This window comes from Candidatus Merdisoma sp. JLR.KK006 (assembly GCF_036941035.1).
In the GTDB taxonomy this organism is placed as follows: Bacteria; Bacillota; Clostridia; order Lachnospirales; family Lachnospiraceae; genus Laedolimicola.
In genome coordinates, this window is the sequence record NZ_JAYMNS010000008.1 from 115,343 (window position 1) to 155,867 (window position 40,525).

The following is a 40,525-nucleotide window of genomic DNA, read 5'->3' on the forward strand; positions in this document are numbered from 1 at the left end:
AGGAAACTCCTGTGTCCGTTTACTAATATATTGCAGAACGCCTTCCTGTGTCTGATTTAGTCTTGTCCGCATCCAGTCACCTGCCTTTCCTCTATATCATACCAAAGCCCGGCCTCCTTCATCAAGTCCATATAAGGCTTTGAGGGAAAATATTCCGGCGAGAACACTCCCGCACCTTTCCAAATTCCTTTCCCCAAAAGTTCGATTCCGAGGGCCGCCCCGAAGCCAGTCTGGGCCACCACCGCCTGCATGCCCCAGGTTTTCACGGATTCTTCGTTATCAAAGGGCTGATAGATAAAGCATTCCTTTCGTTTTCCGTCTTTTTTCCCGATACAGTGAACACCCACGCACATACCGCCCGTCATTTCGGCACCGATGTCCTTGGGCTGAGGGGCACAGGCCGCTACCACGTCTCTGGGGATGACCTTGACACCGTCCACCTCTATGGGCTTGGTGCTGCGAAGCCCCAGGGCGTTAATAACTTTTAATGCATTCAGCAAATTGTCATCCAGTGCAATCTTAAAGCTGGCCTTTTTGAGACCGTATTGCGAGAGATAACGGGGCATGGTTACAACCTCCTCGTGCTCTACTTTCACCAGCCGGTTGATGCCATAGGGCTCCGGCATCCGAAATTCCTCTTCCCCGGCAAATGCGTCCTCGATCAAAAAGCCATTTTCCAGACTCCACTCCGCATTGGGATTCATCACCTCATCCAGGACCGTCCACACGTTAAAGCCAAATTCTATGACATCCTTACGGTTCCCAGGCTCCTCCAAGTTTCCTCCGTCCTTTACATGAACTTCCCACAGTTCATCAAAGAGATATTCTGCCGCATATTTGGCAAATACGTTGACGACACCCGGATCAATGCCAAGACAGATGCAGGCGGTAAGTCCTTTTTTCTTCCACTGCTCATGACGGTCGAAGTTATATTTTGTCATGGGTTCCAGATAGCTGCCCTCAAATCCGATTCCAAACTCCGGATGCTCTTTGGGAACGGACCAGGTACCCATACTTCCATAGTTTGCTCCCGCTTCATAGGCAGCGTCAAAAATATAATTGCTCACAAAGGGAGATGCTGCATCCATAACAAAATCAATAGCATGTTCTTTCATCAGACACACCAACTCTGATTTCTTATGAGCATCCACACAGGCCTCTTCATAGATTGTGCACTTTTTCTGACTTCTTCTGTCCATGAACATCGCTCGGTTCTCTGCCATTTTGCTCTCGGAACCCGGCCAGGCCCTGAGATGCTCCAGTACTTCCTCGGCACGCTCCCTGCTGTAATCAGTGATTAAGACATATTCCAGCCATTCTCCTTTGGGATCCCGCTTTTTCAGTACCTTTAAAATACATTCTCCTACTGCTCCTGCTCCTACCAGCATCATTCTCATAATCCAAATCCCTCTTTCCTTTCAAAACACATTGGCCGAACTCTAATTATTTACCCCGCCGGGCACGCTCAAAAACTTCCGTTTTTTCGCTATGCGGCTGTCGCCGCATAGCCAGGGATATACAGGCACCCTCTGATGTGCCAGCACCTCAGAGGGTGCCTGTATATCCCTGGCTGCCCGGCTCATAGCTATAAAAAAAAGAGAGACAAAATGCACTTGAGCATCTGTCTCTCTGTCCTTTTACCAGTTGGTTATAGCCACGTAGGCGGCGGTTTCCCGCTCTCTCCAGAGTTCCGTCGGATAACCTTCCTTTTGCCTGTCAGTTTCCACAAAGGAGCCGATCCGCTCCCCGTTTGCTTCTTCGGCGCTTTTTGTTATATCAAACAAAAAGTCTCTAGGGTTATCCTCTGCCGGTTTATATAACTGGATACATTATAACAGTTTTTTTGGATAAAAGCAAAATATTTATGCTTGTACCTTTGCCTCCTGCGCCACCCGGCGAATATCCGGAACAGCAAGCAGAATCGGATACAGCACGGCGCTGATTATCAGACCACCGATTCCCTGAATAATATTTGCCGGCACACTTGCCAGAGCTGCGGCGGTGCCATAAAGAAATATTTCACAGAGGAAATATCCCCCGGCTACCAAAACAATATCTGCCACACCTCCAAGAATGACGGCTATATAACTGCTTTTGGAGGTCTTTCCAACTTTTTGATAAAGCACTCCTGCCGCAAATGCAATCAGCCCCTTAATCACAAAGGTGATAGGCACATAGATAAAATATCCGCCAATCAAATCCGCCATAGCGGAGCCGATGCCTGCTGCCAGAAGCCCCCAGACCGGCCCGAGAATCACACCGGAGAGAATCACAATGGCATCACCAGGATGAATATATCCGCCCGTTCCAGGGGTGGGAATGCGTATGGACATGGTTGCAACACATGCAAACGCCGCAAACAGCGCTGCCATAACAATTTTTTTCAGCTTAGAATTCATAACAAAACCTCTTTTCTTTCCATGACTTTTTTGTTCTTTCACATTGTATTGCAGTTCTGGCTTGAACAAAATAGCCAGTAATGCAAAAATTAACCAGTCCAGTTTTGCCGTCTGTTTAACAAAAAAGAGACAAGCGCCATATACACCCCTGCCTCTTACTTATTTTTTCTTTACGTGTTTTCCTTTGTCAGTTTCTGCAAAAAGTTTGTTTCAATCACACCTTTAGCGAAGCCTTTGTCTATAACAGCACCTTTTCAATTCTGTAGGTATGTTTCCGTTTTCCAGCCTCAGCATTTTTGTCATAGCCGATTCCTATCGGCAGCGCCTTGCCGCCATAACCTTTCAGAGCATCCGGATATTGTTTCTCCCTAATCTGATCAATAGCACCATTTGCAGAAAACTCGTGGTATTTTAGAAATGCTTTGGTTCGTGCCAATTATAATGATTGGCAGAACGGAATCCATGAAACAACAAAATTTCTGGATATGTTTTTTGAAAATCTGTTGATGGGTAAGAATCATAAGTTGAAAAATCGATTTATGCAAATTGATTTTTAAATGGAATAGCTATTAAATAATACCCTCAACGGACAAGAGAACACTTACCCTGTCCATTGAGGGTTCCTTTTTATCCGCATCCCTTTCTTATGGCTGTATCACATCAAACAATTCCTTTACCGCCGGATAAATCTGCCGGAACTTCTGATACTGCTTCTCATAACGCTCCGCATTCTCCGGAATCGGCTCTACCGTATCCACAATCTTCACGATCTTAGAAGCAGCTTCCTTCACACTCGCATACTCGCCGCAGGCCACGGCTGCCAGCATGGCACCGCCCATAGCCGGCCCCTCCTCGCTCTCGGGAATATCTACCTTAATATTGAAGATATCCGCAATCATCTGTCTCCACAGGGGACTCTTGGCTCCGCCGCCGCAGATCTTGGTACGTTCAATCCGGATTCCCAGGGCCTTTGCCACCTCAAAGGAATCCCGAAGAGCAAAGGCAACGCCCTCCAAAACTGCCTGGGTCATATCCTCTCTTGTAGTATCCATCGTCATTCCCATAAAGGTTCCTCTTGCGTTGGGATTATTGTGGGGACTACGCTCCCCCATCAGATAAGGCAGGAAAAATACATTATTTTTCCCAAGTTCCTTAATCCCCGTCTGCTCGCCTGCGTAATCCCTGGTCTTAAGAATCTCGTCCATCCACCACTTATTGCAGGAAGCGGCACTCAGCATACAGCCCATCAGGTGGAAATGCCCGTCCGCATGAGCAAAGGAGTGCAGAGCATTGTGCTCGTCAACACCGAATTTCTCACTGGAAATAAAGATAGTTCCGGAGGTTCCAAGCGAAATATTGCAGCTACCGTCGCCTACGGTCCCGGTTCCCACCGCAGCAGCCGCATTATCCCCGGCCCCTGCCGCAATCTTCACATTTCCCGAAAGCCCCAGTTCCTCTGCCAGCTCCGGCTTCAGCGTTCCCACAACCTCATAACTCTCAAAAATCTTCGGAAGCTGTGTCTCCTTTATGCCGCAGATCTCCATCATTTCCCTGGACCAGCATTTATTTTTCACATCAAAGAGCAGCATACCGGAAGCATCTGACACATCCGTGCAGAAAGTCCCGGACAGCCGGTAAGCAAGGTAATCCTTAGGCAGCATCAGCTTCTCAATCCGTGCAAAATTCTCCGGCTCATGATTCCTTACCCAAAGCACCTTTGGTGCCGTAAATCCCGCAAACGCAATATTTGCAGTGTATTCGGACAGCTTATCTTTCCCAATCTCCTGATTTAAGTAATCCGTCTCCTCACCCGTTCTTCCGTCGTTCCAGAGAATGGCCGGGCGTATCACCTGATCATCCTTGTCAAGAACCACAAGACCATGCATCTGGCCGCCAAAGCTGATCCCTGCCACCTGAGACCGGTCGCAGTCTGCAAGCAGTTCCTTTAAGCCATCCAGGGACTGTGTATACCAGTCCTCCGGATTCTGCTCGGACCAGCCGGGATTGGGAAAATACAGGGGATATTCCCTGGATACAATTTTCTCAATCTTTCCTGTTCCATCCATCAACAACAGCTTCACCGCCGAGGTTCCCAGATCAATTCCTACATACAACATATAAAGCCTCCATTCCAGTTCCGTAACATCCTTTCCAATACACCCTAGCCTAAATCATTTTACAGCCATAAAAGCATATGTCTGTAAATCAATTTGTGCATTGCAAGGGACATTACTGTTTACAGTTCCGCAATATTACCACTTTCACAGGAGTTGCCGCAAAATAAGCCGGCAGGCATTTCCGATATCAGGTGTCCGGCTATTTGCGAACGCTATGTATGATATGAACGGACACTACCTCAAAAGCTGTTCAACTAACGAAAAGCTCCCAGGTGGTGTCCGTTCAGAGCATACAGAGTGTACGCAAATCGTCCGAACACAGATATGGAAATGTCTGCCGGCTTATTTTGCGGCAACTCCGTCCGCCATCAACACATTACCGTAATATCATCTCTCCATTTTACCCAAAAGGATTCTCCGTCTTATACAGCATCCCCTTAGGCTGATTGAAGCCAAGCTCATCCGGCTCCACACCCAGGTACTTAAATACCTCAAACAGCGCTTTCCCGTAATGCCCAAAAGCCACGGCGCCGTGATGAGGATAATTCCCCTCAATGAGTACATGGCGATAGAAACGTCCCATCTCCGGAATGGCGAAGATACCGATGGCTCCGAAAGAACGTGTCGCAACAGGAAGCACCTCCCCCTGTGCCACATATGCCCGCAGCTTGCAGTCAGCCGTACTCTGCAGACGGAAGAACGTAATATCGCCAGGCACAATATCGCCCTCCAGGGTTCCCTGGGTTACTTCCTCCGGCAGGCTTCTTGCCATGATAAGCTGATACTTCATGGAGCAGGAGGACAGCTTCTTGGAACAGGTATTGCCGCAGTGGAAGCCCATAAAGGTATCCCTGTGTGTATAATCGTACTTCGGTGCGATCTCTTCTTTATAAATATCTGCGGGAACCGTATTGTTAATGTCAAGCAGCGTCACCGCATCCTGGCTTACGCAGGTTCCAATAAACTCACTGAGCGCTCCATAGATATCTACCTCGCAGGATACGGGTATCCCACGCCCGGTAAGACGGCTGTTTACATAACAGGGAACAAAGCCGAACTGGGTCTGGAACGCCGGCCAGCATTTTCCTGCGATGGCAACGTATTTCCGGTAGCCCTTGTGCTCCTCCACCCAGTCAAGCAAGGTCAGCTCATACTGGGCCAGCTTGGAGAGAATCTGGGGTTTCTGGTTGCCCTCGCCCAGCTCTTCTTCCATGTCCTTTACCACATCGGGAATCCTGGGATCATCCGCATGTTTATTGAATGCCTCAAAGAGATCCAGTTCGGAGTTCTCCTCAATCTCCACACCCAGGTTGTAGAGCTGCTTAATGGGTGCATTGCAGGCCAGGAAGTTTAAGGGTCTCGGTCCAAAGCTGATGATCTTGAGACTGCTTAATCCTACGATGGCACGGGCAATAGGGAGAAACTCGTGTATCATGTCGGCGCATTCCTCTGCGGTTCCCACCGGATACTCGGGAATATAGGCACGCACGTTGCGGAGCTTTAAGTTGTAGCTTGCATTCAGCATGCCGCAGTAGGCATCGCCACGGCCCTGGATCAGGGAATCTCCCGATTCCTCGGCTGCCGCCACGAACATAACGGGACCGTCAAAATGCTTTGCCAGAAGTGTTTCGGATATCTCCGGTCCGAAGTTGCCCAGGTAAACTGCTAAAGCGTCACATCCGGCTTTCTTTACATCCTCTAAGGCCTGCACCATATGGATCTCACTCTCCACGATGCAGATGGGACATTCGTAAATGTCTGCTGTTCCGTATTTGTCCTCATAAGCCTTTACCAGAGCTTTTCTCCTGTTTACGGACAGAGATTCCGGAAAACAATCTCGACTTACTGCTACAATTCCCACTTTTACAGATGGAATATTAATCATAATATGTACCTCCTATTTAAAGTTCCGTAATATCCTTTCAGTACACCTTTATCTAAATCAAATTACAATCACAAGTCCATGCGCTTGTAATTCGATTTGTGCACTGCAAGGATATTACTGTTTTAAGTTCCGTAATATCCTTTCAGTACACCTTTATCTAAATCAAATTACAATCACAAGTCCATGCGCTTGTAATTCGATTTGTGCACTGCATGGATATTACTGTTTTAAGTTCCAACTACAATTTCAGGTTCTCACCTTTAAGGCCTACAAATGCGCCGTCAGCCCCAAGCCCTGATTCCTCATGTGCAATCAGCCATTTATTTCTGGCTGTCATCAGCTTATCTTCTGCCGAAGCTCCTTTTAAGACAGGCGGCTCCGTATTCGTTCCCTTGGGAAGAATGATAACCACCCGGAAACCATCCTCCCTGAGATTGCAGGGTGCATAGTGAAGAGTTGTGGCATAAAGCTCCACCACACAGCCGGCCGGAGCTTCAAAAGCCTCCATTTTGGATGTATCATATGTAAAATCCGCTTCCACATCCTGCTGCATTCCCACCAGCAAAACAGCGCCCGTTAGAGGAATATTAATTTCCGAATTGCGGTGATACTCCACCGCATTCAAGGTATTATTATTTCCATTGCAGTAACCGATCTGAATAGGCATTCCTCCGAAAATGCTGTCCTGAATCATATCAAATTCCTCACATGCCTCAAGCTCCGAGGCAGATGCAACATACACCACATCCTCCGGACAGGGAGTTCCCTCCAAGCGTTTCAGCAAATCCGGAACCTTTACCTCCAATACTCTTCCATACTTCTCAAATGCCTTGTCCGTTACACTTTTTATCTGCATTCTCTTCTCCTTTCTTTGATCTGCACATGTTTTTGTGTATAAAGGGATACCCGCAGGGTGTTTCTGTTCCAGTTCCGCCGCACCTTACCTTTACAAAGCTTGCCGTTTCAAAGCTTATTCTGCTGCGTTCCTGAATCCTGCCATTTAGTTTCATCACTAAACTAACCATTTTTATAGTAGCACTTTACAGCGGCAGGCACAAGTATTTTACATACAAAATTCCTTTTCTTATTTCTGGGCTTCTTTCTTGGAAACCACATCAAAGATTACGGCTGCCAGAAGCACAAGGCCCTTTACAACTCTCTGATAGTTGGCATCCACGCCCATAATGCTCATTCCCAGGTTGATAACACCCATCAGAATAGCGCCCACGATAACGCCGGGAACCGTTCCCACGCCGCCGTAAGCAGAAGCACCGCCGATAAAGCAGGAACCGATGGCATCCATCTCGTAGTTCTGCCCGTAGGTCGGCTGTGCGGATGTCATACGGGCGATGGTCAGCATACCGGCAAGGGCTGCCAGAAAGCCCATATTCAGATAAGCGATAAAGTAAACCTTATCCGTATTGATACCGGAAAGCTTTGTTGCTTTTTCGTTTCCGCCCACTGCATAAAAATAGCGTCCTGTGGTCGTATTGGAAGTGATGTAGCCATAAACCAGGACCACAATCAGAACCCAAAGAAGGGCGGAGGGTATTCCTTTATACTGAGACAGCTTATAGGCAAATATCAGAATCACCGCAGAAATCAGAACGGTTTTAATGAGCATGCCGGACAGAGGATCTACCTCGTAGCCTTTCTTTACACGATTCAACCTCCCTTTTACCTGAAGCAGTATGTAAATCACAACAGCGATAATACCCGCCAGCATACAGGTCAGGTTGAAGCCCTCCATCCCAAAGAAATCCGGCACAAAGCAGTTGGCACCGCCGCCGAAGATTTTGATAAAGGTTTCGGAATTTAGAGATATGGTCAGTCCGTTCAGTACCACGTTGGACAAGCCCCGGAATACAAGCATGCCCGAAAGGGTTGTGATAAAGGGCGGAATCCGCACAAAGGCAATCCAATATCCCTGCCATGCACCAATCAGGGTTCCAATCACAAGCATGGCTACTACCGCCACACCCATATTCATCTTGTAATTCTCCATTAAAACGGCACCCACCGCACCTACAAAGCAGACAACAGAACCTACGGAAAGGTCGATGTTACCGCCTGTCAGGATGCAGAGCAGCATACCGGTAGCAAGCACAAATACATAAGCATTCTGGGAAATCAGGTTTGAAATATTCTGAGGAAGTAAAATCTTTCCTCCGGTTCTCCATGTAAAAAACAGCGTAACCAGAATCAAAACAATAATCATGGTATATTTTTGTAGAATTGCTTTCATGTTTGCTTTATCCATAGCGTTTATTCTCCTTTACTCGATTTTAAAATCTGGGCCATAATCCGTTCCTGTGTGGCTTCCTCTGCATTAAGCTCGCCCACCATTTTGCCCTCATTCATTACATAAATTCGATCGCACATTCCCAAGACCTCCGGCAATTCCGAAGAAATCATAATTACGGATTTTCCCTCTGCCACCAGGCTGTTAATGATGCAATAAATCTCATATTTTGCACCTACATCGATACCACGGGTAGGCTCGTCAAGAATCAAAACATCCGGATCCGCAAACATCCATTTGGCCAGCAGAACTTTCTGTTGATTGCCGCCGCTTAAGTTTCCCACGTTCTGCTCTACCGTAGGACACTTTGTATTCAACTTGTCTTTATACTCCACTGCAATCTGATATTCCTTGTCCTTGTCAATCACTCCACGGGCACTGATACTGTCCAGATTGGCCAGTGTGGTGTTAATCTTAATGGGGTTGGAAAGAATCAGACCGTTGCCTTTCCGATCCTCCGTTACGTAAGCCAGCTTATTCTTAATGGCTTCCCGGGAATTCTTAAGCTCGACCTCTTTTCCCCCGATCTTAAGGACACCGGAAATATTCGTTCCGTAGCTCTTTCCGAAAATGCTCATGGCAAGTTCCGTCCGCCCGGCACCCATAAGGCCGGAGATTCCTACCACCTCGCCCTTTCGCACATTCATGGATACACGGTCGACCACCTTGCGTTCCGTATAAAGGGGGTGATACACGGTCCAGTCTTTGACCTCCAGGTTGATCTCCCCAATCTGTTTTTCCGTCCGTTTTGGGAAACGGTCCGTCAAATCACGGCCTACCATTCCCTTGATAATCCGGTCTTCATTGATATCATCCACTGCCTTATCCAGGGTTTCAATGGTGGAGCCGTCTCGGATTACCGTAATTTTATCTGCTACATAAGAAATCTCATTCAATTTATGAGAAATAATAATCGAAGTCATGCCCTGCTTCTTGAATTCCAGCATCAGATCCAAAAGTGCCTGGGAATCCGATTCATTCAGAGAAGCCGTCGGCTCATCCAGAATCAACAGCTTGGCATGCTTTGCCAATGCCTTTGCAATCTCCACCAGCTGCTGCTTTCCCACGCCAATGTCTTTGATCAGCGTCCGTGAGGACTCCTTTAAGCCTACCTGCCGTAAATATTCGTCTGCCTGTCCGTAGGTTTCGCTCCAGTCAATGGCCGCTTTCTTTCCTCTTTCATTTCCCAGGAACATATTTTCCCCTATGGTCATATAGGGAATCAGGGCCAGTTCCTGATGAATAATAACGATTCCCTTTTCTTCACTATCCTTAATCTTTGCGAACTTACAGACTTCCCCGTTATAGATGATATCTCCCTCGTAGGTTCCGTAAGGGTAAATGCCGCTTAAGACGTTCATAAGCGTTGACTTTCCTGCACCGTTCTCGCCTACCAGTGCATGGATCTCGCCCTCCTCTACTCTCAGATTCACGTTATCCAATGCCTTGACACCCGGGAATGTTTTGGTGATGCTTTTCATTTCCAATAAAATCTTCGCCAACTTTAAAATCCCCCTATTCCAGTTCCGCAATCACATTCCGCTACACGATTACTGAGAACAATTCCCAGCCACAGATGCATGTGTCTGTAAATTGTTCTGTGCACCGGAATGTGATTGCTGATTCCAGTTCCTTTTTCATAGAACAGAACAGGCGGGAGAATCCCGCCTATTCTCATTTCCGCCTCGATTACCGATTACTGAAGATCTGCTTCTGTGTAGTATCCGGAATCAACCAGCAGCTCTTTGTAATTGTCCGCATCTGCAAATACCGGCTCGCAAAGGTAAGAGGGAACTACGATTGTTCCGTTGTCGTAGGTCTCGGTATCATTTACCTCGGCCTCCTCGCCTTTCATGATGGAATCAACCATCTTTACAACCTGGCTTGCAAGTGTACGGGTGTCCTTGAAGATAGACATGGACTGCTTTCCTGCAATCATGTTCTTTACGTTGGCAACGTCACAGTCCTGACCTGTGATTACCGGCCACTCACCTGTGTAAGCAGCTTCCAGGGCATTGGTTACGCCAAGGGCTGTGGAGTCATTGGAGCAAAGTACTACATCCAGAGCTGTCCCGTCTGCATAGTAGGAAGCAAGGATTGCATCCATTCTGGACTGAGCAGTCTCTGTTGCCCAGTTTGCGGTAGCAACCTCTGCGAATTCTTTCTGACCGGACTGGATAACCAGTTTGCCAGACTCAATGTAGGGATTCAGCACGTCCATAGCACCGCCGTAAAAGAAGTTTGCATTGTTATCCCCCGGGTCACCGGTGAAGATCTCCATGTTAAAGGGTCCCTCTGCATTATCCAGATCCAGGGCTTCCTTGATGTACTCGCCCTGCTTCTGGCCTACCATGTAGTTGTCAAAGGTTGCATAATAGGTAACTGCATCGGAGTTCATCAGCAGACGGTCATAAGCGATAACCGGAATGTTGGCTTCCTTTGCCTGTGCAAGAACGGTTCCGAGTGCGTCTCCGTCGATGGAAGCAATAACCAGAACCTTGCAGCCGTTTGAGATCATGGTCTCAATCTGGGATACCATGGTCGCATTGTCGTTGCTTGCATACTGTAGGTCAACGGTGTAGCCTGCCGCTTCCAGCTCTGCTTTCATATTGGAGCCGTCCTGGTTCCAACGCTGCAAATCCTTGGTGGGCATTGCCACACCTACCAGGCCGCCCTCTCCGCCTGCATTTTCTGCAGGAGCCGCTGTCTCATCATCTGCTGCCGGGGCTTCTGTCTCTGCCCCGCCATCTGCTGCTGCCGGAGCTTCCGCTTCCTTGGAACCGCAGCCTGCAAGCATGGCTGTTACCATTGCTGCTGCCAGAATGACACTGAGTAATTTTCTCTTCATGTTTTCATCCTCCCTGATTTTTTGTTGTGCAATATTTCTTATGGATATTTGAAATACTGCATTTGGTGATTTATTTGGTACATTTGTACTATATCACACCTGGTATAGCAATTAGTTGTCTACTTTCTTGACAATTTTGTTATTTAATTCATTCACTAAACAAATTATAGCATTTTTTACAATGCTATGGAAATAAGAACAATTTTGTGCTATTCATTTGTTTGGTTTTTCTGTTATATTGCAGGGAAGAATTTGTTTGATCTGTTCGTCCGCAGGTTTTTGATTTCTATCCAAGGTAACTGTCCGTATCATAGTAAATGCTCCTTTCTTTTTTGTCGCAACCTTGCTGATATCAAACGTATGTTATCTTTCTGTTCTGTGTAAACAACAAACTAAAAAAATAGCACAATAAATTTTCTTTGATTTACTAATATTAAAAGTTCTCGGCGGAACCACCAAAAACTACGATTAGTCCATACTTGAAGTTCCGCCTTGTGAACAGTACAGGTATTAAATATCATTCGGAAAATTGAACCATAACTCCAATCTCATCTTCTGCATCCTGAACTGTAACTGTTAATTCATTCCCTATATTCAAATAAATATCTTCCTTCAGATGAAATCCATCTTCAATAACCGTATCCATATTAGCCGCTGTTACGGCAATAGGCTCAAGGCCGATATAGGGAACCTCCTGTGTCCCGTCAAAGAACGTGCCCGCTGTTTTAAGATCCTCCGTTTTTGCCAAAGTCACAGCACACTCAGCCGCCCGTCTTGCCAGCTTTTCCACCGGTTTGTACACGGTCATAGCCTGGGTTCCCTCCACCACTCTCTGGCAGGCTCCCAGATCCGCATCTTGGCCCACCACACATACGTCTCCGGCCATTCGCCTTTCGGAGAGCACACGGATCACCTGACTGGCAATATCATCATTCCCGCACATATAAGCATCTGCTTCGCCGCCCCCATCCAAAAATTCACTGACTCTGGAAAAGCCAATCTCTGCCAGCCAGTTATCTGCATAGGCAGTCTCAACGATCTCCCGTTCCGTGCGGTCAATCATATTGTGAAAGCCGTCCATCACAAGAGATACATTGTTATCCTCCGGAGAACCGCACATCATAAAGATCCTGCCTTTCTCCGGTGTACGGGCGATAATCGTCTCCGCCATCATTTCCCCCACACGCTCATTGTCAAAGGTTATGTACAGATCCACATCCGCATCCATAATCAGGCGGTCATAAGCAATCACCTTAACTCCGGCCCGCTTTGCCTTTTTTACCGGCTCGCTCAATCGGGCAGAATCCACCGCTACAATCACAATAACATCCATATTCTTATCAATCAGATATTCGATCTGTGCAATCTGTTCTTCCACGTCTCCGTTTGCACACTGGACATTTACCTCCGCCCCCAGCTCTCCCGAAGCTCTGGCTACAAAGGCATCCCGATCCCTCTGCCATCGCTCTATGATAAAGGAGTCAAAACTTAAGCCGATGCGGATCTTATCCTCTCCGATCTCTTCCCTTGTCTGCTCTGCCTCCTTATTTCCACAGCCCGGAACCGAAGCCATGCAGAGAGCTGCTGCAAGAATCCCCAGTATCAATCTGTAAGATTGTCTCATTCCTCATTTCCCTCCTTATACTCCGTGGGCGTCTGCCCTGTCCATTTCTTAAAAATACGGCTGAAATAGTTTGGATCACTATAACCGATTTCCTGACAAATCTGCTTCATGGAGCTTCCCCCCTGTCGCAGAAGCTCCTTAGCCCTCCCAATTCGAATGCCTGTTACATACTCTACAAAGTTAGAACCTGTTACCTCTTTAAATAGCTTGCTGAAATAATAGGGACTCATATCCATTTCTCTGGACATACTTTCCAAGGACAAATCTTTTTTATAGTTGCGTCCTATGTATTCTCTGGCCCTTTCAATAACCTCATGGGAATACTCTTTCTTTTTGCTGGCTACATTGGCTGCCGCTTCCTTTATCTTCTGCAAAAACCATCTCCGCATTTCGTCCAAAGAATCCGTCTGTACCACCTCAAGATACTCCGCCCGATCCCGGAATCGATATACCATGCCGCCGCTTTTGTAGGCTATATATTCCATAAATAATATAAACTCTAATACTTTCAGGCGAATGTTCGGCAAATAGTCCGCCTGTGTTCCTGCCATCCAGTCAAAGAAATCTCCGGCCGCTTTTTGAGCCTCCTGACTTTTTCCTGCCTTTACATAGTCAAAAAGCTGTTCCTCCAGATTCAGAGGATAGTCCTCCTCATATTTACAGAAAATCGGAAGATCCCGGCAGTGAGCTACGCTTCCGTCAGAGTTGCCAAGGGCTTTTGCACCGTCCTCATAGGATTTCTCCATCTTATCCACGGTCAGAATGCTTCCCACTCCTATCCGGCAGACAAGGCCGCAGGCATCTGAAATATGCTCTATCATCTGGCGGCACCGCTCCACATCCTTTGCCCGGCTCTCATAATCCCCCTGCTCCATATCCGTGGGAACGCAGCATACCAGGCGGTTATTCATCAAAGGCCCTACACAGCAGGTATAATACTCCCTGATAATATTGCGAATCTGCTGATAGCTGCTTTGCAGACGTACGCCTGCCCCTACCGGATTCGTTAGCTCCCGCCCCTCCCGCTCATCACCAAATTCCAGTACCAGAGTAAACATATAATCCTGTGCTATTCCCAGTAAGCTTTTGTAATTCTCAATTCCTGCCGTATTTTGAGCCTGCAAAAGGGCAGTCATAATAAATCCCTGCTCCAGCATAGGGACTACAATTTCCAGTTTCTCCTTAGCCTCCAGATCCTGGCTCCTCTTTTCTCTTCTGCTGTCCACCATATCCATAGCCTTTTTAAGAACCTCTACAATCTTTTTCTGATTCACCGGCTTATGAAGATATTCCATAACTCCCAGATTGATGGCTTCCTGGGCGTAGTCAAATTTGTCGTAAGCGGACATAACGATAAAAATCAGATTGGGACTGTTTTTCTTGATCTCTTTCATGGCTTCAATGCCGTTGATACCCGGCATCTGAATGTCCATAAATGCAATATCGGGCCGGAAGCTCTCTGCAAGTTCAATAACGCTGCGCCCTGTTTTTGCGGATTCCACCTGGCATTCTCCGTCAAAGTTCTGGCGGATAATATAGGTTAAGGAATCAATCACTATTCCCTCATCGTCTGCCAACATGATTTTATACATACCTGCCCTCCTATCTTAAGTTGCTGCGCAACGGTACTAAAGGGTACTGTTCCATAATCTCCCCCAGCGGAAGATAAACGAATACCTGGGTTCCCTTGTTTTCCCCATGGCTTTGAATCTCAAATACCTCTTCCCTGTTATAATAAAGCCTTAGACGGCTGATCACATTTCCAAGACCAATGCCTGTGGAATTTCTGGACAAATCCGCTTCCCGGACCTTTCCCTCCATAACCTCTTGAATCTTCTCCCTGCTCATCCCCACGCCGTTGTCCCGGATGGAGATACAGATGCGCTCCGGTTCCCGGTATAGAAGAAGCTCGATCCATCCCTCCCAGTCAATGCCCCGGATACCGTAATTAGCCGCATTTTCCACAATCGGCTGAAGAATCATGCTTGGAACACGCAGATCCAGGAGCGTCTCATCCACCTGCTTTCGAAAATGAATCTCGCCCCCAAAACGCACATTCAGAATATAGAGATAGCTGTCCACCAGTTCCAGTTCCTCCCGTATGGTTGCATCCTGGTTGATCTTCTTCACATTGTACCGAAAAAAATCCGCCATATTTTCCACAAAGAGACACGTCTTGTCCGCTCCCTCCATCATGGCAAGCTGCGCCCCGGCATTCAGGGTATTAAACAGAAAATGGGGATTGATCTGGGCCTGAAGATATTTTAGCTGGGCATCCTTTAAATGTCCCTCCATCATCAGCTCTTTTTCTTTCATGGCCGCCTCCTTCTCCATATTTTCCTTAATCCGTTCCATATGAATCCGGATGCTGGCTACCATCTGATTAAAGGCTGTGGTCACTATTCCTACCTCGTCCATACTGCGGACCGGAACCAACGCCACCTCCAGATTCCCTTCCGCCACCTCATTTGCCCTTCGGGCCAGATGGCTTAAAGGTCCCGTAATGCTTTTGGTAATGGCATAAATCAATGCCGTGATCACCGCACCCACAACTGCCAGAATCACTGTCCCCGCCAGCTCAAACTTACGGAGCGCCCGAGCCAGCGCCTCGTAGCTGTCAGTATTCGTCTTAAACCTGCGGTTATTCAGACTGTAAATATAAGTATTGATATATTCAAACCGCTCCACGGCCTCCTCATAGCGCAGCCGGTATTTTTCAATATTCCGCCCACGCTTTGCCTGTGTTGCCTCGTCTGTGATATGTAAATATTCCAGGATCATATTTCGGATATTGCGCTCCATCATCAGAAGCTCGTCACTGCAAATCTCCGTATTCAGATCCTGGAGCCGGAGGTTCAATTCCTGGCTGTTCCGATAGTAGGAATCCAGCGTATCCGAGCTCTTCACATTCAGATATTCCGTCATACTGCCATGCACCGCACTCAAAGCCTCCGACAGCTCATTGAGACTGCTGTTGCTCTGATAGACCTGATCAATTCTTCCCGACATAAAATTAATATTGGCATATAAAATCAGATTCACGAAAAAAATAAGAAAAAAAGTAAGTAAGAACGCCGCAATCAGCTTTAATTGGATGGAGAGATTTTTCCATTTCTTCATACGTTTTGCTCCTGGTCATTTGTAGAAAACTGAAATCCCATACCTTTATGGCAGCAGATACTGTCCCACATTGGTCTCGTCAATCACATAAGTGTCAACCGGAAAATACCCATTCACATACCCCGTCTCCCGATACTCCGTAAGGGCCTGAACGCAGAAGCTCCCAAGCTGCTCCCCGTCCACCACCACCGTAGACGAAATAATCTTCTTCTGAATGGCATCCAGAATCCCATCCGACTTATAATATCCCAGAATCCGTACCTCCCCCACCTTAATATAATCCACCACAGCCTCATAAGCCCGCCGTGTATCTGTCTCACTAAGGCAGATCAGAATATCCGGATGATCCTCCTCTGTTACCAGAAGCTTCCGTATGGTTTCCTCCGTCATAAAGGCATTGCTGCTGTCAATGGAGACGGCCTGCACCTTAATGTCATACTCCCATCCGGTCTCCAGAATTTTTTCATCCATAGTCTCCCTCATTCCCCAGAACATGGTATTCTTCCCGGTCCCCGTAGCAGACGAATCCATAAGAACCACCACATGACTGTCCCTGGGATTCTCCGAAAGAAGCTCCCAGCAGAGCCGGCTGTACTCCTGTCCCAGAATATAGTTATTTACTCCCACAAAACACTTCCGCAGGTTATAAGCACTGTCATCCAGAGCAGTCACCACCGGAATCCCTTTCCCAACCGCCTCACTGAGAAGCCGATCCGTTTCCTCAGAGCTTCCCCCATTTAAAATAATCCCATCCACGCCTGAATCAATGGCAATCCGCAGCTTATCCTGCACCGTATAATCCGCCGTCAGATTCTTCCCTAAGTACTCCACATAAGCATTGCAGTTCTCTTCCCCCTCTTTTCTCGCTCCCTCATAAATAGAATTCCACAGCGCCATATCATGTCCGTCCTCAATCAACACATAGTACGCATCATAAAACTCATTTCCCTTAGGCGAATCCATAGCCGTCACCTGAAGCTTCCCCATAAAAAGCGCCGACCCATAAACTCCCAACCCGATCAGCATCACCACCGCCAGTACTGCCGCTATCTTCTTTCTCTCACTCTTCTCCAACATATCCACTTTTTACCCTTATCCCTACATGTAATACAACACTCAGCAAACCCTGCCAAAACAAAGCCGCACACTTTGTTCACTCATTAAATTAATCTCTATTAATAGTATCACCTACAAAACACAATAGCAAGTAATACCAAAAAATCCACTGCATTCCGCCTTTCACCCTTCTGTCCCTCCCCCCTCATTTCATATTTACTAAACCCAAAACTTATATTATACTTGAACATAACAAATTCCAAAAAACAGAAAGTGACATCCCCCTATGATAACCGGAAGCAAAGAACTGATACGTGACATGAACAGCCATCTAATCCTGGAGATGATTCTAAAAGAGGGCACCATCTCCCGAGCCTCCCTCGCCAAAAGCTCCGGCCTCACCAAAGCCACCGTCTCCGCCATTGTCCAAAAGCTAATAGAACAAAACCTGGTAATAGAAGTAGGAAACGACAACACCACCTTAGGCCGCAAGCCCATCCTTTTAACTTTCCACGCCAACTGCGGTTATGCCCTGTCCATCGACGTGAATGCCAACACCATTTCCGCCATGATCTGCAACCTGAAAGGTGAAAACTGCCGATTAAAGCTATACCCCAATCATGCCGGCCGCAGGGAGATCATCCCTCTGCTAATCACCATTATCCGTGACATGACCGCCTCCCTGGATCCAACTCCCTACGGCGTAGTGGGAATCGGCCTTGGCATCCACGGAACCGTATACGAAAACCAGGTAACTTTCACCCCCTATTCCCCCTATGAAGAGCTTCCGTTCCAGGAAGTGTTGGAACAGGAATTCGGCGTCCCCATTTATCTGGAAAACGAGGCCAACCTCTCCGTTATCGGAGAACACACCTTTTACTACCATACACCAAATCTCATCGGAATCAGCATCCACACCGGAATCGGCGTAGGAATCCTCATCAACAATCAGCTCTACACCGGAGCCAACGGCAATGCGGGAGAATTCGGCCATTCTATCATAGAGCCGAACGGCCGTCCTTGTCCCTGCGGCAACCTGGGCTGTCTGGAACAATATGCCTCCGAGCGTTCCATTTTGAAGCAATTTGCCTCCGTAAAAGGACTGGAACATGCGGATATCGACGTTTTCGTAGCAGCCTGCCACAAGCAGGACGATGACGCCCTGTCGCTTCTTGAGGATTTTATCCGCTATATGTCCTATGGAATCAACAATCTGCTGAATACCTTTAATCCGGATATGATCGTGATCAACAGCTCCTTTACCACCTATTTCCCGGAGGTACTTCGGCAGATCCAGAACCGGCTTCAGAACCGTATGCGGATGCACTGTATCCTGGTTCCCTCCGGCCTGCAGGATACCTCCATTTTACTGGGGGCCGCCTGCCTGTGTATCCGGCAGTTTCTTGGGATACAGCATCTAAAGCTTAGAAAACCTCAGGAAAAGCCATTCTGAAATTTATAATATTAGGGCATAAAATAAGAACTGCAGGGAAGCCAGCCAGCTTTTTACCTGCAGTCCTATTTTTATACCGCTTTACCAGTTATAAATGCATACGGTGATTCCATTTGGTTTTGCATTGTTTTTCTTAAATCCTATAAACCTGACAGCACTCTTTTGATTACTGCAAAAAATTCTCAATAATCACCGCTTCCGCATCTTCCTCCGTAAGCCCAAGGCTCCGAAGCTTCAATAGCTGCTCATCATTAATGCGCCCGATAGCTGCCTCATGGATAATCTGCGCATCAATGTGCCGGGCATTGATCTCCGGAATGGAGCACACCTCCGCCTGGTCCATAATGATAGAATCGCACTGAATATGGGCATGGCAGCCCGCATTGCCTACCGCCTTTGGATGAAAGGTCTGCACGGAGCTTCCCTTTGCCACAGATCGGGAAATAATCTGCGCCGAGCTTCCGTCTCCGTTCATCCGAACCTCCATATTGGAAACCGCTGTCTGCTTATCGTGTGTCATCAGACGTTCCGTCACCTGAAGTCTGGCTCTGGCTCCCATCTCCACCTCAGTCTCCCGGACCGTGGAATCCACACCACGAATCTGAGCCGTATCCAGGGTAAATACGGAATCCTCATCCATATAAATCTTTGTCACCGGATTTAAGATCCGCTCACCGCTTCCCTCGCCCTCTCCGTAATGCTTTTCCTCATAGCGCACATTGGCGCCTTTTCCGATATGGAAAGCATGGATTCCGTCATGTCTTGCAGAATCACAGCCGGAATTGTGTATGCCGCAGCCTGCCACAATCACAACCTCCGCTCCCGGCTCCACATAGAAATCATTGTATACGATGTCCGTCATGCCGGATACGGATACCACCACGGGAATATGTACCTGTTCGCCCTTGGCATCCTTGTCAATGTACACATCAATCCCCTGTTTATCCTCTTTTCTGCGTATTTTGATATGCTCACTGTCTCCATGGCACAAGGGCTGTCCGTTGTAACGGACGTTATAGGCGCCTTTCTGATCTGCCACGGACTTATCAATTACCTTTAATACTTTATCTGCTGCCGCATCCAGCTTCACATTCACAGCTTCCATCCTCCCTTCCGCCATTTTCACCTCTGCAGGCACAGCCGCTCTCCTCCGGAAACAGCTTGGGTAGCATCTCATCTCTGCTTCCCTCATCCTGAATGCGTCCCTCATCTATTACCAAAATCCGGTCTGCCATGCGGATAATCCGCTCCTGATGGGAAATGAGAAGCAGGCTTTCCTGCTTTTTCTCGTGAATCCGCTCAAACTGATCCACCAGCATGGAAAAGCTCCACAGATCAATGCCTGCCTCCGGCTCGTCAAAGATACAGATCTTATGGGACTTTGCCAGCACGGTAGCTATCTCGATTCGCTTTCGTTCCCCTCCGGAAAGGGTGGCATCCGCCTCACGCTTCAGATATTCCCTGGCGCACATGCCCACACTGCTTAAAAGCTCACAGCAGACAGCTTCCGACAGGGGCTTTCCCGCCGCCAGATTTAACAGGCGCTCCACAGTCATTCCCTTGAAAGCAGGGGGCTGCTGGAAAGCATAGCCAATGCCTGCATTGGCCCGTTCATCCACATTCAAATCCGAGATATTCCGGCCATCCAGCAGAAGCTCTCCCTTATGGGCTCTCTCAATTCCCATCAAAAGCTTGGCGATGGTGGACTTTCCGCCTCCGTTTGGACCGGTAATCACCAGCATCTCGCCGTCTTTCACAGAAAAGCTTACATCATCTACCAGCTTCCGCTCTGCTCCATTTTCCATGACCTGATAGGTTAGGTGCTTTACTTCAAGCATTTGTCTCATCTTCTTTCTATACTTAGTTCCGCAGAACCCGCATGCCCATTCGGAAGCATTTACAGCTATAAAACTTCAGGCTTTCAAAGCTTCTATGCACCGTACGGATTCTGCCGCTTTCTCGCTGTAAATCCGACTATTATACTCGGATTTATTTATTATACCATACCTATGGAATTATGCAAGAGCGAAATCATATAAAGTCACATGTTCTATAAGATCCGGCTGTCAATGTCAATAAATATTTCTTAAAGAAGCTCCTCAATCAAAAGCTCCCTCTCTTCATCCTCCTTTTGAAGCTTTGCCTGCATTTCTTTCTTTTTCTTTGTCATTAAGCCGCCGATGCGGCCGGTCTCCTTGGCGGAAAGGGATTTCCACCCTTCGGCTACTACCTTATCCAAAAGCCCCAGCTCCTCGGCAATCTCATACTTTAACTGCTCCTCCGGCTCCAGGTTTTTCAAATCTACTTTTTTTGCTTTAGACATAAAATAACCATACCCCTTTCTATTTCCATTTATTAGGAGTATGGCCATTTTCTTTATCCTTATTCCAATTTTTAGTGATCGCTGTAATGATTTTTATTTCCTGCCGCAGCACTGCTTATACTTCTTGCCGCTTCCGCAGGGGCAGGGAGCGTTTGGATAAATCTTCTCGCTCTCACGCTTCTTGGGCGCCTTGGCAAGGCTTGTATCCTTGTTGGTTCCCGTTACCTTGGCTACCTGCTCACGCTCCGCCTTTTCCTCTACCCGTACATGCAGAAGAATGCGCACAGTCTCCTCCTGGATACTGGAGGTCATGGCCGAGAACATCTCATAGCCGCTTAGCTTATACTCAACCAGAGGATCTCTCTGTGCAAATGCCTGCAGGCCAATGCCCTGACGAAGCTGATCCATATCGTCAATGTGATCCATCCACTTCCGGTCAATCACCTTTAAGAGGAATACACGCTCCAGCTCCCTAAGCATCTCTGAGTTGGGGAATTCCGCCTCTTTCAGCTCATACAGCTTGACAGCTTCCTCTTTCAGCATATGCTTCAGCTCATTTTTCTTCTTTCCGTTTACACGCTCCGGTGTAATAGGCTTTAGGGGAATCGCAGGCAGCAGTATCTCATTTAATCCTTTCAGATCCCATTCTTCCGTATCCTGATCATCGCCTATCAAGGTATCTACCGTGTTTTCCACCGTATCTGTCAGCATCTTGTAAATGGCATCACGCATGCTCTCGCCATTCAGCACCCGGCGGCGCTCCGCATAAATAATCTCACGCTGCTCATTCATCACCTGGTCATATTCCAGAAGATTCTTACGGATTCCAAAGTTGTTGTTCTCAATCTTCTTCTGCGCTTTTTCAATGGCATCGGAAAGCATCTTATGCTCAATCTCTTCATTCTCCGGCACGCCTAAAGTATTGAAGATACCCATCAGACGCTCAGAACCAAAGAGACGCATCAAGTCATCCTCCAGAGAGATATAAAAACGGGACACGCCCGGATCTCCCTGACGTCCGGAACGTCCACGAAGCTGATTATCTATACGCCGGGATTCATGGCGCTCCGTACCGATGATCCGAAGACCTCCGGCCTCTCTCGCCTCATCGTCTAGCTTAATATCCGTACCACGACCTGCCATATTGGTAGCAATGGTCACTGCTCCGTGACGGCCTGCCAGCGCCACAATCTCTGCCTCACGCTCATGGAACTTTGCATTCAATACCTCATGGGGAATGCCTCTCCTGCGCAGCAGCACGCTCAATTCTTCGGAAGCCTCAATGGTAATCGTACCCACCAGTACCGGCTGGCCTTTCTTGTGAGCTTCCTCAATGGCATTTACCACCGCAAAAAGTTTCTCTTTCCGGGTCTTATACACGGCATCCTGAAGATCCTGCCGGACTACGGGACGGTTGGTAGGAATTTCAATAACATCCATACCGTAAATCTCACGGAACTCCTTCTCCTCTGTGAGCGCCGTACCGGTCATACCTGCTTTTTTCTCATATTTATTAAAGAAATTCTGGAAAGTAATATTTGCCAGCGTCTTGCTCTCGCGCTTTACTTTCACATGCTCTTTCGCCTCAATAGCCTGATGCAGTCCGTCAGAATAACGGCGGCCCGGCATAATACGGCCTGTAAATTCATCTACAATCAGGACCTGATCGTCCTTTACCACATAATCCTGATCCCGGAACATCAGATAATTGGCTCTGAGAGCCAGGATAATATTGTGCTGAATCTCCAGATTCTCCGGATCTGCCAGGTTCTCAATATGGAAATACTGCTCTACTCTCTTAACACCGTCAGCAGTCAGATTCACTACCTTGTCCTTTTCATTGACAATAAATTCTCCGGTCTCCTCAATCTCCTCGCCCATAATGGCATTCATCTTGGAAAACTCTCCGCTGGCCTCGCCTCGCTTCATTGTCTTAGCAAGCGCATCGCAGATCTCATAGAGCTTTGTGGACTTGCCGCTCTGTCCGGATATAATAAGCGGTGTCCGGGCCTCGTCAATGAGTACGGAATCCACCTCGTCGATAATTGCATAATGCAGCTCCCGCTGAACCAGCTGCTCCTTGTAAATGACCATATTATCACGAAGATAATCAAAGCCCAGCTCGTTATTGGTCACATAGGTAATATCACAGTTATAAGCTGCCCGGCGCTCATCGTTGGTATTGCTGTTAAGCACAACACCTACTGTAAGGCCAAGAGCTTCATGAACCTTTCCCATCCACTCAGCATCACGATGTGCCAGATAATCGTTGACGGTTACGATATGAACGCCCTTTCCTTCCAGTGCATTCAAATATGCCGGAAGGGTGGATACCAGAGTTTTACCTTCACCGGTCTTCATCTCGGCAATACGGCCCTGATGCAGAATGATGCCTCCGATTAACTGAACCCGGTAATGCTCCATCCCAAGAACACGCCTGGCTGCTTCCCGAACAGCTGCAAATGCTTCTACCAGAATATCATCCAGTGTCTGGCCCTCCGCCAAACGCTCCTTGAACTCCTTTGTCTTCCCTCGAAGCTCCTCATCGGACAACTCCATCATAGCGGGCCTTAAGGCCTCTATCTTGTCTACTGTCGGATAAATCAGCTTTAACTCACGCTCACTGTGGGTTCCGAACATTTTCGTTAATATACTCATCGAACTTAAACTCCTGTTTTTCGTTTTCCGGGTTCCATACCCCTATCGTCACATTGTAACACTAACAAAGAAATTATTCAATAGGCTGATACCGCCGGATCGTGAGCCTGCAAAGGATAAACGGCATAGTTACCATTACAGGATATAAGTATCGAACAACGACGGTTGGTCCCAGCAGCACTGTTCCCCAATACAAAAACAGCATTCCCAGCGGCAGCAATTCCTGATATCTTCTTTGATACAAAGCCAAAAAAAGAGCAAAAAACATAATCCAGCAGTAAGTTGCCGGCGCAAACAGCAAAGAAATCACCGGGATCCTTTGATGCACATTCTCTGTTGCAACTTTCTCATATATCCTTTCTAATCCAGGCCATTTGCTGGCTGGCCTTTCCATTGCCATCTCTGGTACATTTCTATAATCCGTCAGCAAATATCCTTGCCGTTCCGGCTCATAATTATCATAAATGCGGGCATGGGTCTCATCAAAGGGATACCAGGCTCCCAATGTAAGGGTTCCCCAAATATCCAAATAATCTGCAGGATATTTCATTCCATAAGAAATCCAGACCTTTATCAGATGAACAGGGGCAAACTCGTCACGTCCAATCAACCACCAACGCATTTTTACCGGATCCACCAGATGGGGATCATAACTGCTCTCCAGATTTTCTGTAAACCAATCTCTTGGGATAACCTCCATCAGCAATTGCCCTGTCCCATATTCCGGGATCAACTCTTGATGACGAATGGCCGTCCCCACCAAACACTGCATAGGAATGCAGAAAGCCTCCTGTGAATATCCCTTTTCTGCCTTCATAATATGAAAAAGGCAGCTTTGAAAGCCCCCATATAGAAAAAGTCCTGCAAGGCAAAGCAGAGCAAATTGCTTACGCCAGTTTCTCTGCAACACAAAAATTCCCAGAACTGCAGCCGCCACAAATGCATAGACTGCATTGGAACGCAATGACAGCATAATACAAAGAAATGCAGCAAAGGAGATTAATTTTTTCTTTGAGTGAAAAAACATTTCCGGATTATCAATCATATCATAAAGCTTCAAGCTGCAAACCATCCAGCAGCCCGAGAACAAAACATCCTTCGTCATGCTTATGGACAAGATGGAATTGAACGGAAGAAAAGCAAAAAAACAAAAAAGGATTGCCCGGCACCATTTACCGCTTCCCCATCTGCGTGTATACTCAATTCCATAAGAAAACATGCCGGACAGCCCCAGCATCTGAGTTAGTGAAAGCAAAGTCATTCCCAACTCATAATCTCCAGGCTTACTTCCTATCCTTACAACCGTCTCAAGATACAATGTATGCAGTAAGGGATGATGATTTGTTACCACATTTCCCCGGATAACAGGCACCTGATCGCCGACGTCGTAGGCCCAAATCGTAGGATAATAAGCCAGAAAAACCGGAATCCAGCATAGAAATATCCCCAGCCAGAATATGAAAAACCAGCGTCTTGAAAAAATTTCTTCCTTATTGAAAGTATTTTTCTCCCGAATCGTGATTTTTGAGAGAAGTACATAGTTTAATGCTGTAAAAAGCACACTGTAGGCCACAATACGGAGCAGGCTTCCTATTCCCATCCACTTAAGACTTCCCCCAAATTCCCAGGCACGACCCAAGGTCAAAAAAAGGCCGGCAAAGCCTCCCAAAATAAGGGAATACAAAAGTCGGCGTTTTGCACATAGTTTTGCAATATTACTCAACATAAATATTCTCCTTCTGTGGCAAACTTTTACAAATATGGCGGCACGACCGAAACAGCCATGCCGCCATATCATTCTCTTACTTAATCCTCCGGCTCCAACAACCCATAGGTATTACCTTTTCTCTTATATACCACATTCACCTGATCCGTCTCCGCATTTACAAATACGTAGAAGCTGTGTCCCAGCATCTCCATCTGAATGCAGGCATCCTCCGGATACATGGGCTTCCGGTCAAACATCTTGGTGCGGATGATCTTTACTTCCTCATCCTCCGCCTCACGCTCAATAAATTCCTGACGGAAGCTTCCGCCTCCCTGCTCTCTCTGCACCAGCTTGTTCTTATACTTCCGAAGCTGACGCTCAATTACCTCTTCTACCAGATCAATGGATACATACATATCATTGCTTACCTGCTCGGAACGGATCACCGTTCCCTTTACAGGAATCGTCACTTCAATCTTTTGTCTCTCTTTCTCAACACTTAAGGTTACATGAACCTCCGTGTCCGGAGTAAAATAGCGCTCTAGCTTTCCTAGCTTGTCCGTAATTGCCGTCCGAAGACCTTCTGTTACTTCGATGTTTTTCCCGCTGATAATATAACGCATATAATCAACTCCTTTACCCTATACTCAGACCTCTGACACCATATCCTTCGCATCAGGAATCTTATTCCAAGTATACCACATTTTGATAAGGGATACAACCACCAAAGAGGTCAAGAGCACTTCCGATGGTCACATCCAGGCGTCCTCTCCCCAGCTCCTTTAATTTCCTCACATCTTCCATACTGCCTGCGCCTCCTGCATAGGTAACAGGAATTCCCTGCCATTCTCCCAAGAGAACTGCAAGCTCTTCCTCAATTCCTGATGCCCGGCCCTCCACATCTACCGCATGAATCAGGAACTCATCACACCAGCCGGAAAGCTCCGTTAGAAGTTCTTTTGTCACCTGCACATCCGTAAACTTCTGCCAGCGATCCGTAACAATATAATATACTTCATCCCTTTTCCGGCAGCTTAAATCCAATACCAGTTTGCCTTTTCCAACCGTATCCGAAATGCGTTTCAGGTTTTCATAATAAACCTGTCCATTTCGAAAGACGTAAGACGTTACGATTACGTGGGAAGCTCCTGCATCCAGATATTCCTGCGCATTCTCCGCCGTAATACCGCCCCCCACCTGAAGACCGCCGGGATAAGCTTTAAGAGCGGCAAGGGCCTGATCCTTTGTTGTCTGATAATAAGCAGAATCCGCACTGTTCAATTGAATGATATGACCGCCTTTCAGTCCATCTTTTTGATACAGCCTGGCATACCAGGCAGCATCCTGCTCCGATACAAAGTTTTCTTGGGCGAAATCATTTTCATCTGCCAGGCTTTTGCCTACAATCTGTTTTACTTTTCCGTTGTGAATGTCAATACATGGGCGAAAGCGCATATTAAACTCCTTTCCTGCACATGTTTTCTGTGCATAGCGGAATCCCAAAACATGTTTCCCGCCGTACAAATTATGGGCATTATACTATATTTCCGCCGAAATCACAAGTAACAGAAAAGCTGTTCCTGCATAGGCTATAAAAAGAACTGCTACGAGGAATTTTTATGTACGAGTATCCCATAAAAGCCATGCAGACAGAAAACACCGACAAAGGCCGTCTGCAGATCAATGTTACATCAGCTCTTGGAGCAACGCCTATTTCGGGGGCAACGGTAGCCATTTACTATACCGGAGAACCAGAAAAAGAATTAGAGGAAGTTACCACCAATGATTCCGGCCAGACAGCAGAACTGGAGCTTTCGGCACCTCCCCTGGAATACAGCGTGGAACCCAGTGAACAACAGCCTTATTCCGAATACACCATCGAAGTAACCGCCCCTGGTTACGAGCCAGTAGAAGTTTCCGGTGCCGAAATTTTACCCAATGTAACTGCCCTGCAGAGTATCCAAATGCGCCCCCGTCAGGAGGGAGAAGATTATGAACGCTTTGTAATTCCGGCCCATACCCTTTTCGGCGATTATCCTCCCAAGATTGCGGAAGCTGAGATTAAGCCGGTAAATGAAACCGGTGAAATTGTCCTAAGCCGGGTAGTCGTGCCGGAATATGTGGTTGTTCATGACGGCGTTCCCACCGACAGTTCAGCTGCCAATTATTGGGTCCGTTATAAGGACTATATCAAAAATGTGGCCTCCAGCGAGATCTATGCAACCTGGAGCGATGCGGCGATTCGTGCTAACGTTCTTGCTATTATGTCCTTTACCCTGAACCGTGTTTATACAGAGTGGTATCGGAACAAAGGATACGACTTCACCATCACTTCGTCTACCGCCTTTGACCACAAATGGATCAATGGCCGGAATATATTTGAAAACATCTCTCAGATCGTGGACGAAATGTTCGGGAATTATCTGTCCAGACCCAACGTAAAACAGCCCATTCTAACCCAGTACTGCGACGGACAGCGTGTCACCTGTCCCAACTGGATGAGCCAGTGGGGAAGCCAATACCTGGGAGAACAGGGTTATTCCGCCATTGAGATCCTTCGAAATTATTATGGCAGCAGTATTTATATCAACACTGCGGAAGAGATCTCCGGCGTTCCCTATTCCTGGCCCGGTTCTGATCTGACAGTTGGCTCCCGGGGGCAGAAGGTCCTGCAGATGCAGGAGCAGCTAAACCGAATCGCACAGGCTTATCCGGCACTGCCAGTCATTGCCGAGGATGGAATCTTTGGCCCTGCCACCGAGAATTCCGTACGTATCTTCCAGTCTATCTTCGGGCTTCCGTCTACCGGCATTGTAGATTATCCTACCTGGTATAAAATCTCAGAAATATTTGTAGGTGTATCCAGGATTGCGGAATTAACTTCCTAAAGCTTGTGTCTTTATACAAAGATCGGGACGAAGCCTTCCACTCGTCCCGATTTTTCTGCCGCAATTCTTTTATTTCCCATGATTATTACATGCTAAACATTCTCTTCATTGTTCCCATTTAAAGCTTCTAATTTTTATGTTTAATGTTCTACTTCATAAACCGATCAATAGCCTCCGTCAGTTCCTCAATGGACTCATGATCCCCGCATTCCACCGCTTCTACCAAACAATGCTCAATATGATCTTTCAAAATCACTTTGGCCGTATTGTTGATGGCCGCTTTCACCGCAGAAAGCTGTACCAGAACCTCGCTGCAGTCCCTGCCCTCCTCCACCATGCGTTTTACGGATTCCATATGGCCGATAGCCCGGGACAGGCGGTTTAAAACCGCCTTTGTATTCTGATGGGTGTGGGTATGCCCATGAACGCAGCCATGCTCATGTTCATGTTCATGCTCATATACGGTTCCATCCTCTGCTATATGGGTATGCTTTTCACTCATTTTTTTCACTCACTTTTCTCTATAATGATGTTATGAAGCAGATCTTTTATCTGCAGCGGCATTTTTGAAACCTGCATTCTGCTTATTGTCAATGGGTACATTGTATCATAAGCAGAAAGGAAAGACAATCCGCCCCATGGGGATATCATTTCACGTTTTCACATCAAAGTCATATTCTCTATCGGTCCTATCCTTAAAATTACACCCGTATGATTAAAACTTTTATTCCCATTGATTATCCGTTCCAACTGTCCTTTCCGGAAATGCGGCGCCGTAATTCCTCTTCTTTCGAATCCGCATTTAAGAATGCTGTAACTTTCAGATACTCTTCCTTAAGCTCTTCTCTCATTGCTTTCCCTGTATGCGGATGCTCCAGAATCCCTGTCAGCAAAATAACCAGCTCCTGCCCCTCTCCAAAGGTTTTGCGGACAAACTCGATCCCGTTTTCCAGCCCCGCTTTCAGATCTTTTTGCTGCTCCTCTTTCTTTTCCTCTTCTATATCCACCCTGCTTTGAAATGCCTGCAGTCCCTCCGTATGTCTGGCCTGCTCCATACAGCTTTGTATTGCTTCAGCCAGCTTTTTCTCCCTCTCTTCTTCTTCCGGCGCCAAAAGACCCCAGTCCTTTTGTACCAGCATTCCCTTTTTTCTGCGCTCCAGGCCATCCATACAGGCTTTCTCCAGGTCCTCTCCCTTTATAGGGCCTTTCTGCTTCAATCCATCCGTAAAATATTGCAGGCTTTTTGCCAGCTTCTCCTGTTCTTGAAAGCGCTCTGCCATACCATATATTCTCTGCAGCAAAAGCCAGACAATACACAGGCGCTCATCAAAGGGAAGCTTTGGAAGCTTTTCCGGATTTTCCGATTCTTTTGAATATTTTCCTTGAAGAATGCGCTCCGGATGTATCTGCCCATTCCATTTTTCATAAAGCCGATAATAAAAGGCAAAGGCACGGGCTGTCTCTTTCTCCTGCAGATATTGTCCAAACAAAATATCATCCACTTCAAGCTTTAGACTTTCCAGAGTCAGCAGCATTTCAGACAAATCCTCCCATCCTCTTCCTGTCACAAAGCCCCTTTGTCCCGCTTCCATTACATAAAAGCATTCCGGGCGCAGCTCAAGAAAAGAAAGTACCGCCGGATGAAGTCCCCGAACCAGGGCGTACTTCTTCCATACCTCCAGATCTGGGTCTACTTCCATATACTTTACCCGATCCAGAGTCACCGTATCAAATTCCCGCACGGAACGATTGTAAGAAGCCGGATTTCCCGCTGCCACAATAACCCATCCATCAGGCAAATGGTGGCTGCCAAAGGTCTTATACTGCAAAAATTGCAGCATGGCAGGCATCAGGGTCTCGGATACGCAATTGATCTCATCCAGAAACAAAATCCCCTCCCGGCATCCCTTTTGCTCTATCTGTTCATAAACCGAGGCAATAATCTCACTCATAGTATAGGCTGTTACCGTATATTCCTTTCCTTGAAACTCCCGCTGCCGGAGCACCGGAAGGCCGATAGCGCTCTGCCGGGTATGATGGGTCATCGTATAAGATACAAGTCCAAGAGAACACTCTCTGGCAATCTGCTCCATAATGGCTGTTTTGCCAATGCCTGGCGGCCCAATCAGCAATACGGGACGCTGGCGCTTTACCGGAATGTGAAAGGTTCCTGTCTCTGTTCTGGACGTATAAGCCCAAACTGTCTTCTTTATTTCTTCTTTTGCTTCCTGAATATTCATAAGTTTCATTCTCCTTTGGACTTCCGGTACACAATTACACAAGTCATCATAATCATGCGCCAATTCTTCACACAGCTTTTAGTATCAGACGGTGAATCCACTCCGGCATGTCAATCGCATCATACCTGCCCTCCGGCATGACAAAATAAACCTCATAATCCGGTTCTTTCTTGGGATACAGGCCGGTTCCATCCGTAAAATACAGCATTCCCTTAAGTTCTCGAAGCTCTCCCTCCCTCCGAAGCCTTTCAATATGCTCAAAGGCCGGACAGAAATCCGTTCCGCCTCCTCCCTGAATCTCCAGATGCTCCAGATATTCCTCAAATTGCTCTCTGTTTTCAATCCGATCATCCCTCTGAATCTGATTGTCACACTGGATCAAATAAAGGCAGAACTGACGGAAGAAAAGCTGATCCTGCTCCAGAATCCCTTTGGTCTCTTCCAGAAAAATACGCACCAAATCCTGTTCACAAGAGCCTGACGTATCAATTACGATGACCAAATCACTTATCTTTCGCTCTTCCCGATACTCCAGGGGTTCGATCAGCGGCATATTTCCATAGTTCTCCAAACCATACAGATACCAGGAATATTGAAATTCCTCCTGATTTATGCCGCTCTCTTCCCGAAAAGCTGAAAAGCCCTGAAGCACCGTCCGGTAATCCCCTCTGTGTCCGGAGCTTGAAATAAGCCGCCGGCTAACCCGTTTCTGTTTCGACATTCCTGCTTTTGGCTTTTTCTTCTTGATTTCCTGTTTCAAAATCTCACTCTGCCGCATCCACCAATCTAAAAGTTCCTGGGAAGACTTCTCTGACATGCTGTCTCTTCCATTCGCACTTTCTCCCTGATCTCCAAAGGCCAGCTTCAAGCGATCCTGCTCTGTCTTTCGCATCCAATTTTCGTGACTGTCCACATGCAGGATTTCCGTTTGTCTCTTCTTACATTCCTCCATATCTGCTGCCTTTAGAAAAGGAAGAAACGCTCCCCAGATCTGCTCTGCCAGCTTCCAGGCTTCCAGATCCAGTTCCGTATCTGTCTCTCCACCTGACTTTTCGTCTCTTACTTTACGTTCCCTGACAAACAAATGTCCCAAAAGGCAGTGACACAGCATATGTAAAATATCCAGGCACAGTCTGTCACTTCCCTCCAAAAACCGCTGTCGAAGCCGAGCCGCATCCAGATACAATCTCTTTCCATCCGTCTCAAACATGCCATCTTTATAAGAAACACGAATCTCAACCGCCCCCAGGACAGCCGCCAGCCCATGCCGATGCTGATACAGCCGCATTCGTATCAGGTCAATAATTTCATATTCCGTTTGAAACGTTTCCTCTTTTAATTCTTCCATTACTTCCCCATTTATCTTCCCAATGTCTGAAACTGCCATAGGACCATCTCAATAGAATTCCCAAAAGCTTCCTCTCATAAAATCTCTTTTTTTAAAACATCAAAACAAAAAGCTGCCGCAACGATATGGAAAGTCCACCTTCCTACCTTGCAGCAGCTCAACAGCATTTTATAATTCGCAGTTATTTACCGTCCTGGGGAACGGAACCACATCCCGAATATTTGCCATGCCCGTAAGATACATGACGCACCTCTCAAATCCAAGGCCAAATCCGGAATGACGCACAGAACCATATTTCCGCAGATCCAGATAGAATCCATAGTCCTCTTCCTTAAGCCCCAGCTCCTGCATCCTATTAAGCAGCTTCTCATAATTATCCTCTCTCTGGCTTCCGCCAATGATCTCTCCGATTCCGGGAACCAGGCAGTCCATAGCCGCCACCGTCTTGCCGTCCTCATTGAGCTTCATGTAGAAAGCCTTGATCTCCTTCGGATAATCCGTCACAAAGAGGGGACGCTTAAAGACCTCCTCCGTCAAATAACGCTCATGCTCCGTCTGCAAATCGCAGCCCCAGCTTACCTTATAGTCAAACTTATCGTTATTCTTCTCCAGAATCTCAATAGCCTCCGTGTAAGTCACATGGCCAAACTCCGAATTCAGCACACCTTTCAGCCGATCCAGCAAGCCCTTATCCACAAACTGATTAAAGAAATTCATTTCCTCCGGGGCTTCCTCCAGCACATACTGAATCACATACTTCAGCATAGCCTCCGCAATCTCCATATTGTCATTCAGATCCGCAAAAGCCATCTCCGGCTCAATCATCCAGAACTCCGCCGCATGCCGGGTGGTATTGGAATTCTCTGCCCGGAACGTCGGTCCAAAGGTATAAACATTCCGGAAAGCACAGGCAAAAGTCTCACAGTTCAACTGACCGCTAACCGTCAAATTCGTCTCCTTACCAAAGAAATCATGACTGTAATCCACATCCCCGTCCTCCGTCAAAGGCGGATTCTTTGGATCAAGCGTAGACACCCGGAACATCTCCCCTGCACCCTCGCAGTCGCTTCCTGTAATGAGCGGCGTATGCACATACACAAAGCCCTGCTCCTGGAAAAACCGATGAATGGCATAAGCAATCAAAGATCTCACCCGAAACACAGCCTGAAAGGTATTCGTCCTGGGCCGCAGATGTGAAATCGTGCGCAGAAACTCAAAAGAATGGCGTTTCTTCTGCAGGGGATAATCCGGCGCAGAATCTCCCTCCACGACCACCGTATCCGCCTGAATCTCAAACGGCTGCTTTGCCTCCGGTGTGGCAACTAAAGTTCCTTTTACAATCACCGCCGTTCCCACATTCAGCTTAGAGATCTCCCCGAAATTCTCCATGGTATCATGATACACTGCCTGCAGCGTATTAAAATAAGTCCCGTCATTAATCACCAAAAAGCCAAACGCCTTAGAGCTCCGGTTACTCCTCACCCAGCCCACAGCTTCAACAGTCTGATCCAGGTATTTCTCACTGTCCTTATACAGCTCTTTTACCGTAATAAAATTCATATCCTTTTCCCCTCTGTATCATATTTTTATCATGCACTGCCATAAAACCACTTGCATTTTTTGCCATTTACGATAGTATAACTCATTTTTTTACCACCTGCAACCTGGCATTTATGTAATTTTCTAAAATAAAAAGAACTACCTTATACCTCACTGGCATACCTTGAGCTCCCAATACCAGGGTCAGCCGCAAAATAAGCTGTCAGGTTTTTCCAATATCGAGTGTCCGGCTGTTCACGAACGGTCCGTATGATATGAACGTACATTGTCCAAGAAACTTGCCGTAATAAATTCCTTATCCGGACAATGTTCGTTCAGAGCAGACGGAGTGTACGTGAACCGTCCGAACATTGATATGCAAAAATCTGACGGCTTATTTTGCGGCTGACTCGTCCACTCTAAAAAACATCTAGCGGAAAGCCCACGCCTCCCGCCAGAACAATCCATTTTATTTACTACTGATTTGTTGTAGTACCATTCGTTCCATTTGTGGTAGTATCGCCAGCGCCGGTAACATCATCCACCATGTCCTCAGCGCCGTTCACAACATCATCCACACCATCCACAATGTCTTCTCCCAGATCGTCAACAGCTCCGTTACCATCCGTACCATTATTCATTGTACCGTCATTTGTCGTACCATTGGTAGTGCCATTGGTTCCATCTGTAGTCGTTCCGCCACCGGTTCCATTCGTTGTACCATTATTTGTGGTTCCGTTATTTGTGGTATTGCTGCCTGGTGTATCCGCAGCATTGTTGTCGGAATTTCCACATGCGGCAACTGCCATAATTAATACCAGAAGCAGCGCCCCGACTGTGAACTTTCTGAACATTTTCATAATAAAAGTCTCCTTTCTTGCTCTTTGCTACCATTATGAGCCATTTCGATGACTTTTATTCAGGGATAACAGAAAATGTTTTGGCAAAAACAAATCGAAGTCAATATCTCTATTTAATTCCGTTTTTTCCAATTTCTTCTTTAAATAATAATTCCCGGATTTTCCCGATACCAAAATCTGTACTCGGTCCAATTTCCCCGTGGTCCATATATTTTCCTAAGACAATTCAAAAGCACCTGTATAAAGCTGATAATATTTTCCTCTCTCCGCAATGAGATCATCATGATTACCCCGCTCAATGATCCGCCCCTGCTCCAGCACCATAATAACATCGGAATTCTGCACGGTGGAAAGCCTGTGAGCAATGACAAATACCGTCCTGCCCGTCATCAGACTGTCCATACCTCTTTGTACAATCGTCTCCGTTCTTGTATCAATACTGGAGGTCGCTTCATCCAAGATCAATACCGGCGGATCCGCAATGGCGGCCCTGGCAATGGTCAGAAGCTGACGCTGTCCCTGCGAGAGATTGGAGCCGTCACCGGAAAGCATGGTGTTGTAGCCCTGGGGCAGATGACGTATAAAGGTATCCGCTCCGGCCAACATAGCCGCACCCTTTACCTCAACGTCCGTAGCATCCAGCTTTCCATATCGAATATTATCCGCTACGGTTCCTGTAAACAGGTGACTGTCCTGAAGCACCATTCCCAGCGAGCGGCGCAGATCGGACTTCTTTATTTTATTAATATTGATTCCATCATAGCGGATTTTACCGTCCTGAATATCATAAAATCGATTGATCAGGTTCGTAATGGTTGTTTTTCCCGCTCCTGTAGCTCCTACAAAAGCCACCTTCTGTCCGGGCTTTGCAAACAGCTTAATATCATGAAGGACTATCTTCTCCTCCGTATAGCCAAAATCTACCCCGTCCATAACCACATCGCCCTTTACCTCCGTATAAGTCAGGGTTCCGTCATGGTGAGGATGCTTCCAGGCCCATATACCCGTGCGCTCGGGAACCTCAACAAGTTCCCCGTTCTCATAGCGGGCATTTACCAGCGTAACATATCCGTTATCCTGTTCGGAGGGCTCATCCATCAGTTCAAAGATACGTTCCGCACCGGCCAAAGCCATAATAATAGAATTAAACTGCTGGGCCACCTGGGTAATGGGATGTGTAAAGCTTCGGTTAAGCTGCAGAAAAGATGCCAGACCTCCCAGCGTCAGACCTCCCACGCCGCCGATTGCCAGAAGCGCTCCTACCATTGTGGTAAGCACATAGCTGATATTTCCGATATTAGCCATAATGGGCATCAAAATGCTGGCATAGATATTGGCATTGCTGGCACTGTCAAAGAGCTGATCATTTAATTCCTTAAATTTCTTTTTGGCCTCTTCCTCATGGCAGAAAACCTTTACTACTTTCTGCCCCTCCATCATTTCCTCTATATAGCCGTTCAGGGCTCCCAGATCCTTTTGCTGCGCCATGAAATAAGTGCCGGACTTTCCGCCGATCCGCTTAATTACCTGTGTCATAATGACAATCATAAGCACCACCAAAAGCGTCAGATGAGGACTTAACGTCAGCATAGACACGAAAACGCTTACAATGGTAATCGTGGAGGACAATAGCTGAGGAATACTCTGGCTAATCAACTGGCGGAGAGTATCCGTGTCATTGGTATAGATACTCATAATATCCCCATGAGAATGGGTATCAAAATAAGGAATAGACAAAGTCTCCATATGCTCAAACAGCTGATCCCGGATCTTTGTCAGGCTTCCCTGAGCCACGGTTATCATCAAACGGTTATAGAGATAGGTGGATGCCGCTCCTGTCAGATAGATCAGCGCCATCATACCGAGAGCCTTTAAAAGAGGCGTAAAATCCGGTGTGTCCGCTCCAATCATGGGCGTGATATAACTGTCTATAAGAGTCTGCAAAAACAGATTTCCACGAACATTGGCCAGCACACCCACTACAATCCCGATAACTACAAAGATACAATGAACGGGATATGCCTTTACCACCAAATCAAACAAACGCTTTAAAGTGCGCCCTGGATTCTTGGCCTTAGGGCCTTTTCTCATTCCTCTTCCACGCCCCATAGGGCCTCTTGGCTTATTATTGCTGCTCATCCATGTCGCCCCCTTTCTGCTGAGATTCGTATACCTCACGGTAAATGGCATTGTTCGCCAACAGCTCTTCATGTGTTCCGATTCCGTCAATCTGCCCGTCATTCAATACAATAATCTTATCCGCATCCTGCACGGAGGATACTCTTTGCGCAATGATAAGCTTGGTGGTATCCGGAATCTCTTCCCGAAATGCCTTTCGAATCATAGCGTCCGTATGCGTGTCCACCGCACTGGTGGAATCGTCCAGAATCAATATCTTTGGCTTTTTCAGGAGGGCTCTGGCAATACAGAGTCGCTGTTTCTGTCCCCCGGACACATTAGTTCCGCCCTGCTCTATATAAGTATCATACTGCTTCGGAAACTTCTCAATAAATTCGTGGGCGCAGGCCAGCCGACAGACATGTTCCAGTTCCTCATCCGAAGCATTTTTATCGCCCCAGCGCAGATTCTCCTTAATGGTTCCGGAAAACAGTACATTTTTCTGAAGTACCATGGATACCTCATTGCGCAGTGCTTCCAAATCATACTCCCGCACATCCACGCCGCCCACTTTCACCGATCCGCTTGTCACATCATAAAGTCTGGGAATGAGCTGCACCAACGTAGACTTGGCGCTTCCGGTACCTCCTAAGATTCCGATGGTTTCACCGGACTGAATCTTAAGATTCACATGGGACAGATGCAGGTTCTCTTTATCTCCATGATAGCTGAAGCACACATCTTCAAAGGCAATGGAGCCATCCTTTACCTCTTTTTCCGCCGTAAATTTGGATTTGCTTGTCAAATCACTCTTTTCCTCCAACACACCGCAAATACGCTCGGCAGAGGATTTTGCCATGGATATCATAACCGTAACCATAGCGATCATCATCAGACTCATCAAAATGTTCATGGTGTAGCTGAACATACTCATGAGATTTCCGGTGGTCATGCCGCCCACCACAATGGTCTTAGCCCCCAGCCAGGAAAGCAGAATAATACAGGTATACACCGTAAACTGCATAATGGGCATCATACTTACCATCACTTTCTCCGCACGGACGGCGCAGAGATACAGAGCATAGGAAGCCTTTTTAAACTTTTCTGTCTCATGCTCCTCACGGACATATGCCTTTACTACCCGAATGCCTGTAAGATTTTCCTGAACACTGGCATTAAGACCATCGTATTTCTCAAACATCTCCCGGAAATAAGGACCTACCTTTCCCATCAAAAAGAAAATCACACAGCCTAAAAATACCAGCGCTCCCAGGAATACCAACGCCAGACGGGCATTGATGAGAAAGGACATGGTCATAGCCGTAATCAGCGTAATGGGCGCTCTTGTGAACATACGCATAATCATTTGAAATGCATTCTGCACATTGGTTACGTCTGTAGTCAGCCTTGTAACAAGGCCGGCCGTGGAAAAACGGTCAATATTGGAAAAAGAAAATTCCTGTATCCGCCCGTACATGGCCTCTCTCAAATTCTTTGCAAAGCCGGTAGAGGCAATGGATGCCTGCTTTGCCGCCATCGCTCCGCAAAAAAGGGACGCAAAGGATGCCGCCAGCATAATCAGTCCTACCTTTACCACATAACTCATATTTCCTGCTCCAAGGCCGTCGTCAATGATGGCTGCCATCAAAAGGGGAATTATCATTTCCAAAATAACTTCCCCCACAATGAAAACAGGAGCAGAGATTGCAATCTTTTTATATTCGCCAATGTATGTTTTTAATGTCTTTAGCATACAATCCTCCTTTTTTAAGTTGCTACGCAGCTTTACCGTCCAGCAGAGAATATTTCTTTTAAACACTTAACATTTCTTGGCCGGACTTTTAAAGTTCCATAACAGATACTGCTGTCTATTGCAGTTCCGCAGTATTTTCCCATACATCCGGATTTACCCGAAATCGGTTTTCAAATCACAATTCCGTTATGCTGTTCAGGATCCGTTCCAGCAGATCGGAAAGCAGCTTTCGTTCCTCCTCTGTCATGCAGCTATAGATGCGATCATCCATCTGCCACATTTCCTCATATATTTCCTGCATCATACAACGGCTTTTTTCTGTCAGTTCAATTACCCGGAACCGCTTGTCACTTTCACTTGTCTTTCGTACAATAAAATCCTTTTCCTCCAGACGATTTAGGATTCCCGTCACCGTTGGATTCTTCAGGCGAAACCATTTTTCAATCTCACGCTGATGAATCTTCTCCTCTTCATGAAACCTCAGATAAAATATGACTTCCATCTGGGAAGAGGTCAGGTTGTACTTGAGCAGATGACGATTTCTTCTTTCCTCAAAGGCATTGTGAATCATCTTCAGCTGCTTATTGATTACTATCATTTCCCGCTGCACCTTGCCTGCCACCTCCTTGCTGGGAAATCACTATAAAATATCCGGCTTGTTTGCTGCAAATTCCACTCTCAAAGTGCATGGATCACATTACGAGTGTTGTGGAGCTAAGCCGTATATTTTATATATGTGTGTAGGAACGCAAAAATATATAGCGTGATATATATTGGATATATATCACGCTATATATTAATACTCCTATGCCGGAATGTCAATAAAAGAAATATGAAAATTTTGTGAAATTCATCTGATTCTGCTCTATGCGATACATTTAAAATAGAATGCTGGGCTGCTATTAAAAGTATGTTTGCTTTTTCTTTTTTATTCTATTTCCTGTCCAATCACAATTCCTTTGGCATTCGTTCCATGTCCGATTTTCTCAGTCTTCGCAATAGGCAGCTCTCTTCCGGCGTATCGCTTAACCAGTTCAGTCATGGATGGGGCAGCATCTTCCTCTTCCATCTTTGTAAAGGTTCCCATCAGGATTCCGTTTATCTGTTCAAATACGCCTATCTGCTTTAACTGATTTAAATATGCTGTCATCTGGGGAACCAGACCTCCAAGACTTTCCAGCAGCAATATTTTTCCATTCATGTCCGGCCAGTATGCCGTACCGGCAAGCTTCAGAAGACAGCGAATATTTCCCCCCACTACGATGCCCTGCATGGACTCTTTTTGTATCATCTCATATTGGAATGAAAATAAGTCCCCTGTCCCCCGAAAAAAAGTGGCTGAGAAATCTGCAATTTGCTCTGGGGCATCTTTTGAGATAAGGTTCCTCACCTGATAGAGCACGGACTTTTTGCCCGTCTTGGAAAATATTGCGTTGATTATGGTTGTCAAATCGCTGTATCCCCAGAATACCGCATCACTTTCAGCTATCTGCTCATAGTCCAGATAGGGTAAAATCTCATTGGCAATATCTCCCCCTGAGATATCAAAAATCGCTTGGATTTCCTTGTCTCGATAAAAGTTCATCAGAACCTCGGCCCGTTCCTTTCCTGTGCCGCTAAAGACGGATTCCTTTTCATAGATGCAGTCTCCAAATACTGGTGTTAAGCCGAGTTCTGACAGAGTGCTGTATAGTTTTTCCAGTTTTTCATGATTTTTCTGCGGCTGACCATTGGAGCAGCCTACGATTGCAATTTTACTTCCTTTTTTCATTGTGGATACTCCCCTCTAAAACGTTGTTTCTATCTGTTTCCGGAATTCCTCTTAGTTCCCCTTTATAGAAATAGACAAAGCATACTCCATCATCATATTCTATTTCCGGAACCTCCACATATTGATTTTGATTCGTATATATCATGCCGCCTTGCCCCAAAATATCATAATTTGTGATTGTCAATACATAGAGATTTGGAAGCTTGGAAGAATCATTCTCCTTGCTATTCATATATTTATTATATATTTTAGTCTGATAGAAATGATTATGTCTAGGAAAACTTGCATCTTTTCCGAAATTCGAAATTTTCCTAAATGCAGCTCTAAGTCATTTATATTTAAAATTTATTCCTTGTCTCCTGCATCCTCTCCCAGTTCTTGCATTCTCACATCCATATGAATTCCCAAAAGCTTTGGCGTAAACGCCGGAATCACTTTTTGTGGCTTAACTTTATACCCCATCATTGCTTTGTATATTTAATAAAATGGAAATATTTATTTAGCGCAAAATCTAT

Annotated in this window: 33 protein-coding genes and 1 pseudogene (1 of these 34 only partly in view); 3 read left to right on the top strand and 31 right to left on the bottom strand. The window is 46.6% G+C overall.

Annotated features, from left to right (window positions below; translation table 11 throughout):
- From VSQ61_RS08980 to VSQ61_RS08995, 4 genes are all read right to left on the bottom strand, one after another.
- Nucleotides 1-72: the start of a PRD domain-containing protein gene (locus tag VSQ61_RS08980; protein ID WP_334344102.1), read on the bottom strand. It extends 2,622 nt beyond the left edge of the window; only the first 72 of its 2,694 coding nucleotides appear in the window; the start codon lies at nucleotides 70-72; the stop codon falls past the left edge of the window.
- Nucleotides 57-1,397 carry a saccharopine dehydrogenase family protein gene (locus VSQ61_RS08985; RefSeq protein ID WP_334344103.1) on the bottom strand — a complete coding sequence of 447 codons (1,341 nt, stop codon included), beginning with the start codon at nucleotides 1,395-1,397 and terminating at the stop codon, nucleotides 57-59. The genes VSQ61_RS08980 and VSQ61_RS08985 overlap by 16 nt, the downstream gene beginning before the upstream one ends.
- A 465-nt stretch (nucleotides 1,398-1,862) precedes the next feature.
- Complete coding sequence (locus VSQ61_RS08990; RefSeq protein WP_334344104.1) at nucleotides 1,863-2,399, bottom strand: ECF transporter S component; 537 nt, start codon at nucleotides 2,397-2,399, stop codon at nucleotides 1,863-1,865.
- 238 nt (nucleotides 2,400-2,637) lie between these two features.
- Nucleotides 2,638-2,835, bottom strand: coding sequence for a hypothetical protein (locus VSQ61_RS08995; protein WP_334344105.1), 198 nt, complete (start codon nucleotides 2,833-2,835; stop codon nucleotides 2,638-2,640).
- Between VSQ61_RS08995 and VSQ61_RS09000 the strand changes: the two are divergent.
- Nucleotides 2,789-2,956: pseudogene (locus tag VSQ61_RS09000) on the top strand (Fic family protein); the annotation flags it as partial. The gene VSQ61_RS08995 and the pseudogene VSQ61_RS09000 overlap by 47 nt on opposite strands.
- 87 nt (nucleotides 2,957-3,043) lie before the next feature.
- Here the strand turns inward: VSQ61_RS09000 and xylB are convergent.
- The 10 genes from xylB to VSQ61_RS09050 all read right to left on the bottom strand — a co-directional run bounded on the left by xylB (nucleotide 3,044) and on the right by VSQ61_RS09050 (nucleotide 17,372).
- Nucleotides 3,044-4,516, bottom strand: a complete 1,473-nt coding sequence (xylB, locus tag VSQ61_RS09005; protein WP_334344106.1) for a xylulokinase — start codon at nucleotides 4,514-4,516, stop codon at nucleotides 3,044-3,046.
- Between the two features lie 400 nt (nucleotides 4,517-4,916).
- Nucleotides 4,917-6,401: an L-fucose/L-arabinose isomerase family protein gene (locus VSQ61_RS09010; RefSeq protein WP_334344107.1), complete on the bottom strand. Its 1,485-nt coding sequence runs from the start codon at nucleotides 6,399-6,401 to the stop codon at nucleotides 4,917-4,919.
- A gap of 238 nt (nucleotides 6,402-6,639) precedes the next feature.
- Nucleotides 6,640-7,257, bottom strand: a complete 618-nt coding sequence (locus VSQ61_RS09015; RefSeq protein ID WP_334344108.1) for a DUF4867 family protein — start codon at nucleotides 7,255-7,257, stop codon at nucleotides 6,640-6,642.
- Between the two features lie 228 nt (nucleotides 7,258-7,485).
- Nucleotides 7,486-8,661, bottom strand: a complete 1,176-nt coding sequence (mmsB, locus tag VSQ61_RS09020) for a multiple monosaccharide ABC transporter permease (protein ID WP_334344109.1) — start codon at nucleotides 8,659-8,661, stop codon at nucleotides 7,486-7,488.
- 5 nt (nucleotides 8,662-8,666) lie between these two features.
- A complete protein-coding gene (mmsA, locus tag VSQ61_RS09025) occupies nucleotides 8,667-10,205 on the bottom strand; it encodes a multiple monosaccharide ABC transporter ATP-binding protein (protein ID WP_334344110.1) in 1,539 nt (512 codons plus the stop codon).
- Between the two features lie 194 nt (nucleotides 10,206-10,399).
- Complete coding sequence (chvE, locus tag VSQ61_RS09030) at nucleotides 10,400-11,551, bottom strand: multiple monosaccharide ABC transporter substrate-binding protein (RefSeq protein ID WP_334344111.1); 1,152 nt, start codon at nucleotides 11,549-11,551, stop codon at nucleotides 10,400-10,402.
- 517 nt (nucleotides 11,552-12,068) lie between these two features.
- Entirely contained in the window at nucleotides 12,069-13,175 is a 1,107-nt protein-coding gene (locus VSQ61_RS09035; protein WP_334344112.1) for a substrate-binding domain-containing protein, read from the bottom strand.
- The gene (locus tag VSQ61_RS09040) at nucleotides 13,172-14,767 is read right to left on the bottom strand and encodes a response regulator transcription factor (RefSeq protein ID WP_334344113.1); all 1,596 of its coding nucleotides are present in this window, start codon (nucleotides 14,765-14,767) and stop codon (nucleotides 13,172-13,174) included. The genes VSQ61_RS09035 and VSQ61_RS09040 overlap by 4 nt, the downstream gene beginning before the upstream one ends.
- A 10-nt stretch (nucleotides 14,768-14,777) precedes the next feature.
- The gene (locus VSQ61_RS09045) at nucleotides 14,778-16,295 is read right to left on the bottom strand and encodes a sensor histidine kinase (protein WP_334344114.1); all 1,518 of its coding nucleotides are present in this window, start codon (nucleotides 16,293-16,295) and stop codon (nucleotides 14,778-14,780) included.
- Between the two features lie 45 nt (nucleotides 16,296-16,340).
- Entirely contained in the window at nucleotides 16,341-17,372 is a 1,032-nt protein-coding gene (locus VSQ61_RS09050) for a substrate-binding domain-containing protein (RefSeq protein ID WP_334344115.1), read from the bottom strand.
- Between the two features lie 265 nt (nucleotides 17,373-17,637).
- Here VSQ61_RS09050 and VSQ61_RS09055 point away from each other — a divergent pair, with 265 nt between their 5' ends.
- Nucleotides 17,638-18,804 carry an ROK family transcriptional regulator gene (locus VSQ61_RS09055; RefSeq protein ID WP_334344116.1) on the top strand — a complete coding sequence of 389 codons (1,167 nt, stop codon included), beginning with the start codon at nucleotides 17,638-17,640 and terminating at the stop codon, nucleotides 18,802-18,804.
- Nucleotides 18,805-18,970: 166 nt separating this feature from the next.
- Here the strand turns inward: VSQ61_RS09055 and VSQ61_RS09060 are convergent, their stop codons facing one another.
- The 7 genes from VSQ61_RS09060 to hisA all read right to left on the bottom strand — a co-directional run bounded on the left by VSQ61_RS09060 (nucleotide 18,971) and on the right by hisA (nucleotide 26,948).
- Nucleotides 18,971-19,909, bottom strand: a complete 939-nt coding sequence (locus VSQ61_RS09060) for a SufB/SufD family protein (RefSeq protein WP_334344137.1) — start codon at nucleotides 19,907-19,909, stop codon at nucleotides 18,971-18,973.
- On the bottom strand, nucleotides 19,869-20,642 hold the full coding sequence (locus tag VSQ61_RS09065) for an ABC transporter ATP-binding protein (RefSeq protein ID WP_334344117.1): 774 nt from the start codon (nucleotides 20,640-20,642) through the stop codon (nucleotides 19,869-19,871). The genes VSQ61_RS09060 and VSQ61_RS09065 overlap by 41 nt, the downstream gene beginning before the upstream one ends.
- A gap of 248 nt (nucleotides 20,643-20,890) precedes the next feature.
- Nucleotides 20,891-21,127, bottom strand: a complete 237-nt coding sequence (locus tag VSQ61_RS09070; RefSeq protein WP_334344118.1) for an alpha/beta-type small acid-soluble spore protein — start codon at nucleotides 21,125-21,127, stop codon at nucleotides 20,891-20,893.
- A gap of 93 nt (nucleotides 21,128-21,220) precedes the next feature.
- Nucleotides 21,221-23,785, bottom strand: a complete 2,565-nt coding sequence (secA, locus tag VSQ61_RS09075; RefSeq protein ID WP_334344119.1) for a preprotein translocase subunit SecA — start codon at nucleotides 23,783-23,785, stop codon at nucleotides 21,221-21,223.
- 73 nt (nucleotides 23,786-23,858) lie between these two features.
- A complete protein-coding gene (locus VSQ61_RS09080; RefSeq protein ID WP_334344120.1) occupies nucleotides 23,859-25,511 on the bottom strand; it encodes a DUF6020 family protein in 1,653 nt (550 codons plus the stop codon).
- Nucleotides 25,512-25,591: 80 nt separating this feature from the next.
- On the bottom strand, nucleotides 25,592-26,116 hold the full coding sequence (hpf, locus tag VSQ61_RS09085) for a ribosome hibernation-promoting factor, HPF/YfiA family (protein WP_334344121.1): 525 nt from the start codon (nucleotides 26,114-26,116) through the stop codon (nucleotides 25,592-25,594).
- 61 nt (nucleotides 26,117-26,177) lie between these two features.
- Nucleotides 26,178-26,948, bottom strand: a complete 771-nt coding sequence (gene hisA / locus VSQ61_RS09090) for a phosphoribosylformimino-5-aminoimidazole carboxamide ribotide isomerase (protein WP_334344122.1) — start codon at nucleotides 26,946-26,948, stop codon at nucleotides 26,178-26,180.
- A 164-nt stretch (nucleotides 26,949-27,112) separates the two neighbouring features.
- Between hisA and VSQ61_RS09095 the strand changes: the two genes are divergently transcribed.
- A complete protein-coding gene (locus tag VSQ61_RS09095; RefSeq protein WP_334344123.1) occupies nucleotides 27,113-28,381 on the top strand; it encodes a peptidoglycan-binding protein in 1,269 nt (422 codons plus the stop codon).
- 148 nt (nucleotides 28,382-28,529) lie between these two features.
- Here the strand turns inward: VSQ61_RS09095 and VSQ61_RS09100 are convergent, their stop codons facing one another.
- The 10 genes from VSQ61_RS09100 to VSQ61_RS09145 form a co-directional block, all read right to left on the bottom strand.
- Nucleotides 28,530-28,883, bottom strand: coding sequence for a metal-sensing transcriptional repressor (locus VSQ61_RS09100; RefSeq protein WP_334344124.1), 354 nt, complete (start codon nucleotides 28,881-28,883; stop codon nucleotides 28,530-28,532).
- Nucleotides 28,884-29,118: 235 nt separating this feature from the next.
- Nucleotides 29,119-30,621: an ATP-binding protein gene (locus tag VSQ61_RS09105; RefSeq protein WP_334344125.1), complete on the bottom strand. Its 1,503-nt coding sequence runs from the start codon at nucleotides 30,619-30,621 to the stop codon at nucleotides 29,119-29,121.
- 67 nt (nucleotides 30,622-30,688) lie between these two features.
- A complete protein-coding gene (locus VSQ61_RS09110) occupies nucleotides 30,689-32,008 on the bottom strand; it encodes a VWA-like domain-containing protein (RefSeq protein ID WP_334344126.1) in 1,320 nt (439 codons plus the stop codon).
- A 129-nt stretch (nucleotides 32,009-32,137) separates the two neighbouring features.
- Entirely contained in the window at nucleotides 32,138-33,529 is a 1,392-nt protein-coding gene (gene asnS / locus VSQ61_RS09115; protein ID WP_334344127.1) for an asparagine--tRNA ligase, read from the bottom strand.
- Nucleotides 33,530-33,984: 455 nt separating this feature from the next.
- Nucleotides 33,985-34,368: a hypothetical protein gene (locus VSQ61_RS09120; protein WP_334344128.1), complete on the bottom strand. Its 384-nt coding sequence runs from the start codon at nucleotides 34,366-34,368 to the stop codon at nucleotides 33,985-33,987.
- A gap of 216 nt (nucleotides 34,369-34,584) precedes the next feature.
- Nucleotides 34,585-36,507: an ABC transporter ATP-binding protein gene (locus VSQ61_RS09125; protein ID WP_334344129.1), complete on the bottom strand. Its 1,923-nt coding sequence runs from the start codon at nucleotides 36,505-36,507 to the stop codon at nucleotides 34,585-34,587.
- The gene (locus VSQ61_RS09130; protein ID WP_334344131.1) at nucleotides 36,494-38,239 is read right to left on the bottom strand and encodes an ABC transporter ATP-binding protein; all 1,746 of its coding nucleotides are present in this window, start codon (nucleotides 38,237-38,239) and stop codon (nucleotides 36,494-36,496) included. Before VSQ61_RS09130 ends, VSQ61_RS09125 begins: the two co-directional genes overlap by 14 nt.
- Nucleotides 38,240-38,414: 175 nt before the next feature.
- The gene (locus VSQ61_RS09135; RefSeq protein WP_334344132.1) at nucleotides 38,415-38,849 is read right to left on the bottom strand and encodes a MarR family winged helix-turn-helix transcriptional regulator; all 435 of its coding nucleotides are present in this window, start codon (nucleotides 38,847-38,849) and stop codon (nucleotides 38,415-38,417) included.
- A gap of 318 nt (nucleotides 38,850-39,167) precedes the next feature.
- Entirely contained in the window at nucleotides 39,168-40,010 is an 843-nt protein-coding gene (locus VSQ61_RS09140) for a S66 family peptidase (protein WP_334344133.1), read from the bottom strand.
- Entirely contained in the window at nucleotides 39,994-40,242 is a 249-nt protein-coding gene (locus tag VSQ61_RS09145; RefSeq protein ID WP_334344134.1) for a hypothetical protein, read from the bottom strand. Before VSQ61_RS09145 ends, VSQ61_RS09140 begins: the two co-directional genes overlap by 17 nt.
- Between the last annotated feature and the right edge of the window lie 283 nt (nucleotides 40,243-40,525).

What these genes read in the sequence shown, in the direction of transcription:
- VSQ61_RS09010 (WP_334344107.1), bottom strand. Translation starts at nt 6,401, where the DNA reads ATGATTAATATTCCATCTGTAAAAGTGGGAATTGTAGCAGTAAGTCGA.
- VSQ61_RS08985 (WP_334344103.1), bottom strand. Translation starts at nt 1,397, where the DNA reads ATGAGAATGATGCTGGTAGGAGCAGGAGCAGTAGGAGAATGTATTTTA.
- chvE (WP_334344111.1), bottom strand. Translation starts at nt 11,551, where the DNA reads ATGAAGAGAAAATTACTCAGTGTCATTCTGGCAGCAGCAATGGTAACA.
- VSQ61_RS09040 (WP_334344113.1), bottom strand. Translation starts at nt 14,767, where the DNA reads ATGTATAAAATCATGTTGGCAGACGATGAGGGAATAGTGATTGATTCC.
- VSQ61_RS09145 (WP_334344134.1), bottom strand. Translation starts at nt 40,242, where the DNA reads ATGAATAGCAAGGAGAATGATTCTTCCAAGCTTCCAAATCTCTATGTA.
- VSQ61_RS09130 (WP_334344131.1), bottom strand. Translation starts at nt 38,239, where the DNA reads ATGCTAAAGACATTAAAAACATACATTGGCGAATATAAAAAGATTGCA.
- mmsB (WP_334344109.1), bottom strand. Translation starts at nt 8,661, where the DNA reads ATGGATAAAGCAAACATGAAAGCAATTCTACAAAAATATACCATGATT.
- VSQ61_RS09095 (WP_334344123.1), top strand. Translation starts at nt 27,113, where the DNA reads ATGTACGAGTATCCCATAAAAGCCATGCAGACAGAAAACACCGACAAA.
- hpf (WP_334344121.1), bottom strand. Translation starts at nt 26,116, where the DNA reads ATGCGTTATATTATCAGCGGGAAAAACATCGAAGTAACAGAAGGTCTT.
- VSQ61_RS09050 (WP_334344115.1), bottom strand. Translation starts at nt 17,372, where the DNA reads ATGTTGGAGAAGAGTGAGAGAAAGAAGATAGCGGCAGTACTGGCGGTG.
- VSQ61_RS09100 (WP_334344124.1), bottom strand. Translation starts at nt 28,883, where the DNA reads ATGAGTGAAAAGCATACCCATATAGCAGAGGATGGAACCGTATATGAG.
- asnS (WP_334344127.1), bottom strand. Translation starts at nt 33,529, where the DNA reads ATGAATTTTATTACGGTAAAAGAGCTGTATAAGGACAGTGAGAAATAC.
- VSQ61_RS09110 (WP_334344126.1), bottom strand. Translation starts at nt 32,008, where the DNA reads ATGGCAGTTTCAGACATTGGGAAGATAAATGGGGAAGTAATGGAAGAA.
- VSQ61_RS08990 (WP_334344104.1), bottom strand. Translation starts at nt 2,399, where the DNA reads ATGAATTCTAAGCTGAAAAAAATTGTTATGGCAGCGCTGTTTGCGGCG.
- VSQ61_RS09140 (WP_334344133.1), bottom strand. Translation starts at nt 40,010, where the DNA reads ATGAAAAAAGGAAGTAAAATTGCAATCGTAGGCTGCTCCAATGGTCAG.
- VSQ61_RS09055 (WP_334344116.1), top strand. Translation starts at nt 17,638, where the DNA reads ATGATAACCGGAAGCAAAGAACTGATACGTGACATGAACAGCCATCTA.
- xylB (WP_334344106.1), bottom strand. Translation starts at nt 4,516, where the DNA reads ATGTTGTATGTAGGAATTGATCTGGGAACCTCGGCGGTGAAGCTGTTG.
- VSQ61_RS09065 (WP_334344117.1), bottom strand. Translation starts at nt 20,642, where the DNA reads ATGCTTGAAGTAAAGCACCTAACCTATCAGGTCATGGAAAATGGAGCA.
- secA (WP_334344119.1), bottom strand. Translation starts at nt 23,785, where the DNA reads ATGAGTATATTAACGAAAATGTTCGGAACCCACAGTGAGCGTGAGTTA.
- VSQ61_RS09080 (WP_334344120.1), bottom strand. Translation starts at nt 25,511, where the DNA reads ATGTTGAGTAATATTGCAAAACTATGTGCAAAACGCCGACTTTTGTAT.
- VSQ61_RS09120 (WP_334344128.1), bottom strand. Translation starts at nt 34,368, where the DNA reads ATGAAAATGTTCAGAAAGTTCACAGTCGGGGCGCTGCTTCTGGTATTA.
- VSQ61_RS09035 (WP_334344112.1), bottom strand. Translation starts at nt 13,175, where the DNA reads ATGAGACAATCTTACAGATTGATACTGGGGATTCTTGCAGCAGCTCTC.
- VSQ61_RS09070 (WP_334344118.1), bottom strand. Translation starts at nt 21,127, where the DNA reads ATGTCTAAAGCAAAAAAAGTAGATTTGAAAAACCTGGAGCCGGAGGAG.
- VSQ61_RS09060 (WP_334344137.1), bottom strand. Translation starts at nt 19,909, where the DNA reads ATGGAAGCTGTGAATGTGAAGCTGGATGCGGCAGCAGATAAAGTATTA.
- hisA (WP_334344122.1), bottom strand. Translation starts at nt 26,948, where the DNA reads ATGCGCTTTCGCCCATGTATTGACATTCACAACGGAAAAGTAAAACAG.
- VSQ61_RS09125 (WP_334344129.1), bottom strand. Translation starts at nt 36,507, where the DNA reads ATGAGCAGCAATAATAAGCCAAGAGGCCCTATGGGGCGTGGAAGAGGA.
- VSQ61_RS09015 (WP_334344108.1), bottom strand. Translation starts at nt 7,257, where the DNA reads ATGCAGATAAAAAGTGTAACGGACAAGGCATTTGAGAAGTATGGAAGA.
- VSQ61_RS09045 (WP_334344114.1), bottom strand. Translation starts at nt 16,295, where the DNA reads ATGAAGAAATGGAAAAATCTCTCCATCCAATTAAAGCTGATTGCGGCG.
- VSQ61_RS09105 (WP_334344125.1), bottom strand. Translation starts at nt 30,621, where the DNA reads ATGAATATTCAGGAAGCAAAAGAAGAAATAAAGAAGACAGTTTGGGCT.